The organism is Pseudogulbenkiania sp. FW507-F1, from assembly GCF_058781125.1.
Genome location: NZ_JBYSWM010000002.1, coordinates 57,285 through 111,122, shown reverse-complemented (window position 1 = coordinate 111,122; position 53,838 = coordinate 57,285). Strand labels below are relative to the sequence as shown.

Sequence of the window (53,838 nt, the reverse complement as noted above, 5' to 3'; positions counted from 1 at the left end):
CGCCATCACCAGCTGGAACGCGAGGCCGAAGATCAGGCCGATGATGGCCTGCTCGACGGTGACGGCGATGCCGTAGAGCGAGAACGGGTCGATCGCCGGCATGCCGCGCAGCGCCGGCAGCGACGCCACCGCCAGCGCCAGCGCGGCGCCGATGCGCACGCGCGCCGGCGTCATGCCTTCGCCGCTGAGCGGGGCGACGGCGAGCGCGGCGAGGAAGCGGCAGAACGGCCACCACAGGGCCGGCAGCAGCTGGATCAGGTCGGCGAACAGGCCGGTCATGGCGGCGCGCCCGTCATCCCACCAGCGTGGCGGCGCGGTGGAACATGTCGATGCAGAAGTCCATCAAGAGGCCGGTCATCCAGTGCCCGGCGAGCGCGATGGTGCCCAGCGTGATGAGGAGGCGCGGCAGGAAGGACAGCGTCTGCTCGTTGATCTGGGTAGCGGCCTGGATCAGGCTGACCACGACGCCGACGATCAGGCTGGGCAGCACCAGCAGCACCACCAGGGTGACCACTACGCGCAGGCTGTCGTTGACGAGGTCGACCGCGATATCGGGGGTGAGCATGTCAGTAGGCCTGGATCGAGGTGACGAGGGTGTTGACGGTGAGCGACCAGCCGTCTACCAGCACGAACATCAACAGCTTGAGCGGCAGCGAGATCACCAGCGGCGACAGCATCATCATGCCCATCGCCATCAGCACGCTGGACACCACCAGGTCGATCACCAGGAAAGGGATGAACAGCATGCAGCCGATCTGGAACGCGGTTTTCAGTTCGGACAGCACGAAGGCGGCGAGCTTGACGGCGAAGGCGTGGTCCTGCGGCCGCGCCACGTTCTCCTCGCCGGACAGCTTGGCCACCTGCGCCAGCGCCGCCTTGCTGGTCTGTGCCAGCATGAAGCGCGAGATCGGCTGCTGCGCCACGTCCAGCGCCTGCTGCATGGTGATCTTGTCCTGGTCGAACGGCAGCATCGCCTTGTTCCACACCTCCAGCCCGACCGGGCGCATCACCAACAACGTCAGGATCAGCGCCACGCCGGTCACCAGGCGGTTGGGCAGGCCCTGCTGCAGGCCGAGCGCCTGCCGCAGCAGCGACAGCACGATCACGAAGCGGGTGAAGCTGGTCATCATCAGCATCAGCACGGGCAACAGCCCGAGCAGGGTCATGATGATCAGGATCTGGGTCTTGACCGTGAAGTCGACCGGGGTGCCGCCGGCGTTGGCGGACAGCAGCTTGAGCGTGTCGGCGGCCCAGGCCGGCGCCGTCGCCAGCAGCAGGGTGGCGCTCAGCGCGAGGCGCGGCAGGCGGTGTCGCGGGGGGATCATGGCGCCAGGGTGTCGAGGTCGAGGTCGTTGAGTTCGACCACGCGCAGGCCGTAGTTGTCGCCCGCCACCACCACTTCGGCGCGGCCGATCACCGAGCCGTTGACCTTGATGTCGAGCGGCTCGCCGGCCAGCTTGTCGAGTTCCAGCACCGAGCCCTGGCCGATGTTCACCAGGTCGGCCAGCGAGATGTCGGCGCTGCCGACTTCCAGCGTCAGCGTGACCGGAATCTTGCGCAGGAAGTGGCTCATGTCGCGTGCCGGGCGGGCCGGCGCCGCGCTGGCGGGGGCGTGGTCCGCTGGCGCGGCATCGATATCCTTCAGCATGCCGTCCAGGTCGAAATCGTCGTTCAGTTCCATTGCTTACTCCGCATCGTCGAATGAGGTCAGGCACAGCTTGCCGTGGCTTTCGGCCACCGCGGCGGTGAATACCCGGGTGCGGCCGATGTAGACGTCGGCCTGCTGCTGCAGGCTGACCGGCAGCACCGAGCCGACCCGGAGGTCGAGGATTTCGCCCAGCGTCAGGCGCTTTTCCATGAGGCGCGCCGACAGCCGGATCGACAGTTGTTCGGCAAACGGCCGCGCCAGCGTCTTGCCCGCGGCCGGGCCCGGCAGCGCCGCCTGCAGCGACAGCTGGCGCAGCACCTGGGCGAACACCGCCGCGTCCAGCGCCAGGCCGATCTGGCTCGCGCCGCCGCTGCCGGCTTCGCCCAGCGTCAGCTGCATGTGCCAGGCCGGCGCGTCGCCGGGGGGGAAGGGCAGGGTCTCCACCGCCGGGGGGGCCTTGAGCGTGGGCAGCGGGCGGCGCGCGAGGCGCCGTACCGCCTGCACCAGGCGCGCGGTGAGGCGCTCGCCCAGCATGCGCGCCAGGCGCCGTTCGGTTTCGGTTTCGCGCGGTGGCTGGGTGGCGGGCAGCGCCGGGCTGGCGCGTCCGCCGTAGCGGTAGTCGAGGATGCGCAGCAGCAGCGGGCGCGCCACGTTGACGCCGATGCCGGCACCGTCGAGGCGGTGCCAGGTGCGGCGCTCGGGGTCGAGGTCGGCCTGGCCGGCCTGCACGCCCTTGAACTGGAACTGGGCGCGGTAACGGGCGTTGAGCTCGTGCGCGACGAAGTCGGCCAGTTCCTGTTCCACCAGCCGCAGGAACACCGGCAGCAGATGGAAGGGGCGTCCCAGCGTGGTCGGGTCCAGCGCCGCTAAGCGGGCTCCGTCGGCGGGAGGAAGGATTCTGGACTTGGGCATGGCAGGTCTGTTCGGGTTGCGGGGCCGGCCGGCGGCGGGCGCGCCACGGCGGGACAAATGATCGCGCATCTTACTGAATGGCCGTGACACTGGGAGGTGAAAATTCACATAAGCGCTTGTGAAAATTCACGGCGCTTATAAGTAAGTAAAAGTTTAAACTGCCCGGAAATTTGCCAAGGATAGGCTGGGGAAGATACGGATTCGGCTCCGCCAGTTCCGGCCCTGCCAACGGCCCTGTACCGCAAGGAATTCCGCATGACTCCATCCCTGGGCGTGATGATCAACGCCGACCAGACGCAACTGCTCCGCGACATGTCGGGGCTGACCAAGGTGGCGGCCGCCACCGAGCCGGCCGGACTGGACGCCGCGCCGGCGGCGTCGAGCTTTTCGCAGGCGATGCAGGGGGCGGTGCGCGAGGTCGACGCCCAGACCCGCGCCGCCAACGACAAGATGGCCGAGGTGGATAGCGGCAAGAGCGACGACCTGGTCGGGGCGATGATGCTGAGCCAGGAGGCCAGCCTGTCGTTCTCGATGCTGATGCAGGTCCGTAACAAGGTGGTCGGCGCCGTCGACGACCTGATCAAGATGCCCATCTGAAGCGCAGGTCCGACGTGATAGCTCAACTCCGTTCCGGCCTGGCCTCGTGGCGCGGTCTTGCCGCCCGCCGCCCGGCCATGCCCGCCGCCGCCGTTCGCACCCTGTTGCCGCTGCTGGTGCTGGCCATCGGCCTGACGCTGGCGGTGACGTTCTGGCTGTGGCGCGACGATGCCCGCTACAAGCCGGTGTTCGGCGCCCAGGAAAAGGTGGTCGCCGCCGACATGATGGCGGTGCTCGACGCCGAGAAGATTCCCTACCGCCTTCACCCGCAGACCGGCCAGGTGCTGGTACCGGACGCCGACCTGGGGCGCGTGCGCATGGCGCTCGCCGCCAAGGGCGTGGTGGCGCAGTTGCCGGCCGGGCTGGAGCTGTTGGACAAGAACGACCCGCTCGGCGTCAGCCAGTTCGTGCAGGACGTGCGTTTCCGTCGCGGCCTGGAGGGTGAGCTGACGCAGAGCATCCTGGCGCTGGAGCCGGTGCAGGCGGCGCGCGTGCACCTGTCGCTGCCGCGCTCCTCGTCCTTCGTCACCGCCGGCGAGGACAAGGGCTCGGCCTCGGTGGTGGTGACGCTGAAGCCGGGGCGGCAGCTCTCCAACGAGCAGATCGCCGCCGTGGTCAACCTGGTGGCGGGCAGCGTGTCGACGCTGAACCCGGCCAAGGTGACGCTGGTGGACCAGGCCGGCAACCTGCTGTCGTCGCGCATCGAGTTGGCCGAAGGCGGCCAGCCCGCCGCCGAGAGCGACGCCGCCAAGCGCTACCGCGAGGAGGCGCTGGAGAATGTGCGCGCGCTGCTGACCCCGGTGGTCGGCGCCGACAACTTCAAGGTCAGCATCACCGCCGAGGTGGACAACGACCGCGTCGAGGAGACGCGCGAGAAGTACGGCGAGGCGCCCAAGATCACCAACGAGGCGTCGCGCGAGGAAAAATCCAACGACAAGCTGGCGCTGGGCATTCCCGGTTCGCTCAGCAACCGTCCGATCAATACCGATTCCTCGGCGCCGGCGCAGGAGAGCGTCGGCGGCAACAGCAAGAACGCCGTGACGCGCCAGTACGCCTACGACCGCAGCATCATGCAGATCAAGCATGCGCGCGGCCGGCTCTCTCGGCTGTCGGTGGCGGTGGTGCTGAACCAGGCCGCCGCGCCGGCCAAGGGCGGCTGGCAGGCGGAGCAGCTCGCCAACGTCGACAAGGTGCTGCGCAACGGCCTGGGCATCAAGGCCGAGCGCGGCGACGCGCTGGCGGTGACGGCGATGAACTTCCCCGGCCAGGTGGCGCTGGAGCCATGGTGGCAGCAGCGCGACACCCTGCTCGACGGCGCCAGCTGGCTGGCCTACGGCGTGGTGCTGCTGCTGGGCTACCTGCTGATCGCGCGCCCGCTGTTGAAGATTCTGCGCCAGTGGGCGAGCCGGCCGCAGACCGCCGGGGCGCTGGTGCCGCTGGCGGCCCAGGGGCAGCCGGAGCCGCTGCTGCTGGAGCCGGACGAGCAGCCGGCCGGCGCGGCGCCGCAGGGCCGCCCGCTGGCGTTGCCGGAGGGGCAGCCCACCGGCGCGAGCCCGGTGATGCCGCTCTTGGAAAACTACGATTTGCCGCCGGCGGGTTCGTCGGTGGACGTGCTGGTCGACCATCTCAAGGGTCTGGCCGCCAAGGAACCGGAGCGTGTGGCCGAGGTGGTGAAACAGTGGGTGCAGAAAGATGGAAGAAACCAGTAAGCCCGGCGCGAGCGCCGCTTCGGCCAACCTGCCGGCCGATCCCGCCGCGATGACCCCGGTGCAGCAGGCCGCCATCCTGCTGCTGTGCATGGGCGAGGAGCCGGCCGCCGGCGTGCTGCGCTGCCTGTCGCGCGAGGAACTGCTGGCGGTCACCCAGGAGATGTCGGGCCTGAGCGGCATCAAGGTGGACTCGGTCAAGGGCGCGATCCAGAAATTCTTCGACGAATACCGCGAGCAGAGCGGGGTGCACGGCGCCAGCCGCTCCTTCCTCAAGCGCTCGCTCGACCTGGCGCTGGGCAGCGACATCGCCAACAGCGTGCTCGACAACATCTACGGCGACGCCATCCGTCCCAAGATGGCGCGCCTGCAGTGGGTCTCGCCGCAGTGGCTGGCCGACCGCATCGGCAGCGAGCACGTGCGCATGCAGGCGGTGTTCCTCGCCTTCCTGCCGCCGGCGCTGGCGGGCCAGGTGGTGGAGGTGCTGCCGGAAGAAAACCGCGACCGCGTGCTGGTCAACATCGCCCGCCTCAAGGACGTCGACCGCGACCTCCTGCTCGAGCTGGAAGAGCTGGTCAACCGCTGCCTGGAAAGCCTGCACACGCAGAGCACCGCGGTGGAGGGCATGCAGCAGACCGCCGACATCATCAACCGCCTGCCGGGCGACCGCGCGCGCATGATCGAGCTGTTGCGCGCGCACGACCCGGACATCGTCGGCGAGATCGAGGCGCGCATGTACGACTTCTTCGTGCTGTCGCGCCAGACCGAGACGGTGCTGATGCGCATCGCCGAGGAGGTGGCGCTGGAGCAGTGGGCGATCGCGCTCAAGGGCGCCGAACCGGCGGTGCGCGAGGCCATCGTGCAGACCATGCCGCGCCGCCAGGCGCAGAGCTTCGAGGACATGATGCGCCGCTCCGGCCCGGTGCCGAAAAGCCGTGTCGAAGAGGTGCGGCGCGAGATCATGGCGCAGGTCAAGGCGCTGGCCGACGCCGGCGAGATCGACCTGCAGCTGTTCCCCGAGGAAGTGGTCGAGTGAAGCACTGGCGCCCGTTCCGTTTCCCGCCGTTGCTCCAGGCCCCCTCCGCCGCGCCCGGCCCGCACGGTGACGATGCCGCGCAGCTGCAGGCCTCGGTCGCCGACGGTTTCCGCCAGGGCATGGACGCCGGCTACCGCGAGGGCGTCGCCGCCGGCGAGCAGGCCGGGCGCGACGCCGGCCTGGCCCAGGGGTTGGCCGAAGGCCGCGCGCAGGGTTTCGAGGCGGCGCGGCGCGAGGTGCTGGCGCAGCTGGACGGCCTGGCCGCCCCGCTCGCCGCGGCGGCCGAGGCGATGCGCCGCACCTGCGAGGACTACCAGGGCGCGCTGCGCGAGGACGTGGTCGAGCTGGTGGCCAAGGTGGCGCGCCAGGTGATCCGCTGCGAGCTGACGTTGAAGCCGGCGCAGATCCTCGATCTGGTCGAGGAGACGCTGGCCGCCTTGCCGCCGGTGAGCGGCGAGGTCGAGGTGCTGCTCAACGCCGAGGAATGCGCGCGCATCCGCGAACTGGCGCCGGAGCGTGCCGCGCGCTGGCGCCTGGTGCCGGACGCCAAGCTGGCCGCCGGCGAGTGCCGCGTGCGCACCGCCGAGAGCGAGGCCGACGCCGGCTGCCAGCAGCGCCTGGAGGTCTGCCTCGACAAGGTGCGCGAGCAGCTGGGCGCGGCTGCGCCGCTGACCGCGCCCAGTGGCACGGCCGCGACCGGCGCCGTGGCGGAGGTCTGAGCATGCTGCGCGCCGCGCTGGAAAAGCTGGAACTCGACGACGTGCCGGTGGCGACCGTCACCGGCCGCCTGGTCGGCGCCTCCGGCCTGCTCTTGGAGAGCGTCGGCTGTCCGCTCGAGACCGGCCAGCGCTGCCTGATCGAAACCGCCGCCGGCGAGTGGCTGCAGGCGCAGGTGGTCGGCTTCAAGCGCGAGGTGTCCTACCTGATGCCGTTCAAGAAGCCGGTCGGCCTGACCACCGGCGCGCGCGTGCAGCCGGCGCCGGACGCCGCCGGGTTGTTCATCGGCCCGTCCTGGCTCGGGCGCATCGTCAACGGACTGGGCGAGCCGCTCGACGGGCTGGGCCGCCTCGGCGGCGAGCACCCGCTGGCGGCGCATCCGCCGCGCGTCAATCCCCTGAAAAAGCGCCCGGTCGACACCCCGCTCGACGTCGGCGTGCGTGCCATCAACGGCCTGTTGACGCTTGGGCGCGGCCAGCGCGTCGGCCTGTTCGCCGGCAGCGGCGTCGGCAAGAGCGTGCTGCTCGGCATGATCACCCGCCACACCGAGGCCGACGTGGTGGTGGTCGGGCTGATCGGCGAACGCGGGCGCGAGGTGCGCGAGTTCGTCGAGCACGCGCTCGGCGCCGAGGGCCTGGCCAAGGCGGTGCTGGTGGTGGCGCCGGCCGACGAGTCGCCGCTGATGCGGCTCAAGGCCACCGAGCTCACCCACACCATCGCCGCGCATTTCCGCGACCAGGGGCGCCACGTGCTGCTCTTGGTCGATTCGCTCACGCGCTACGCCATGGCGCAGCGCGAGGTGGCGCTGGCGCTGGGCGAACCGCCCGCCACGCGCGGCTACCCGCCGTCGGTGTTCGGGCTGTTGCCGACGTTGGCCGAAAGCGCCGGCAACGGCGAGGGCGAGGGCAGCATGAGCGCGATCTACACCGTGCTGGCCGAAGGCGACGACCAGCAGGACCCGGTGGTCGACACCGCGCGCGCCATCCTCGACGGCCACATCGTGCTGTCGCGCGGGCTGGCCGAGCGCGGCCACTACCCCGCCATCGACATTGCCGCCTCGGTCAGCCGCTGCATGGGGCTGGTGGCCGGGGCGAGCCAGCGCGAGGCGGCGCGCACCCTGCGCGGGCTGTGGGCGCGCTACCAGGAGGTGCGCGCGCTGATCCCGCTGGGCGGCTACGTGCCCGGCGCCGACGCCGAGACCGACCGCGCGGTGCAGCGGATGCCGCTCATCGAACGTTTCCTGCGCCAGGACGCCGCCGTCGCGGCGCCGTACGGCGCCACCCTGCAGCAACTCGAGGAACTGTCCGCATCATGAAACAGCAAGAAGCCCTGCACCGCCTGCAGCTGATGGTGCGGCTGCGTGATAACGACGTGGAACGCCTGGAAACCGAGCTCGTCGCCAAGCGCCGCCTGCAGGAACGCTACCGCCGCAACATCGAGCGCATGGGCGAGCTGTGCGGCCAGAGCGGCGCCAGCGCGGCCACCGCCTCGCCGGCGCTGGCGCTCAACTGCGCCGGCTACAAGGGGGCGCTGCTGCAGCTGATGGCCTCGCAGCAACAGGATCTGAACCTGGCCGAGGCCGATGCCGCGGTGAGCCAGCGCGCGCTGGCGGCGGCCACGCTGCGGCGCGAGGCGCTGGCGCAGGTGCGCGACGACACCGCCGCACGGCTCGCCAGCGAGCGTGCCCGGCGCGAGCAGAAGCACAGCGACGACTTCGCCGGCCAGGCGTGGTGGCGCGGCCGCACCACGGTGTGATTATTCACGCCGCCTGAAGGAAACCGCCGTTCCGGTCGCCTTGAACAGATATTGAGACCGGATAAGGAGCACACCATGGCCGACATCAACCCGACGCAGATGGCCACGCAGCTGGCCAACCTGTACGTGCAGCAGGCGCAGCAGCGCCTGTCGATGCAGAACAGCAGCGCCAAGGCGCGCAGCGACGGCCTGAGCAAGCTGCAGAGCGCGCTGCAGGACTTCCGCTCGGCGCTGACCACGCTGTCGGCCAAGAAGAGCATGGTGGCGATGAGCGCCAGCTTCAGCCAGAGCAACGCCGGCACCGTCAGCGCCAGCGGCACGGCCCAGGCCGGCAGCTACTCGCTGTTCGTCGAGCAGCTGGCGAGCGCGCAGCAGCTGGCGTACGACGGGGTGTCCGGCGCCAGCGGCGGCACCCTCACCGTCAGCCTCGGCGGCAACCCCTTCAGCGTCGATCTCGCCAGCGCCGACCGCGACGGCGACCACAATCTCACCACCAGCGAAATCGCCCTGGCCATCAACCAGGCTGCGGGCAACGCCGGCAAGGTCAACGCCATGGTGCTGACCGCCAACGGCATCTCGCGCCTGGTGCTGACCTCGGGCAAGACCGGTGCCGCCAACACCATCGGCGTCGACGCCAGCCAGGCCAGCGATGCCGCCCTGCAGACCGCGTTCGCGACCTCGTCGCAACTGAGCCCCGCGCAGGACGCCAAGGTCTGGCTGGGCGGGCAGGGTAGCGGGGTGCTGATGCAGCAGGCCTCCAACACCTTCACCGCCATCGGCGGCGTCACCATGACCTTCGGCGCCATGAGCGCCGGCCAGAGCCTGACGCTGGACGTGGCGCGCAGCGACGGCGACACCGGCGGCAACGTGCAGAACTTCGTCGACGCCTACAACACGCTGCTCAAGTCGCTGGGCGGCCTGACCGCTGCCGGGGGCGCCGACAAGGACCAGAAGGCCGGGCCGTTCGCCACCGACGCCGGGGTGCGCTCGCTGCGCGACCATCTCAACACCCTGATCCGCCAGAGCTTCGGTGGCGTGCGCCTGGCCGACATGGGCATCACCGCCGCGCGCGACGGCACGCTGTCGCTCGACCGCAGCAAGCTCGACAAGCTCCTGGCCAACCAGCCCACCGCGCTCGACGGCTTCTTCAACGGCAGCAACGCCGACGGCCTGCTCGCCCAGGCCGGCAGCTACCTCGACAAGTGGCTCAACGCCAGCAGCGGCCTGATCACGCAGCGCAAGGACAGCGCGCAGCGCATGCAGAACGACCTCGACGCGCAGCAGACGCGCATCGATAACCAGTACGACCAGGCCTACAAGCGCTACCTGGCGCAGTTCACCCAGCTGCAGACCATGCAGGCGCAGATGAGCCAGACCCTGGATTCGCTCAACAGCTACTTCAGCCAGTAACCCGTAACCGACGACAGGAAGCCACCTTGGATTACGAAGCCTACCGCAGTTACCACTCGGTCAACCTGGAAGCGCAGACCGCCACCGCCTCGCCGGTGCAGCTGGTGCTGGTGCTGTTCGACGGCCTGCTGGAAGAGCTGGCGCGCGCCCGCGGCCACCTGGAGGGCCAGCGTTTCGAGCAGAAGGGCGACAGCATCACCAAGTGCATCAACATCCTCAACGGCCTCTCCAGCGCGCTGGATTTCGAGTCGGGCGGCGAGGTGGTGACCGACCTGGCGCGGCTCTACGACTACTGCGCCTTCCGCCTCTACCATGCCAGCGTGGAGCTCGACGTGGCGGCGCTGGACGAGGTCGTCGGCCTGTTGGGCACGCTCAAGGGCGGCTGGATGGGAGTGCGCGATCAGCATGAAGCCACCTGAACTCGACCACCTGGAAAGCGCCCTGCGCGTGGCCCTGGCGGCGCAGGACTGGGAGCGGCTGACGGCGCTGGACGCTCGGCTGTCGGCGTGGCTGGCCGGCGCGCCGGCGGCCATCGAGCCCGTCCACCTCGCGCGCCTCTGCACGCTCTACCGCGAAATCCTGGCGGCCGGCAGCACGGCCGGTGCCGAACTGGAACAGCGCCTCGCGCTGCTGAGCCGGGAACGCGAAGGCCAGCTCGCCTACGCCCAGGCCCGGCAATGGGAGGGCGCATGACGACCTTGCCCACCCTGTCCACCGTACCGCTGGCGGAAACCCGTTCCGCCGAACCCGTCGCCGTCGCGGCGGTAGCGCCCGCCGCGACCCCCGCAGCGTCCCCCGACTCCGCCGCGCCGGCCGACTTCGCCGCAGCGCTGCTGGCCGCGGTGCTGCCGGTGCCCGGCCCGGCAGCGCCGGCACCGGCACCGGGCACCGCGTCCCCCCCGACGACTACCGATGCCGGTCCGGACGACGAGCGCCATCACAGCGAGCAGGAGCCGGCCGCTACGGCGTTGCCGGCCGTGCCGGTCACGCCCTTGTCGCTGCTGCCGCCGCCGCTCCCGCTCCCGCTTACCCCGCCGCTGCCTTCGGCCAACCTTTCCACGTTCCAGGGCCTGGCCGGCGTGGCGGCGGGCAGCGTGCCGGCCTCGGCGCGCGACAGCCTGGCCTCCGCCGCTACCACCGCCCCCGTGCTGTTGCCCGACGCCACCTCGCCGGCCGCCGCCGGGCTCCCACTGCGCCTGGCCACGCAGGATGGCAGCGCCGCACCGCTGGCCGGCAGCCCGGCGCCGAATCCGCTGCCAGGCTGGTTCGTCCACGCCCAGGGCGTCGAGCCGCGCGCGGCCTTGCCGGAATGGGCGCCGCTCTCGCTGCCCGCCGGCCAGCCGGCGCGCTGGGGCGAGTCGCTGCGCGCCGCGCTGGGCGAGCGCCTGGCGGTGCAGAGCACGCACGGCATGGACCGTGCGCTGATCCGCCTCGACCCGCCGTCGTTCGGCTCGCTGGAAATCGCCATCCGCCACGAGGCCGGCGCCCTGACGGTGCAGCTGGTGGCCTCGCACGGCGAGGTGGTGCGCCAGCTGCAGGCGATCGGCGACGCGCTACGCCAGGACCTGTCGGCACGGCAGTACACCCAGGTGGCGGTGGAAGTGCGCGAAGGCGCGCCCGGCGGCCACCAGGGACAGGGGCAGGGCCGCTCCGGGCGCGACGGCGCGCCGGACGGCCGCAGCCCGGGACGCGCGCTGGCCGAGGTCGGCGGCGATGGTTTTGCACCGTTCGCGCTGGCGCAGGGCTGAGGCAGAGAAAGGACAGATCGGATGAACACGAAAACGATAATGGGCGCGGTGCTGGGGATGGTGCTGGCCGTGGCGCTCGGTGCCGGCGGCGTCTACTGGTGGCTGGGGCAGGGCAAGGCGGCCGCTCCGCTGGCCTCCGCCGAGAAGGCCGAACCGAGCCGCTACGTCAGCCTGGACAAGGTGATCGTCATGCTGCGCAGCGAGGCGGGCGACCCCGAACTGCACTACATGGCGCTCGACCTGGTGTTCCGCACCGGCGAGACGCACGAAAAGGAGCTCAAGGAGCAACTGCCCTTCCTCAAGACCGTGGCGGTGCGCGCGCTGTCGCCGCTCGCGCTGGCGCGCGCCTCCGGCATGACCATCGACGACTACCAGAAGCTGCTGGGCAAGGCCTACCGCGCCAGCTACGGTGCCGAACACGGCGCCCAGCCGTTCTCCGAAGTCATGGTCGGCAAGCTGATCATCGAGTAAGCCCATCATGTACGCCGACTACGCCACTCCCGACGCGCCTGCCGAACTCGAGGCGCGCTGCCTGCGCGATTTCGCCCCGCTGGTGAAGCGCGTGGCGCGCCAGCTCAATTCGCAAGCCAACGGCGTGATCGAGCGCGAGGACATGGAGCAGATCGGCCTGATGGCGCTGCTTGAGGCGCTGCGCCGCTACGGCGAACCGGACCAGCGCTTCGCCGGCTACGCCGTGCTGCGCGTGCGCGGCGCCATCCTCGACGAGCTGCGCCGCCTCGACTGGCGGCCGCGCGCGCTGCGCCAGGACGCGCACCGCCTGCGCGATGGCTTGCGCGAGCTGACGCGCCGTCTCGGGCGCGAGCCCAGCGAGGCGGAAGCGGTGGCGCAGCTGGGGCTCAGCGCCGAGGACTACCGTGCGCTGCTGGTGGCTGAAAACGCCGAGGCCATGGCCAGCTTCGACGAACTGGTCGCGGCCGGCATCGAGCCCATCGACGACAACACCCCCGAGGCCAGCGTGCTGCAGCGGCGCACCCTGGCGGCGGCGCTCTCCGCGCTGGACGAGCGCGAACAGCGCGTGATCCAGCTCTACTACGAATTCGAACTCAGCCTCAAGGAGATCGCCGCCGTGCTCGACCTGACCGAAGCGCGGGTGTGCCAGATCAACAAGAGCGCTCTCAAGAAAATGAAGGTCCGGCTCGACGCCGCCTGAACTCCCTGGAAAGGCAACTATGCAGCAACTACTCGGCATCGGCATCGTTCTCGGATGCGTCTTCGGCGGCTTCATGCTGGGCGGGGGGGCGATCCACGTCATCTGGCAACCGGTGGAACTGCTCATCATCTGCGGCGCCGCGATCGGCGCCATCGTGCTGGGCAACCCCAAGCACGTGCTGCTGGAAATGGGCGGCCAGATCAAGCGTGTGGTGCTGCGCAAGAAGCACGGCGCCGAATTCCAGCGCCAGCTCCTGCTGTTGATGTACGAACTCCTGATCACCGCGAGCCAGGGCCTGAAGGCGCTCGACGAGCACGTCGAGGCGCCGCGCCAGAGCCCGTTGTTCAACCGATACCCGCTGGTGCTGCAGCAGCCCAAGCTGCTGGCCTTCATCGTCGACAATTTCCGCCTGATGGCGATGGGCAAGATCAGCGCGCACGAGCTGGAAGGCGTGCTCGACCAGGAAATCGACGCCATCCACGAGGAGCTCAACCAGCCCTCCAAGTCGCTGCACAAGATCGGCGAGGCGATGCCGGGCTTCGGCATCCTGGCCGCGGTGCTGGGCATCGTGATGACCATGAACAGCGTCGGCAACGGCGCCACCACCGGCGAGATCGCGGAGAAGGTCGGCGCCGCCATGGTGGGCACCTTCATCGGCATCTTCTTCTGCTACGGCGTGCTCGACCCGCTCAGCAACGTGATGCACCAGCAGGTCAAGGAGGAGCTCTCCAACTTCGAATCGGTCAAGGTGGTGATCACCACGCACGCCTCCGGCAAGCCGCCGCTGCTGGCGATCGACGCCGGGCGCCGCCTGGTCCAGCTCAATACCAAGCCGAGCTTTTCGCAGCTGGAAAGCTGGATCAACGCGCTGCAAGGCGTGTGAGGTAGCGCACCGTGAGCCTGGACAAGAAGAAGGAAGGCACCGCCGCCGTCATCAAGAAAGTGTCGCGGCGCCAGGACGATGGCGGCCACAGCGGGGCATGGAAGGTGGCGTTCGCCGACTTCGTGCTGGCGCTGATGTGCCTGTTCCTAGTGATGTGGCTGCTCGCCTCGCGCGAGCAGGAGACCATGGCGCAGCTGTTGCGCAACGGCGGCGGCAGCCCGCTGGCGGAGGGCACCCAGTCGCGCATCGAGCACCAGGGTACGCCGCACGGCAGCCTGATCCCGCGCGAACTGGTGCCCGGTCAGCAGGCCACCGAGTCGCGCCCCAATTCGCAGGTCAAGAGCAGCGCCCAGCCCTCGGCGCTCGACGACGGCAACGGCGCCAAGCTGCGCCGCCGCTACGACAGCGCCGCCGACCTGCAGAAGCTGGCCAAGATGATGTCGGACCTGTCGGTCGAGGCCGGGCTGGCCGGCAACATCCAGACCGTGATCACCCCCTACGGCCTGCGCGTGATGCTGCACGATACCGACAAGCAGGGCATGTTCGAGCGCGGCAGCGCGGTGATCAACGAGCGTTTCAAGCACCTGCTGCAGAAGATGGGGCAGATGTTCGCCCATATCGACAACCAGCTGTTGCTGGTGGGGCATACCGACTCGCTGCAGTACAAGGGGCAGAATTACGCCGCCTTCTCCAACTGGAGCCTGTCCAGCAACCGTGCCATGGCGGCGCGCATGCAACTGCTGCTGGGGGGAATGGCCAGCAACGGCATCCTGCAAGTGGTCGGCATGGCCGACCGTGCCCCGCTCGATGCGCGCCATCCGGACGCCGCGCTCAACCGCCGCATCGAACTCCTGGTGCTGACCACCGGCCAGGCGCAGACCGTGGCGGCGATGTTCGGCATGCCCGGCGAGGGCGGCCAGCCCGCCGCCGGCGCCGAGAAACCCTCCGCGGCCGAACTGGCCGCGCTCAAGCAGCAACTGCGTCCTTAAGCCCCGCCTTACCTCTTCCTCTACAAAAGCCCGGACAAAAATCCGGGCTTTTGATCGTCTGAATCAAGAAAAGTTCACTAATTGCTTTGCAAAACTTTACAATAAGGCCGTTATTAATAACAATGGCACCGTTAATCGATTTGGCATGGCAGGACAAACAAAAAAATGCCAATAACCGTCCGCTCCACAACGTTCATGCCATGCCGCGCCACGCGGTGGTGTTTGTTTAAATAGCTCGTGCACATATAAAAAAATGACAAAGCAAGATACCAAACAGCTCCTGCTCGCGACCGATTTTTTCGGCAGCCTCAACGACTTCGCTCTCGACGAATTGATCGACCTCGCCGTTCCACTGAACCTGCGCAAGGGCGACCCGCTGTTTCTGGAAGGGGGAAACAGCGCCGCGATCTATCTGCTGACCGAAGGACGCATCGAGTCCTTCGTCTCCGACGGCCAGGGCAAGAAGTTCGTGTTCATGTTCAACGAACCGGGCGAACTCATGGGCGAGGTCTCCTACCTGGACGGCGGACCGTGCGCCTGGAGCGCCGTGGCCGAGCGCGACTGCCGGCTCTTGATGTTCCGGCGCACCGATCTGGTCAGCGTGTTCGGCGTAGCCGACGGTCTGCCCTGCGAGACCATCCGCAGCAAGATCCTGCTGCGACTGGCGGGCATGGTGCGGCGCATTTCGACCTCGGCCAAGAACCTGGCGCTGCTCGACGTCTACGGCCGCATCCGCATCCTGTTCAACGAGCTGATGGTCGAGGAGGACGGCGTGCTGCAGCTCGACAAGCCGCTGACCCAGCAGGAAATCGCCGACCAGATCGGCTCCTCGCGCGAGATGGTGGCGCGCATCCTCAAGGAGCTGGTCTACGGCCACTACATCCGCATGGAAAACCGCCGCATCGTGTTGCTCAAGATGCTGCCGGAGAACTTTTAAGTTTTTCTGGCAGGCGGTCGTCTTGTCTCTATAAGACAGACGAATTGCATTGACGAGGCTTACCATGCGCATCACTCCCCAACGCCCTGAACGTCGCGACGTCGCCCCGGCCGAGCGCCCGGCCACCTCCCCGACCGCGCCTGCCGTCCGCCCTGCGGCGGCGGCCGAGGCCAGTGGGGCGGCGCTGCTGGAGCCGGCGCAGGCCGCCCTGCGCGAGCAACCCGAGATCGACCTCGAGCGCGTCGCCGCGGTCAAGGCGGCGCTGGCGCGTGGCGAGGCCCCGTTCGACCCGGAACGGCTGGCGGCGCTGATCGACCGTTATCACGGCGGACGCGGATGAGCCGCGAGGCCCGTTTCCGCCAGCTGCTGGGCGACATGCGCCTCGACCTGGCCGATTACCAGCAACTGGAACAGCTGCTGGAGCGGCAGTTCAAGGGGGCGCTGGACCATGACGCGGCGACGCTGGCCGAGACCGGCGAGCGGATCGTGACGCTGGTCGGCCGGCTCGACGGTCGCCGTCGCGCCCGGCGCGAACTGGCGGCCGAGCTGCTGGGGCGGCCGCGGCGGCTGTCGGTCGAGGAGGTGCTGGCACAGCTGCCCGCCGCCCCGCGTCAGGCCTGCGAAGCGTTGTGGGCGACGCTGCGCGGGCGGGTGGCGCAGTGCAAGACGCTGAACGAGCGCAACGGTCGGCTGCTGATGGCGCAGCACGACAACCTGGAGCGTGTGCTGTTCGGCGAGAAGGATATCTATGTTCCGCTCTGATCCAACCCTTGGTTCACTCCCTTTCGACGCCGCCTGGCGCGCCGTGGCGCTGCCGTTGCCGGCGGCGGGCGAGGGCGGCGGCTTCTCCGCGCTCTATCGCCAGACCCGGCAGGAGGTGGTCGATTCGATCGAGAAGGGGTTCGGCGCGAGCGAGATGACGCTGTCGCCGGAAGGCGCCTGGGCGCGCCAGCGCGGTGCCGAGGCGGTGGCGGCCACGGTGGGGGGCGACGACGCCAGCACGCCGGGCGCGGCACAGCAGGCGTTTCTGAGCCAGGTCGAGCCGTACGCGCGCGAGGCCGCGGCGCGGTTGGGGGTGGCGCCCGATCTGATCGCCGCGCACGCCGCGCTGGAGTCCGGCTGGGGCAAGCGCCCGCTGACACAGGCCGACGGCACCAACAGCCACAACCTGTTCGGTATCAAGGCCGGCGCCGGCTGGCAGGGCGAGGTGGTGACGGCGCTCACCACCGAGCACGAGGCGGGCGTCGACGTGAAGCGCAGCGAGCGCTTCCGCGCCTATCCGGATTGGCGCGGCGCCTTCGCCGACTACACCCAGCTTTTGGCCAGCAACCCGCGCTTCCGTGGCGTGCAGGGCGTGGGCAACGACGCTGCGGCATTCGCCCAGGCCTTGGCCAAGGGCGGCTACGCCACCGACCCGGACTACGCCGGCAAGCTGGCGCGGGTGGTAGCGTCGATCCGGGCGGGCAGCTGAGAACCCATTTACGATCTTGCTGTGCACCCCTGATCGGGGCTCATGTGCTGCTCGAAATCCTCATGTACTGCAGTACATTCCGGTTTCTGTGCTGCTCTTCACCCCGCTGAGGGGTGCTCGCGACAGATCGTAAGCGGGTTCTGAGTCGGGGCGCCATGCAAAAGCCCCGTCCGGGACGGGGCTTGTGTGCGTCTGAGGCAGGGCCCTCACTCCGGCGCCACCCGCCCGGCCTCGGTCACCCGGGCACGCACGATCTTGCCGCTGCCGACGTTGCGCACGCGGATGACGTCGTTGCGGCGTCCGCTTTCCAGCGATTCGCCCGGCGCCGTCACCACGATCCCCTCCTTGCTCGCCACGATTTCCACCGCTTCGCCACGCCGCACCAGCACGGCGGCCTCCAGCAGCTTCCTGCGCAGCGGCTGGCCGCGTCGCAGCGCGCTGCGGCTGCTCAGGCCGACCGCCTCGGCCGGGCTGTGCAAACCCTCTTCCAGCTCGTACACCGGGCGCTGCGCCCATTCCACGTCGTCGGCGCCGAGCACCTTGCCGGCGTCGAGGTCGCGTGTCGCCACCAGCTGACGCGCGTCGAGTTCGGCACGCACGGTGTAGACGGTGCTCCAGCCCTGCGGCTCCGGGCAGCGCACGGCAAAACGCAGGCGCGACAGCGACGCCGTGTCGAACGCCTCGACCTCCAGCGGCTGGCGGCAGGCCGGCAGCGCCGCCGCCTCGCGCGGCGGGATCGGCGTCAGGCGCGGCCGTGCCTGCTCCAGCCCGACCCGGGCCGCGGCGTCGTCGAGCCAGCGCCGGGCGTGGGTCAGCACCGCGCGGTCGAGTTCGCGCGCGGCCGGGCTGGCGTCCGCGGCGGCCGGCAGCGACAGGGTCAGCAGGGTCAGCAACAGGGGGGTAGGGCGGAGGGCTGTGAATATTGCCATTTGCTCGGGCTTGGTAATTATTACATGTACGTCGGGATGGCCAGTTATTAGTATCGCCTTTCAAGTAAGGCGGCTATTAGCATAGCTCTGTTTTTCAATGGTATTGAACCGAATCGGGCGTGGCAATGGGCATACATTTCGACAAGGCGCTGGATATCCACCCGGAGGCGCTCAAGCTGCGGGCGGAACGCACCAAGGTCCTGGCATCCAACATCGCCAACGAAACCACGCCGGGCTACCAGGCGCGCGATGTCGATTTCCGTTCGGCGCTGGCCGCCGCCGCCGATGAAGCCGATTTTCCGCTCGACGATTCGTCCGGCGGTCTGCTCTACCGCGTCCCCAACCACCCGTCGCGCGACGGCAATACCGTCGAGCTCGGCGTCGAGCAAGCCGAGTTCTCGCAGAACGTCTCCGAATTTCAGACCAGCCTGACCTTCCTCAACATGCAGTACAAGGGCCTGGCCAAAGTCATCGCAGGGTAATCCACCATGGCATTCAGGGATATTTCCCGCATCGCCGGTTCGGCCATGACGGCCCAGACCGTGCGTCTCAACACCGTCGCCAGCAACCTCGCCAACGCCGAATCGGCCTCCGGCTCGGAGGGCGCGGCGTTTCGCGCGCGCAAGCCGGTGTTCGCCACCGTGTACCGGGGCGCCGACAGCGACGGCGCCTGGCAGGGCGCCAGCGTACAGGTACTCGACGTGGTGAAGAGCGACAGCCCGCTGCGCAAGGTGCACGAGCCGTCCAACCCGCTGGCCGACGCCGACGGCAACGTGTTCTACCCCAACGTCAATCCAGTCGAGGAGATGACCGACATGATGTCCGCCTCGCGCGCCTTCCAGACCAACGTGGAAGTGCTGGCGCGGGTGAAAACTATGCAGCAGGACCTGCTCAAACTGGGAGAAGGCTGATGACCGTCAGCAATTCGCTGTTGAACGACAGCACCGCATCGAGCCAGGGCGCGACCCCGGTCGCCAGCAACGGCCAGTCGCAGAGCAGTGGCTCGGACATGTTCATGACGCTGCTGATGGCGCAGATCAAGAACCAGAACCCGCTCGACCCGGCCGACCCGTCGCAGTTCGTCAACCAGCTGGTGCAGATGAACCAGATGCAGACCTCGCTCGGCATGCTGTCGCAACTGAAAGACAACGCCGTGCTGCTGCGCGAGCTGCAGGGGCTGGGCCTGGGCAACCAGGTCGGCAACAGCGTGCTGGTGCAGAGCAACACCGTGCAGCTCGACGGCACGCCACTCTCCGGCCGCCTCACCCTGTCCGGCGCGGAAAACCAGGTCACGCTGCAGCTCACCGGCGCCGACGGCAAGCTGCACCCGATCGACCTGGGTGCCCAGCCGGCAGGCGAGGTCGCGTTCAGCGTCAACCCGGCCGACTACGGCCTTGCCGCCGGCAGCTACGCGCTGTCGGCGACCACCGCCTCGCGCGCCACGCCGATGTTGGAGCTGGCCGCCGTGGTCCAGGGCGTGCGCCTGCCGGTGCAGGGCGGCGAGCCCATGCTCACCCTTTCCGGGCTGGGGGATGTCCCGGCCTCTTCGGTTTCCCGCCTGCTGGGGAACACCTCGTCCAGCGTCTCGTAAGCGGAGTCTTCCATGAGTCTTGAAATCGCCCTGTCCGGCATCAACGCGGTCAACTCCCAGCTCGGCAGCATCAGCAACAACATCGCCAACTCCGGCACCTACGGCTTCAAGTCGAGCCGCGCCAACTTCTCCGCCACCTACGCCGGCACCCAGGCCACCGGGGTCGAGGTCGCCTCCAACACGCAGAGCATCGGCCGCAGCGGCGGCACCGTCACCACCGGGCGCGCGCTGGACGCCGCGATCCAGGGCCGCGGCTTCTTCGTCACCCGCGACAACGCCGGCAGCGTCGCCTACACCCGCGTCGGCATCTTCAACACCGACAAGGACGGCGTGCTGGTCGACAGCTTCGGCCGCCATGTCCAGGGCTACGCCGCCGTCAGCGGCGCCAGTGGCGGCGCACGCGGCGCGCTGGGCGACATCACGGTGCCCACCGGGCAGATCGCGGCCAAGGCCAGCGACACCCTGCAATACGTCGGCAACCTGTCGTCCGGCTGGACCACGCCGGCGACGGCCTTCGACCCGGCCGACCCGACCACCTTCAACGGCTCCAGCGTTTCCACCGTGTACGACTCGCTGGGCGAGAAGCACACCCTGACCCAGTACTTCGTCAAGAACGGCACCAACGACGTGACGGTGCATTTCGGCCTCGACGGCAGCCTGCTCGCCGACACCGCCGACCTGGCCTTCGACAGCAACGGCGCGCTGACCTCGTCGGCGCTGGCCAGCGGCGCCGCCACGCTCGCGCTGGGAACCCCGACGGGCGCCGCGGCCTTGGCCGTCAAGCTCGACTACACCGGCACCACCCAGTTCGCCGGCGATACCACCACCACCGTCAACAGCGGCAACGGCTACGCCTCCGGCGCGCTCACCGGGGTCAGCCTGCAGGACAACGGCGACATCCTCGCCACCTACAGCAACGGCCAGAAGCAGGCGGTCGGCACCATCGCGCTGGCCAACTTCCCCAACGAGGATGGCCTGATCCCGGTGTCCGCCACCAGCTGGGTGGACTCGCCGGCCTCCGGCACCGCGCTGCTCTCGGCGCCCGGCAGCGGTCTCGCCGGCACGCTCAGCGCCGGCTCGCTGGAGCAATCCAACGTCGACATGACCGCCGAACTGGTCAACCTGATGAGCGCGCAGCGCAACTACCAGGCCAACACCAAGGTGATCTCGACCGAGGGCCAGGTGATCCAGGCGCTGATGCAGGCGGTGTAAGACATGGACGCGCTGATCTACACCATCATGAGCGGGGCCGACCGCACCCTCAAGGCGCAGCAGGTGCACGCCAACAACCTGGCCAACGCCCAGACCAACGGTTTCCGCGCCGATATCGAGGTGGCCAGCAGCCAGGCGGTACGCGGCTACGGTTACGACGCCCGCCACATGACGCGCGCCGAACCGAACGCCGTCGACCATCGCGCCGGCACCGTGGTGGAGACCGGGCGCGACCTCGACGTGGCGCTGCAGGGCGACGGCTTTCTCGCCGTCGCCGTCGGCAGCGGTGAAGCCTACACCCGCGCCGGCAACTTCAGCGTCGATGCCAACGGCGCGCTCACCGTCAACGGCCGGCCGGTGCTGGGCGACGGCGGCCCGATCGTGCTGCCGCCCTACGTGCGCGTCGCGGTGGCGGGCGACGGCACGATTTCGATCCAGCCGCCGGGTGAGAGCGCGCTGCAGGTGGTGGACCGGCTGAAGCTGGTCAAGCCGGCGCCGGAAGAGCTTTCCAAGGACGAAAACGGCCTGATCGTCAGCCGCCTCGGCAACACGCTGCCGGCGGACGAGACGGTGCGGGTGCAGGGCGAGCACCTGGAGCAGAGCAACGTGTCGGCGGTGGAGGAGATGATCGCCACCATGTCGCTCAATCGCGGTTTCGAGATGCAGATGAAGATGTTCAACGCGGCCAACGACATGGTCGAGGCCGGTAACCGCCTGGTGCGCGGTTAGGCAACCGAGGGGTAGGGCATGAATCCGGCATTGTGGATCAGTAAAACCGGCATCCAGGCGCAAGACGCGCGCCTGGGCGCCATCGCCAACAACCTGGCCAACGTCAACACGGTCGGCTTCAAGCGCGACCGCATGGTGTTCGAGGACCTGTTCTACCAGGTCGAACGCCAGCCCGGCGCCCGCGTCGACGCCAACAACGCCTCGCCGTCCGGGGTGCAGCTGGGCAACGGCACGCGCCTCCTGGGCACGCAGAAGGTGTTCACCAGCGGCAGCATCACCACCACCGGCCAGGCGCTGGACGTGGCCATCGTCGGCCAGGGTTTCCTGCAGGTGCAGATGTCCAACGGCGAAACCGGCTATACCCGCGCCGGCCAGCTGCAGGTCAACGCCGACGGCCAGCTGGTGAACGCGCAGGGCCTGCCCATCGTGCCCGCCATCACCGTGCCGGCCACGGCGACCTCGGTCAGCATCGGCGAAACCGGCACGGTGTCGATCACCCAGTCCGGCTCCACCGCGCAGACCGAGATCGGCCAGCTGACGCTGGCCAACTTCGTCAACCCCACCGGCTTGCTGGCGCTGGGCGACAACCTGTTCCAGGAAACCACCGCCAGCGGCACGCCCACCGTCGGCAATCCCGGCAGCGACGCGCTGGGCAAGCTCAAGCAGGGCGCGCTGGAGGGCTCCAACGTGCAGGTGGTGGAAGAGATGGTGGACATGATCGCGGCGCAGCGCACCTACGAGATGAACACCAAGGTGCTGTCCGCCGCCGACAACATGATGCAGTACCTGGCGCAGTCGGTGCGATGAAGCGGACGGCGCTCGTACTGGCCACGCTGCTGCTGGCCGGCTGCACCCAGACCCTGCCGCCGCCGCGCGCCGAGTTCGAGCCGCCGCTGCCGCCGAAGTCGGCGGCGCGCGGCATCGGCGGCGGCGTGTACACCGCCGGCGGCGCCTGGTCGCTGGTCACCGACAGCCGCGCCTACCGCGTCGGCGACGCCCTGACCGTGGTGCTGGAAGAAACCACCCAGGCCAGCAAGAAGGCCGGCACCCTGCTCGACAAGAAGTCGGGCGCCAGCATCCAGCCCACCATCCTCGGCAGCAAGACCATCAACACCAAGGTCGGCATCGACGCCGACCGCACCTTCGACGGCTCGTCCTCGTCCACCCAGCAGAATGCCTTGTCCGGCGCGCTCAGCGTGATCGTGCACCAGGTGCTGCCCAACGGCCTGCTGCTGGTGAAGGGCGAGAAGCAGCTCACCCTCAACCAGGGCGAGGAGTACCTGCAGCTGGCGGGCTACGTCCGCGTCGACGACATCGACACCGACAACCGCGTGTCGTCGCAGCGCATCGCCAACGCGCGCATCGCCTACTCCGGCCGGGGCGTCCTGAGCGACGCCAACGCCCCGGGCTGGCTGACGCGCTTCTTCACCAGCCCATGGATGCCGTTCTGAGAGACCTCATGCCCTACCGTTACCTTTCCCGCCTGATGCTGGTGCTGGTGGCCGGCCTGTTGCCGCTCAACGCCGGTGCCCAGCTGCTGCGCAACCTGGTCAGCGTCGAAGGCATCCGCGAAAACCAGCTGATCGGCTACGGCATCGTGGTCGGCCTGGACGGCACCGGCGACAACTCGCAGGTGAAGTTCTCCGGCCAGTCGGTGAGTAACCTGCTCAAGCAGTTCGGCATCAAGCAGCCCGAGGGCAGCAGCACCAAGGTCAAGAACGTGGCGGCGGTGATGGTCAGCGCCAGCCTGCCGCCCGGTTACCGGCACGGCCAGACCATCGACGTCACGGTGTCGTCGCTGGGCGACGCCAAGAGCCTGCGCGGCGGCACGCTGCTGCTGACGCCCTTGCGCGCCGCCGACGGCGAGGTGTACGCGCTGGCGCAGGGCAACCTGGTGATCGGCGGTCTGTCGGCGCAGGGCAAGAGTGGCTCCAGCGTCACGGTGAACACCCCGACCTCGGGGCGCATCCCCAACGGCGCCTCGATCGAGCGCGAAATCCCGTCCGACTTCGAGAGCGGGCCGTCGGTGCGCCTGAGCCTCAAGCGCCCCAATTTCGAGACCGCCACCAACATCGTCAACACCATCAACCAGCACTACGGTCGCATCGCCAGCACGCGCGACGCCACCTCGGTCGAGGTGCTGGCGCCGCCGGACCCGACCGCGCGCGTGGCCTTCGTCGCTCGGCTGGAGAAGCTCAACATCGGGGTGGGCGAGGAGACGCCGCGCGTGATATTCAATTCGCGCACCGGCACCGTGGTGATCAGCCAGGGGGTGACGGTACGCCCCGCCGCGGTGTCGCACGGCAACCTGCGCGTGGTGATCGCCGAGAGCTCGCAGGTGAGCCAGCCCAATCCGTTCGGGCGCGGCAACACCGTGGTCACGCCGCAATCGGACGTCAGCGTGCAGCAGGACCAGGGCCGCATGTTCAAGTGGCCGGCGGGCGCCAAGCTGCAAACCATCATCGACACCATCAACAGCACCGGCGCCACGCCGGACGACATCATGGCCATCCTGCAGGCGCTGGATCAGGCCGGTGCGCTGGATGGCGAGCTGGTGGTGATCTGAGGAGGAGCGAGCATGCTGAGCACCGACGTGAAGAAGGCCGGCAGCGGCGCCGAGGGTTCTTCGGCCAACCTCGAGACCCCGGTGCAGCCGCCCTCGGCCGAGTACCGCAAGAAGGTCGGCAAGGCCGCCGAAGAATTCGAGGCGCTGTTCGTCCGCGAAATGCTGGGGCAGATGCGCAAGACCACGCGCGCCATGGCCGGCGAGGACAGCATCTTCGCCCAGTCCATCAACAGCGACCTGCTCGACTTCGCCGACACCGCGGTGGCCGGCCAGATCGCCCGGCAACGCGTGTTCGGCATCGCCAACGTCATCCTGGCGCAGCTACTGCCCGGCGCAACGGTCAATGGCAATAATGCACTTAAGGAAAACGCCGCCGGGGTCGCCTCTGTTTCCCAGAAGGCGCCCGAGACGGGCGCCGGCCTGGCCGCCTTCGCCACGCCGTTTTTTCCACTGAACCACAGATAGCCAGCCCGCCATGCGCATGATCCAGAACGCGCTGTCCGGCGCGATCGCCGCCCAGGCCGCGCTCAACACGGTCAGCCAGAACCTTTCCAACGAGATGACCCCCGGCTATTCGCGCCAGGGCGTGCTGCTGTCGACCCTGGTGCCGGGCGCGGGCGACCGCCTCGGTGCCGGCATGGGCGTCGACGTCACCGCCATCCGCCGCTTCAGCGACAGCTACAAGAACCTGCAGATGTGGCAGGCGGCGGCGGGGCAGGGCGAGCTGGCGGCGGCGCAGCCGTACTTCGCCCAGCTGGAGCAGGTCATGGGCAGCGACGGCACCAGCCTGTCGGGCGGCCTCGACAAGTTCTACGGCGCGCTCAACGCCGCCAGCGTCGAGCCCAGCTCGGTGCCCTTGCGCCAGCAGGTGATCAGCGAGGCCGACGCGCTGGCGCGCCGCTTCAACAATCTCAACGGTGTGTTCGCCACGCAGCAGGCCTCGCTCAACGAGCAGCGCAGCGCCACGCTGGCGCAGATCAATACCATCACCCAGTCGATCGCCGCACTCAACGGCAAGGTGGCGGAGGCCGACGCCGTCGGCACCAACGCCTCCGGCCTGCTCGACGAGCGCGACCGCCAGATCGACGCGCTGGCCGCGCTGGTCGACGTGCGCGTCAGCCAGCAGCCGGACGGCAGCCTCAGCGTCACGCTGCGCGGCGGGCAGCCGCTGGTGATCGGCAACACCGCCGCCACGCTCGCCGCGCAGGGCAACGTCAACGGCACGCAGACCATGACGCTGCAGTTCGCCAAGGAGCGCTTCACGCTGCCCAACGACAACCTGGGCGGCCAGCTGGGCGGGCTCAACCAGTACCAGAGCGCAGTGCTGCAGCCGATGGCCGACGCGGTGCGCACCCTGGCCGGCGAACTGGCGACGCGCACCAACGCCCAGCTTGCCAGCGGTTTCGACCTCAACGGTCAGGCCGGCGCGGCGCTGTTCGTCTTCGATGCGGCCAGCACCAGCGGCATGCTCCAAGTCAGCGCCATCCAGGCCGACCAGCTGGGCTTCTCCAGCGATCCCGCCAAGCCCGCCAACAGCGACAACCTGCTGGCGCTGATCGCCATCAAGGACCAGACCGTCGCCATGACCGGGCTCGGCAACGTCACCATCAGCGACGCCTACGCCCAGCTCACCGGCCACCTCGCCATCGACAGCCAGCAGAACAAGGCCGGGCTGGAGACCGCCTCGGTGGTACGCGGCGAGGCCGAGAAGAATTGGAAGTCGACCAGCGGCGTCAACAGCGATGAAGAAGCGATCAACCTGGTCGAGTTCCAGAAGATGTACCAGGCCAACATGAAAGTGATCGCCGTCGCCAACCAGCTGTTCGACAGCACCCTGGCGATTTTCTGAGGAAGCCACCATGCGCGTAGCCAGTAACCAGTTCCAGGCCTCGATGAGCGCCGCCATGCAGTCGGCCAACAGCCGGCTCGCCGACCTGCAGCAGCAGATGTCCTCCGGCGACCGCCTGCTGGTGCCGTCGGACGACCCGGTCGCCAGCGTGCGGCTGTTGCGCCTGCAGCGCGAAGAGGCGGCGTTGACCCAGTACCGCGACAACATCGCCGCGTTGCGCTCGCGGCTGTCGATGAACGAGTCCTACCTCGACGGCATGAGCAAGGACATGATGCAGGCGCGCGACCTGCTGGTGTGGGCGGCCGACGGCGGCAATACCGCGGACGACCTGCGCGCCATGTCGAGTTCGCTCGCCAACCTGCGCGACAGCCTGTTCTACGCCGCCAACACCAAGGACCAGGAAGGCCGCTACCTGTTCTCCGGCACCGCCAGCGCCACCCAGACCATCGCCGTCGACAACACGCAGCCCGCCGGCAGCCGCTACAGCTTCAGCGGCAACACCGACCGCCAGCAGGTGGTGATCGGGCACGGCGTCACCCAGCCCGCCAACGTCACGCTGGAAGACATGGCCGCCTTCCTCAACCAGCTCGACCAGACCATCGACACCCTGCAAAGCCCGACGCTCGACCCGGGCAACCCGAGCGTGGGCCAGACCGTGCGCCAGACCCTCGACGGCACCGATACCGCGCTCAAGGCCATCGGCGTCAAGATCGCCCAGCTGGGCGGGGCGCAGAATACCCTGCAGATGATGGACGACAACCACAGCAACGTCAGTCTGGCCAACCAGCAGAGCATCGCCAATCTCGGCAACCTCGACTACGCCGAGGCGTCGATCAACATGAACAGCTACCTGCTGGCGGTGCAGGCCAGTCAGAAAGCCTACGGCAAGATCAGCGCGCTCAGCCTGTTCGACGTGATCTGAGGCCGCTTTCACCATGAATTCCCTGATTTCCTCGCTGGACTCCGCCAGCAGCCGCACGCGTCGCAACAGCCCCGGCGGCGTGCAGCCGGCGCCGGCGGCCACCGATCTGCGCAGCACGCCGCAAGCTCCGGCCGAATCAGCCGTGGCCGGCACCACGGCCGCCAGCGGCTGGCGCTACAGCAGCCAGCTCAACGAGCAGCTCACCGCCGCGCAACGTGCCCTGGGCTTCGTCGACGGCCTGGCGGGCCAGCTGGAGCAGCTCAAGACCGACCTCAGCCAGCAGCTCGCCCAGCGCCGCATCGACCGGGAAGGGCTGGAGGCCCGCATCGGCCGCTTCGCCACCACCCTGGCGCAGCGCCATGCCCAAAGCGGCGGCAGCGTCGACGCCAAGCTGCGCTTTCATCTGGCGGCCGACGCCCGGCAAGACTTCACCGTACGTGGCATGGACCTCGACAGCCTGCGCAGCGGGCCCGCGGAAACGCTGGCGCTGTTCAGCGGCGAGCGAGGCACCGCCGCGATGTCGTTCAACGTCGGCGGCGACGTCAGCGAAGATGAGATCATGCGCCGTCTCAACCGCGCCCTGGCACCGTCAGGCATCCGCGCGGCCATCAACGACGACGGCCAGCTCGGTTTCTCGGTGGACGAGGCGGCCTGGCCGGCCATCCGCGACCGCCTCGCGGTACGCGGCGGCGGCGTCCGCTTCCCCTCCGGCCAGCCGCAGCGCGTCAAGACCGAGGCCGAACCGGAGCGGCTGGCAACCGGCGAGTGGCAGGTGAACGACCATGCCCACGTGCGCCAGACCCTGCAACGTGTGGTAAGCGCCCTGTCGCAGCTGCGCCAGGCACACAGTGCCATCACCAGCGCCATCGACCAGGCGCGTGACGCCATCGACCAACTGTCGCGCATGGGCGAGCAGAGCTGGGCGCAGGAGTTCGTGGCCGATTTCAACGCGCGCCTGAACCAGGCCGGCGACTACCGCTCCTTCCTCGGCGTCATCCCGGCCCTGCTGGGCGTGAGCCGCTATCGCGTCGTCTCGCTGCTGGCGCTGTAACTAGCTGTTCACGATCTTTTTGGGGCGGCGGCCGCGCTTGGCCACACGGGGGGGGGGGGCCGACTTGGCCTTGGAATGCCAAGGCCGGTGTCGTCCGCCTCCTATCGGGTTGTTTGCCGGGACCGCGCCGCTCGTAAAAAGATCGTGAACAGGCTCTACGCGGAGCGCCGCCGCCGGCAAGGCTTGCAGGGTGGCACAGTGCGTACCGGGATGATCCGCCCCCCAACCTGGGGCCGTTCGGAAGAAGCCAGACGGTGCCTGTCGCTGCCGTCCGGGTGGTTTGAGATAAAAATAATGCGAGATCGCTTGACGGATAGGTTTTCGGTCAATATAATTGTTTTCTCTTTAGATGTTCCCTGATAGCTCAGTTGGTAGAGCGACGGACTGTTAATCCGCAGGTCGCAGGTTCGAGCCCTGCTCGGGGAGCCAAAGTTTCATGAAAGCCAGCACATCGTGCTGGCTTTTTGCATTTCCGGCAGGTGTCTGCCTGCCCAACCCCTCCGCGCCCGCCGGCGAGGCGACACCATCCCCATCGCCAGCGGGTTCTTTCCGAGCGAACGACACGACCGCCTCACCGGCAACCCCACTGTCCGGGGCAAACGGCTGGGCGTGCCGCTGGTGCGTCGTCGGTCGTGGGGCATGTCGGAGGCGCCTTGAAGGCCTGGCTCGGCGGGCCACGGCGCCGCCGTGGTTGTGATGGCGGAGCGCCTGTACAACAATGCTTTATGACACTCCTCTCGCCACACTCGTCCATGACCAAGATTCTCGCCATCTGTGCCGGTGCTTCGAGCGGCGCCTTGTTGCGCTGGATGCTGGGCCTGCGCCTGAACGCGCTGTTGCCGTCGCTGCCGCTCGGCACGTTGTGCGCCAACCTGCTGGGAGGCTACCTGATCGGCTTCATCATCGCCGTCTTGGCACAGCATGCGACCCTGCCGCCAGAATGGCGTCTGTTGCTGGTGACGGGCTTCCTGGGCGGCCTGACCACCTTTTCGACGTTCTCGGCCGAGGTGGTGGAGTTGTTGCAGCAGGGGCGTTTGGGCTGGGCAGCGGCGGCCATCCTGGCGCACGTGATGGGCTCGCTGCTGATGACCCTGTTGGGCCTCTACAGCTATGCGTGGCTGCGCTCGCTAGTCTGACACTGGCTCGCCGTGATCGGCGCTGAGCAGAGCGTCCAGCAGCAGCCGCGCCTGTGCCGGCAGGCTGTCGATATCTTTCACACACAACTGCAGTTCGCGTATCGCCCACGGGTCGGTCAATTCCACCACGTGCAGCGCATGACTCTGGGCCAGACTCCGCGCCGAGCGGGCCGGCAGGATGGCCAGTCCGGCGTTGCGTCCCACCAAAGTGGCCACGGCGGCGAAGCTGGAAACGCGCAGCCGCAGGCGTAGCGCCTTGCCCTTGCGCCGTGCCATGCTTTCCACGAAGCCTTGCATGGCGCTGGTTTCGGTCAGGCCGACGAAGGCATGATCGAGCAAGGTGGCGAACGCGACCGAAGCCGTGCCGTGGAGCGGGTGCGCGGGGCCGCAAATCACCACCAGGCGGTCGCGGGCAAACGGCAGCAAGGGCAGCCGTTCCACCCCCAGGCTGCCGTCCAGGATGCCGATATCGGCCTCGCCGTCTTCGATCGCCGTGACGATGTCGCGGCTCGGGCGCTCGGCCAGCACAACATCCAGCTCGGGCTGCGCCGCCAGAAAGCGGCCCAGCAGGTCCGGCAGGAATTCGTTGCTGGCGACGCTGTTGGCCATCAGCCGGATTTCCCGCCGCACGCCCTGGCTGAGCCGCCCCATGTCGCCATTCAGCTGCTCTGAGCCCAGCAAGAGACGCCGGGCATGATGCAGCAGCACGTCGCCGGCGTGGGTGAGGGCGATGCCGCGCGAGTGGCGTTCCACCAGCTGCACCCCGTACAGGTCTTCCAGCTTTTTCAGGCGCTGGCTGGCGGCGGAGAGGGCCATCGGGAAGCGTTCGGCGGCCTCGGTCAGGCTGCCGCTCTCGGCCAGGGCGGTGAACAGTTTCAGGTCGATGAAGTCGAGTCGCATGGTGCGGGGTTTCTACAGAGGGGAGGGGGCGGATAGACCGGCGCGCCGCGGCTGCAGCAGGCGGACCCGTTCAGTGAAAGCGAACCCCCGCCGTTGAGCCTTCGTGTTTGGAGAAGTCTGGCTGCGCCAAGAACATAACGGTGTGCCGGCACTTCCCGCCATAATAGGCCGAAAACAAGGAACCTGACATGATCGAAGCACAGAAACCGCTGCCGCTGGCTGGCCGTGTCGCCTTCGCGAAAAACAAAGGTGTGGCCATGGCCCTGTTGGCGGCGCTGGGGTTTTCCGCCAAGGCGGTGTTCGTCAAACTGGGGTATCGCTACGGCGCCGGCGCCGAAGCCCTGCTGGTGTTGCGCATGGCCTTCGCCCTGCCGTTCTTCCTGCTGATGGCGTGGCGCAGCGGCGTGGCTGGCGGCGCGCGCCGTCTCGAGCGGCGCGACTGGCAGCAACTGGCGCTGCTGGGCTTGCTGGGCTACTACCTCTCCAGCCTGCTGGATTTCATCGGCCTGCAATACGTCTCGGCGGCGCTGGAGCGTCTGACGCTGTTTCTCTACCCGACGCTGGTGTTGTTCATCTCGGTGCTGTGGCTGGGCAAGCGCTACCCGGCCAAGGTGTGGCTGGGGGTCGGGCTGGCCTATCTCGGCATCGCCCTCGCTTTCGTGCAGGATCTGCGCGACGCCGGGCTGGGCAGTCAGGCGCTGATCGGCCTGGCCTGGGTCGTTGCCAGTACCGTGAGCTATGCCCTGTACCTGGTCGGCTCGGGGGAGGCGATCGCCCGCATCGGTGCCACCCGTTTCGCCGCGCTGGCGACACTGGTGGCGTGCCTGGCGGTGTTCGTCCACTTTGCCGTGACCACGCCGCTGACGGCGCTGCTTTTGCCCATGCCGGTGTACCTGATCGGGTTCGCCATGGGAGTGTTCAGCACGGTGCTGCCGGTGTGGTGCCTCAACGTCGCGATCCGCCAGCTCGGCGCCGGCAAGGCGGCCTCGGTCGGCACGCTGGGGCCGGTATTGACCATGGCGATGGGCTGGCTGGTCCTCGGCGAGAGCCTGACCGGGTTGCAGGTGTTGGGCGCGGCGCTGGTGATCGGCGGGGTGGGGGTGGTCGGGCGCAGCAAGTGAGCGGGCGGTCGTGACGGGAAAAGGTTGGCCGAAGATCGGTAGCTGGACATGAAAAAGCCGCATGGAATTCCATGCGGCTTTGTCCTGGCTGCGCGGGGCGCGTTCGGGGTGGCTTACAGCTTGCCGCTCACCCAGGCGTTGACGCCGGCCAGTGCCTCGGCCAGCTTCTCGGGCTGGGTGCCGCCGGCTTGGGCCATGTCGGGACGCCCGCCACCTTTACCACCCACCTGCTGGGCGACGAAGTTGACCAGTTCGCCGGCCTTGATCTTGCCGGTCAGGTCGGCGGTGACGCCGGCCACCAGCGAGACCTTGCCGTCGCCCTTGGCGGCCAGCACGATGGCGGCCGACTTGAGCTTGTCCTTGAGCTTGTCCAGGGTCTCGCGCAGCGCGGTGTTGTCGGCGCCTTCCAGCTCGGCAGCCAGCACCTTGATGCCACCGATCTCGACCGCGCTGTCGGCCAGGGTGTCGCCGGCCGAGGCGGCCAGCTTGGCCTTGAGGCGCGACAGCTCCTTCTCCAGCGCCTTCAGGTTGTCCTGCAGGCTGCCGATCTTGCCGACCACTTCCTCGCTGGTCTGCGCCTTCAGCGCGCCGGCCGCTTCCTTCACCAGGCTTTCCTGCTGCTGGGCGTAGGCCACGGCGCCTTCGCCGGTCACCGCCTCGATGCGGCGCACGCCGGCGGCCACGCCGCCTTCCGCCACGATCTTGAAGAAGCCGATGTCGCCGGTGCGCTTGACGTGGGTGCCGCCGCACAGTTCGGTGGAGAATTCGCCCATCTTCAGCACGCGCACCTCGTCGCCGTACTTCTCGCCGAACAGCGCGATGGCGCCGGCGCGGATGGCGTCGTCGTAGGCCATCACGTTGGCCGATACCTCGACGTTGTGCAGCACGATGCGGTTCACCACGCGTTCGATCTCGGCGATCTGCGCGGCCGACACCGGCTCGCCATGGGCGAAGTCGAAGCGGGTGCGCTCGGCGTTCACCAGCGAACCCTTCTGCGCCACGTGGCTGCCCAGCACGTGACGCAAGGCCGCGTGCAACAGGTGGGTGGCGGAGTGGTTGCGTGCGGTGGCGAGGCGCTTGTGCAGGTCGATGGTGGCCTGCACCGTGTCGCCGACGTGCAGCGCACCGCGCACCACGCGGCCGCTGTGGCCGAAGGTGGCGGCCTTGATCTTCTGGGTGTCGGTCACGTCGAACAGCGCGCCGACGCCGCCGCTCACCGAAATTTCGCCGCAATCGCCGACCTGGCCGCCGCCCTCGGCGTAGAACGCGGTGTCGTCCAGCACCACTACGCCTTCTTCGCCTTCGGCCAACTGCTCGACCGGGGTGCTGCCCTTGAACAGCGCCAGCACCTTGGCGTCGACGCTGGCGGTTTCGTAGCCGTGGAAGCGGGTGTCGGCACCTGCGTACTCCAGGTTGCCGGTCATCTTGAAGCTGGAGGCGGCACGCGCGCGTTCACGCTGGGCGTTCATCGCGTGCTCGAAGCCCTCCATGTCCACCTCGATATTACGCTCGCGGCAGATGTCGGCGGTCAGGTCGACCGGGAAGCCGAAGGTGTCATACAGCTTGAAGATGGTGTCGCCGTCCATGCGGATCTTGCCACCCTGCAGCGCGGCATCGACCAGCGCCATGCCGTGTTCCAGCGTCTCGGCGAAGCGGACTTCCTCGGCGCGCAGGTTGTCTTCGATGTGGGCCTGCTGCTGGCGTAGTTCCGGGTAGGCTCCGCCCATTTCTTCCACCAGGTCGGCCACGATCTTGTGGAAGAACAGGCCCTTCTGGCCCAGCTTGTAGCCGTGACGGATGGCGCGGCGGGCAATGCGGCGCAGCACGTAGCCGCGGCCTTCGTTGGACGGCAGGATGCCGTCGGCGATCATGAAGCTGCAGGCGCGGATGTGATCGGCGATCACCTTCAGCGACGGCACGTTCTGGCTGTACTCGACGCCGGTTTCACGCGCGGCGGCGCGCACCAGGCAGGCGAGGCCGTCGGTTTCGTAGTTGGACTTCACGTGCTGCAGCACGGTGGAGAGGCGCTCCAGGCCCATGCCGGTATCCACCGACGGCTTCGGCAGCGGGTGCAGCGTGCCGGTCTCGTCGCGGTTGAACTGCATGAACACGTTGTTCCAGATCTCCATGAAGCGGTCGCCGTCCTCGTCCGGGCTGCCCGGAGGGCCGCCGGCAACTTCCTCGCCGTGGTCATAGAAAATCTCGGTGCACGGGCCGCACGGGCCGGTATCGCCCATGGTCCAGAAGTTGTCGGAGGCGTACGCCGCCCCCTTGTTGTCGCCGATGCGTACGATCTTTTCCACCGGCAGGCCGACGGTCTTGTGCCAGATGTCGAAGGCCTCGTCGTCGCTGGCGTACACCGTGACCATCAGCTTTTCCTTCGGCAGGGCCAGCCACTGCTCGCCGGTCAGGAACTCCCAGGCGTAGGTGATGGCATCGTGCTTGAAGTAGTCGCCGAAGCTGAAGTTGCCCAGCATCTCGAAGAAGGTGTGGTGGCGCGCGGTATAGCCGACGTTCTCCAGGTCGTTGTGCTTGCCGCCGGCACGCAGGCATTTCTGGCTGGTGGTGGCGCGGGTGTAGTCGCGCTTCTCGAAGCCGAGGAACACGTCCTTGAACTGGACCATGCCGGCCACGGTGAACATCAGGGTCGGGTCGTTGCCGGGGATCAGGCTGCTGGAAGGCACGACCTGATGGCCCTTGGAGGCAAAAAAGTCCAGAAACTTCTGGCGAATTTCAGAGGTTTTCATAAATATTGTTTCGTCAGGGTCTAAGACGGGCCGCCAACCGGGTTGTTGCGGCGCACTACATCGAGCATGGCTCGATTGTGTCAAGCCGTCCCGGTGCTGGCAAGGGTTTCGGCCCGCTTCTTGACGGCTTCGTTCATGCCGACGAAGCCGTTTCGGGTGTGGTTGAGCAGGGTTTCGGAAAACAGCGGGGTCAACAGGCCCTGGAAGGTCTCGCGCTGGTACAGCCGGGTAGTGCCGGCATCCAGCACCTCCAGTTCAAAGGCGTGCACGCCGCAAAACAGCGGCTGGGCCAGCAAGGTGCCGCGCCAGACCAGTTTGAGGCCCGGTTCGAGCTCGATCAGGGTGGGGCGGAAGGTCATGCGCCGCGCCTGCGGCGGATGCACCGTGACGCACAGCCGCGCACCGCGCTGCAGCTTGCCGTGCAGGCCGACGATGAACGGGTTCCAGTATGGATAGCTGGGCCAGTCGGTGAGCACCTGCCAGATCTGGTCGGGGCTGGCCTGGATGTCGATACGGCTGTCGATGGTCTTGATTGGCATCGCCCTAATCCTCCGCGTCGGTAAAGTCCTCGTCCACCGTTCCTTGCAGCACCCGGCGGATCACGTCCATCGGGAAGCCGCGCGTGGCGAGAAACCGCATTTGCTTCATCTTGTCCTGGGGCGTGGCGGGCGGCGTGCCGAACTTGCGCTGCCACAGCGAGAGCGCCACGGCCGTGTCGTCCTGCTGCGCCAGCGCCGTCTCGATCGCTTCCCGGTCCAGCCCTTTTTCTCGCATCGCCTGGGCGATGCGGCGGCTGCCGTACTTGCGGCCCTTGACGTCGGCAAACTGCTCGGCAAAACGGTGGTCGGATTGCCAGCCGTTGGCCGCCAGCTCGTCGAGCAGGGTGACCAGCTGTTCTGCGCTCTCGGCAAACGGCGCGAGCCGCCGCTCCAGTTCCCGGCGCGAATATTCGCGCCGGGAGAGGAGGTCGACGGCCCGCGCTTTCAGGCTTTTCGTCATGCGCCGGATCAGAACATGCCGTCAGCCAGCTCTTCCTCTTCCGGCTGGCCTTCGGTGATGGCGACATTGATGCCGACCGCCTCGCGAATCTTGCCTTCGATCTCGCGCGCGATGGCCGGGTTGTCCTTCAGCCACAGACGGGTGTTGTCCTTGCCCTGGCCGATCTTCTGGCCGTTGTAGCTGTACCAGGCGCCGGATTTCTCGACGAAGCCATGCTCCACGCCCAGCTCGACGATTTCGCCCTCGCGCGAGATGCCTTCGCCGTACAGGATGTCGAAGCCGGCCTGACGGAACGGCGGCGATACCTTGTTCTTGACCACTTTGACGCGGGTCTCGTTACCGATGATTTCCTCGCCCTTCTTGATGCCGCCGATACGACGGATGTCGAGGCGCACCGAGGCGTAGAACTTCAGCGCGTTGCCGCCGGTGGTGGTTTCCGGGCTGCCGAACATCACGCCGATCTTCATGCGGATCTGGTTGATGAAGATCACCAGGGTGTTGGTGCGCTTGATATTGCCGGTCAGCTTGCGCAGCGCCTGGCTCATCAGGCGGGCGTGCAGGCCGACGTGGTTGTCGCCCATTTCGCCTTCGATTTCGGCCTTCGGCACCAGGGCCGCCACCGAGTCGACCACGATCACGTCGACGCCGCTGGAACGCACCAGCATGTCACAGATTTCCAGCGCCTGTTCGCCGGTGTCCGGCTGCGAGATCAGCAGGTCTTCGACGTTGACGCCGAGTTTCTGGGCGTAGGTCGGGTCGAGCGCGTTTTCCGCATCGATGTAGGCGCAGGTGCCGCCCAGTTTCTGCGCTTCGGCCACCACCTGCAGACACAGCGTGGTCTTGCCGGACGATTCCGGGCCGTAGATTTCCACCACGCGACCGCGCGGCAGGCCGCCCACGCCCAGCGCCAGATCGAGACCGAGCGAGCCGGTGCTGATCACCTGCAGATTTTCGGTGATCTGGTTGTCGCTCATGCGCATGATCGAACCCTTGCCGAACTGCTTCTCAATCTGGGCAAGGGCCGCGGCCAGGGCCTTGCTCTTGTCTTCGGAACGCTCCGCCATGCTGTCTCCAAAAATCGGGTTTGATAAACGTACCGCCGGATTATCGCACAAAGCCCATGGCGCTCAAACGCGGGCATGCGCGCGCCGGCCAAGCGCGATCTGCCGTGAGGCGCTTGAAATGCCGGGGAATGCAGCCACTTCTCACTCCACGGGGGACGTGTAAAATGATTGGCATGCTGAACGAACGCGCGCAACGCCTGCTGAAAGCTCTGGTCGAGCGCTACATCGCCGACGGGCAGCCGGTCGGTTCCCGCACGCTGGCCATGGTGGCGGGGCTGGACCTGTCCCCGGCCTCGATTCGTAACGTGCTGGCCGATCTCGAAGAGATGGGCCTGGTTGCCTCGCCGCACACCTCGGCCGGCCGTATACCGACCGCCAAGGGCTACCGCCTGTTCGTCGACCGGATGCTGACCATCCGGCCGCTGGAAGAGGGCACGCTGCACGAGCTGGAGCACAGCCTGCAGCCGGACAGCCCGCAGCGCATCGCCCAGTCGGCCTCGTCGCTGCTGTCGGATCTCACCCATTTCGCCGGCGTGGTGATCACCCCGCAGCGCCTCGACGTGGCCTTCCGCCAGGTCGAGTTCCTGCGCCTATCGGAGCGGCGCATCCTGCTGATCCTGGTGACCATGGACGGCGACGTGCAGAATCACCTGCTCAATCCGTTGCGCGACTACTCCCCGACCGAGCTGATCGAGGCCGCCAACTTCCTCAACCAGCACTACGCCGGCCAGGGCTTGACCAGCATCGCGCAGCGCATGGAGAGCGAGCTGCACCAGCTGAAGGGGGATATCACCGAGCTGATGGCGGCGGCGATCCGCTTCGGCCAGAGCGCGATGAGCGACGCGCCGGCCTCGGTGGTGATCGCCGGCGGTACCAACCTGCTGAACGTCAGCGATCTCTCCGACGACCTGACGCGGTTGCGCGAGTTGTTCGAGACCTTCGAGCGCAAGACCGAGCTGCTGGAGCTGCTCAACCAGAGCCGCAACGCGCAGGGGGTCAATATTTTCATCGGCGAGGAGTCGGGGGTGGTGACGCTGGGCGAGTGCTCGATCGTGACCGCGCCTTACTGCATCAATGGCCAGGTGGTGGGCACGCTCGGCGTGGTGGGCCCGACCCGCATGGCCTACGAGCGCGTCATTCCCATCGTGGACATTACCTCGCGCCTGGTATCGAGCGCGCTGTCCTATCAATAAACCCAGTCGGTCGGCGTGGTGCCGGCGGATGCCTTACCGGAACGCCCTGATGAAACTCCTTACCTGCCTGGCTGCCGCCACGCTCGCCCTGACCAGCTCGCTGGCGCTGGCCGACGCGGCGTTTCTCGCCCGGCCCGACGTGCAACGCTATATCGACGAGCAGGTGGCCAGCGGCCAGTTCGACCGCCCCGAGCTGGAGGCAGTGTTCGCCAACGTCGAAACCAAGCCCAACATCCTGCAGATACTCGACCGCCCGGCCACCTCGCGGCCGTGGTACCAGTTCCGTCCGGCCTTCTTCAACGATCGCCTGATCGACGGCGGCGTGTCGTTCTGGAAGGACAACGCGGCTACGCTGGAGCGGGCCGAGGCGACCTTCGGCGTGGCGCCGGAGGTGGTGGTGGCGATCATCGGCATCGAGACCGGCTACGGCCGCAGCACCGGCAGTTTCCGCGTGGTGGATGCCCTGTCGACCATCGGTTTCGATTACCCGCGCCGCGCCGAGTATTTCCGCGGCGAACTCACCGAGTTCCTGCGCCTGGCCAAGGAAGAAGGCAAGAATCCGCTGCTCTTGAAAGGCTCCTACGCCGGCGCCATGGGCTGGCCGCAGTTCATGCCGTCGAGCTACCGCAAGTGGGCGGTAGACTTCGACGGCGACGGCCATCGCGATATCTGGGGCAGCGTGCCGGACGTGATCGGCAGCGTGGCGCATTACTTCCAGCTGCACGGCTGGCGCCACGGCGACGACGTGATCCTGCCGGCCAGCGTGCAGCCGGGGGCGCAGGTCGATCAGCTGGTGGCCGACAAGTTCAACCTGCACTATACCGTGGGCGAGCTGAAGCAGATGGGGGTGCAGCCGGAGGCGCCGGTGGGCGACCAGGTGCCGGCGGTGCTGGTGCCGCTGGAAACCGCGCCCGGCGTGACCGAATACTGGCTCGGTCTGAACAACTTCTACGTCATCACCCGCTACAACAAGAGCACCCTGTACGCCAAAGCGGCGCAGGAGGTGGCAGCCGCCATCCGCGAGCGTTATCTGGCGCAGCAGTTCCTCGGCCAGCAGCCGGTTTCGACACCGGCGCCGTGACGTCGGGCGGCGACGAAAAGGGTCGCCTTGCCTGCCAATTGGAATTAGAATCCGCCACCATGACTTATCAAGTGCTTGCCCGCAAATGGCGCCCGAAACGCTTTGCCGACCTGGTCGGTCAGGAGCACGTGGTGCGCGCCCTGACCAACGCCCTGGCCGGTGAGCGGCTGCATCACGCCTACCTGCTGACCGGCACGCGCGGCGTGGGCAAGACCACCATCGCCCGGATTCTGGCCAAGAGCCTCAACTGCGAGGTCGGTGTCGGCGCCGAGCCGTGCGGCGAGTGTTCCGCCTGTCGCCAGATCGACGCCGGCCGCTTCGTCGACCTCTTGGAGATCGACGCCGCCTCCAATACCGGCATCGACAATATCCGCGAAGTGCTGGAAAACGCCCAGTACGCGCCTACCTCGGGGCGCTACAAGGTGTACATCATCGACGAGGTGCACATGCTCTCCAAGAGCGCCTTCAACGCCATGTTGAAGACGCTGGAAGAGCCGCCGGCCCACGTCAAGTTCATCCTTGCCACCACCGATCCGCAGAAGGTGCCGGTGACGGTGCTGAGCCGCTGTCTGCAGTTCTCGCTGCGCAACATGACGCCGCAGCAGGTGGCGGGCCACCTGGCACGCGTGCTCGACGTGGAGCAGGTGAGCTACGAGGCGCCGGCGCTGGCGCTGCTCGGCCGTGCCGCCGCCGGCTCGATGCGCGACGCGCTGTCGCTGCTCGACCAGGCCATCGCCTACGGCGTTGGCAAGGTCGAGGAGGGCGGGGTGCGCGCCATGCTGGGTGCGGTCGACCGTGCCTACCTCTATACCCTGTTGGAAGCCCTGGCCGAGGCCGACGGCCCGCGCCTGATCGCCGAGGCCAAGGCGTTGGCCGAGCGCGGCGTCGGCTTCGACAGCGCACTGGGCGAACTGGCCCTGCTGTTGCAGCAGATCGCGCTGGCGCAGACGGTACCGGCCGCCATCACCGGTGACGACCCCGACGCCGAGGCGGTGCTGGCTCTGGCGCAACTGATCGCGCCGGAAGACGTGCAGCTCTACTACCAGATCGCCATCCATGGCCGCAAGGACCTGGCCCTGGCGCCGGACGAGCACGCCGGTTTCACCATGACGCTGCTACGCATGCTGGCGTTTCATCCGCAGAATGCGCCGGGCGACAGCACGCCGGCACCGCGTCCGGCGGCGGCGAGCCGTCCCGAGCCGGCGAGCCGGCCGGCCGTGCCGAGTGAGCCGTCGGTGGAGGGGGCTTCCGCTGCCAAGGCCTTGCTGGCGCGTTTGTCCGGCCGCAACGGAGCGGCGCGCAGTGCACCCGCCACGCCGGACGAGTCCGCACCGGCCGACCCCGAACCCGAGCCGGCGCGCGTCGAACCCGCGCCGGCGCGCGTCGAACCCGCGCCGCAGCCGGTGCCGGCGGCCCCGGCCGTCGCCACTCAGGCCGCGCCGGCCACGCCGCCGTCGGTCGAACTGGCGCCGTGGGAGGATGCTCCCGACGACGCCGGCGATGTCGCCGCCGAAGCCTGGCAGGCGGGGGTGAGCGCCGACGACAGCACTGCCGAGGCGTGGCCGGAGCCGGTCGCACCGCCTGCCGCCGCCGAGCCCTACGTTTTCGACGGTGATTGGGCGGGGCTGGTGGCCGAGCTGGGCGCGCGCATGGGGGCCAGCCGCATGCTGGCGCACAACGCGGTGCTCAAATCCTGGGATGGGCGGCGCTTGCAGCTGGCGGTGCCGGAGAGCTTCCGTCACCTCGCCACGCGCGATTACCAGGAAAAACTCAAGGCCGCGTTGGCCGAACGCTTCGGCCAGGCGCCGGAGCTGTCGGTCAGCGTGGAGGAGCTGGGGATGGAAACCCCGGCGATGCGCGAGGCGCGTTTCCGCCAGGAACAGCTGGCGGCGGCGCGCGTCAATCTCGAAAACGATCCCGTGGTGCGGCAGCTGGTCGGCGAATTCAACGCCGTGCTGCTCACCGAGACGATTCAACCTGTGCAGGAGTTGTAGCCCATGTTCGGAAAAGGTGGTATCGCCGGCCTGATGAAGCAGGCCCAGCAGATGCAGGAAAACATGAAGAAGGCCCAGGAAGAGCTGGGCAAGGTCGAAGTCGAAGGCCAATCCGGCGCCGGCCTGGTCAAGGTGGTGATGACCTGCCAGCACGACATCAAGCGCGTGTCGATCGACGACAGCCTGCTGGAAGACGCCAAGGACGACAAGGAAATGCTGGAAGACCTGATCGCCGCCGCCGTCAACGACGCGGTGCGCAAGGTGGAAAGCACCACCCAGGACAAGATGTCCGGTTTCACCGCCGGCCTCAACCTGCCGCCGGGCATGAAACTGCCGTTCTGATTCCCGATGTCTTCCTAAAGAACCGGCTCTCGATCTGTAGCGAGCGGCCCTCAGCGGGGTGAATGGCAGCGCAGAAACCGGAATGTACACACAGTACATGAGGATTTCTGATCGCTGAGCGAATCCCTGCGTGCCAATCTTTGATTGGCTCAGCGATAGATTCGCACGCCGTATACATGAGCCCCGATCAGGGCTGCGTAGCAAGATCGGGGGCTGGTTCTAAGGTTGGCCGAAGCATGGGCTTCGGCCAACCTTTTTCTCTTTCTCCGCCTGCCCGATGAAAAATCCCCCCTCGCTCGACCAGTTGATTTCCGCGCTCAAGGTGCTGCCCGGGGTCGGCCCCAAGTCGGCCCAGCGCATGGCGTTCCACCTGCTGCAGCGCGATCAGGCCGGGGCCGACCGGCTGGCGCGCGCGCTCGACCGGGCGCTGGCCAACCTGACCCACTGCGAGCGCTGCAACACCTTCAGCGAGACGCCGTTGTGCAATCTGTGCGCCGAGCCGGCGCGCAACCAGCACCAGCTGTGCATTGTGGAAATGCCGGCCGACCTCCTGATGCTGGAGCAGGCGCGCTGCTACGACGGGCTGTACTTCGTGCTGATGGGGCGGCTGTCGCCGATCGACGGCATCGGCCCCAAGGACGTCAACCTCGACAAGCTGATGGTGCGCGCGCTCGACGGCGTGGTGGAGGAGGTGATCATCGCCACCAACTTCACCGCCGAAGGCGAGGTGACGGCGCACATGATCGCCGAGTTGCTGAAGGACCGGGGCCTGGCGGTCAGCCGCATCGCGCGCGGCATGCCGGTGGGCGGCGAGTTGGAGTACGTCGACTCAGGCACGCTGGCGCAGGCGCTGTACGAGCGGCGCCAGCTGGGGTGATCCAGGGGCGGTAAGATTCGCGCAAGGGACAAAAGGTTGGCCGAAGGCGCTCTGCGCGTGCCTTCGGCCAACCTTTTTTGCCGTGGCGCTCGGCAGGCTAGTGGCTCAGCTGCGGAAACAGCCGGTACAGCCCGTCCACGATGATCTCCACCGACACCGCCGCCAGGATCATGCCCATCACCCGGTTGACGATGTTGATGCCGGTCTGGCCGAGCCAGCGGCTGATCGGCGTGGCCATCGCCATCGCGGCGTAGCAGGACAGCGCGATCAGCAGGCCGCTGACGATCAGGTAGCTGATCTGCACCCAGCTGTGGGCCGTGGTGCTGTAGATGATCACGGTGGAGATGGTGCCCGGCCCGGTCAGCAGCGGCATCGCCATCGGCACCACCGCGATGTTGGTGCGCAACTCGGCTTCCACGCGCTCCTCGTCGCTGGTCTTGGTGGGGTTGGGCTTGGCGTTCATCAGCGCCAGCGCGATCATCATCACCAGCAGGCCGCCGCCGACTTGGAACGAGCCGATGCTGATGCCGAGAAATTTCAGCAGGCTCTCGCCGATCAGCGCCGAGGTGATGATCACCACCGCCACCGAGGTGGACGAAATCTTGGCGATCTTGCGCCGCTCGATCTGGCTCGCGTTGGGCGTCAGGCTGATGAACAGCGGAATCGCGCCGAGCGGGTTGACCAGCACCAGCAGCGAAATGAATATCTTGGCGATTTCCAGTTCTTTCATGAGCCGGATGTCCTTGTTGTTGTCGAAGTCAGTCGGTAAGGGAAACGTTCCGCTACGTTTCTGAAGAGGTCCCGGCTCCGCCCGGGCAAGAAAAATCGGCAGACACCCGGTCTGCCGACGCGCGCTCAGGAGCCGGGGCAGGGGCTCACAGCAGCAGGTTCTTCAGCGCGGCCTCGTAGATGTCCGACAGCCGCTCGATGGCGTGCACTTCGACGCACTCGTTCAGCTTGTGGATCGAGGCATTGACCGGGCCGAACTCGGCCAGTTCGCGCGCGATGCGCTTGATGAAGCGCCCGTCCGAGGTGCCGCCGGTGGTGGACAGTTCGGCATCCACCCCCATCACCTGCTTGATGGAGCGTTCCAGCGCCCGCGTCAGCGTCCCTTCTTCGGTCAGGAACGGGTTGCCGGACAAGGTCCAGTGCAGCTCGTAGGCCAGGCCGTGGGCGTCCAGGATGTGGTGCACGCGGTCCTTCAGCGTCTCGGCGGTGTGCTCGGTGGAGAAGCGGAAGTTGAACTTGACCTCGCAGGAGCCGGGGATGATGTTGGTGGCGCCGGTGCCGGCATTAATATTCGACACCTGCCAGCTGGTCGGCGGGAAGTGGTGGTTGCCCTGGTCCCATTCCTCGGCGGCCAGTTCGGCCAGCGCCGGGGCGATCAGGTGCACCGGGTTCTTCGCCAGGTGCGGGTAGGCGATGTGGCCCTGGATGCCGTGCACGATCAGGTGACCCGACAGCGAGCCGCGCCGGCCGTTCTTGATGGTGTCGCCCAGCACGTGGTTGGAGGTCGGTTCGCCGACGATGCAGTAATCGATCAGCTCGCCACGCGCTTCCAGCGTATCCACCACGCGCACCGTGCCGTCGATGGCGCTGCCTTCCTCGTCCGAGGTGATCAACAGTGCGATCGAACCCGGGTGGTCCGGGTGCTGCGCCACGAAGCGCTCGATCGAGGTGATGAAAGCCGCCAGCGAGGCCTTCATGTCCGCCGCGCCGCGTCCGAACAGGTAGCCGTTGCGGATGGTGGGCTCGAACGGGTGGCTGTCCCATTTGTCCAGCGGGCCGGTCGGCACCACGTCGGTATGGCCGGCGAAGCACACCACCGGACCGCTCGTGCCACGGCGGGCCCAGAAGTTGTCGACGTCGCCGTGGCGCATGCGCTCCACGGTGAAACCGACCGCCTCCAGGCGGGCGATCATGCGCTCCTGGCAGCCGGCGTCGTTCGGGGTGACCGAATCCAGCCGGATCAGCTCTTCGGTCAGCATCAGGGTATTGGTCATCGGCCGAATGCCTTTCCGTAGAGGTCTTCCTTGAAGCCGAGTTCGACGGCCTCTCCGCGCTCCAGCACCGGGCGCTTGATCAGCGACGGGTTGGCCTGGATCAGCGCGATGGCCGAGCCGACGTCGTCGGCCCGCGCCTTGTCGGCGTCGGAGAGCTTGCGCCAGGTGGTGCCCTGGCGGTTGATCACCTTGTTAAGGCCGACGGCCTCGATCCAGTGCTGCAGGCGCGCCTCGGCGATGCCCTGTTTCTTGAAATCGTGGAACACGTAGTCGATCTGGTGCTCGGTCAGCCACTGGCGGGCTTTCTTGACCGTGTCGCAGTTGGGTATGCCGTAGAGGGTGGTGGTCATGTCGATGCGGGTTAAACGTCCAGGGTGAAGCCATCAAAGCTGGCGGAGGCATCCTTGCCGGCCGGTTTGGCCGCGGCCGGCTTGCCGGCGGGCTCTTCGCCAGGCTTGTCGTGACCGTGGTTGATCAGCCAGTACAGGTTGGTCGGCGAGTCGGCATTGCGCAGCGCCTCGTCGAGCGTAATCTTGCCATCGCGATACAGCCGGAACAAGGATTGCTCGAAGGTCTGGGCGCCTTCGCTCATGCTGTGCTCGATCGCCTCCTTGATGCTGGAGATCTCCCCGGTGCGGATCAGTTCGGCGATGTGCGAGGTGTTGAGCAGCAACTCCACAGCCGGCGTCAGCGTCTTGTCGACCGTCGGCACCAGGCGCTGGGACACCACCGCCTTGAGCGAGACCGACAGATCCATCAGCAGCGCGGTACGGTTGTCGGGCGGGAAGAAGCTGATCACCCGGTTCAGCATGTGGTAGCTGTTGTTGGCGTGCAGCGTGGTGATGCAGAGGTGGCCCGACTGGGCGTAGTTGATGGCGTACATCAAGGTCTCGGCATCGCGGATTTCGCCGATCATCAGCACCTCCGGCGCCTCGCGCATGGCGTTCTTCAGCGCTGTCTGGTAGCTCTTGGTGTCGATGCCGATTTCGCGCTGGTTGACGATCGACTTCCTGTGCTCGAACAGGAATTCGATCGGGTCCTCCACCGTCAGGATATGTCCGCTCTTGCTCTGGTTGCGGTGCTCCAGCAGCGCCGCCACGGTCGAGCTCTTGCCGCTGCCGGTGGCGCCCACCACGATGATCAGGCCGCGCTTTTCCATGATCAGCGGCTTGAGCATCGCCGGCAGGTTGAGTTTCTCCAGCGACGGGATGGTCGGGGCGATGCGGCGGATGACCATCGCCGGTTGCCCTTTCTGGCGGAAGATGTTGACGCGGAAATTGCCCAGATCGTCGACCTGGCGCGCGAAGTTCATCTCGAACTCGCGCTCGTACTCGGCGATCTCCTCCTCGTCCATCAGGCTGTAGACCAGTGTCTTCACTTGTTCAGGGGTCAGCGCCTTGTCGTTGACCGGCAGCGTCACCCCCTCGATCTTGATCTGGGCCGGGGCGTGGGCGGTGAAGAAGATATCGCTGGCACTCTTGTCGGCCATCAATTTGAAAAACGGCAACAACAACATGATTCGGCTCCTGCTGGGCATGGCTTTTGTGCAAGTGTAGCCGTAAATGGCATAAAGAAACCCGCCTGAAGCGGGTTTCTTTGCCGGGTGCCGCGAGCTTTTTCACGGGGACTTGGCCAGCTCCTGGTCCCGCAGCGCGCGGCGCAGGATCTTGCCGACATTGGTCTTGGGCAGCTCGCTGCGGAACTCGACGTGGCGCGGCACCTTGTAGCCGGTCAGATTCTTGCGGCAATGCTCGATGATGTCCTTCTCGGTGAGCGCGGGGTCCTTGCGTGTCACAAACACCTTGACCACCTCGCCCGACTTCTCGTCCGGCACGCCGATGCATGCCACCTCCAGCACGCCGGGGTGCATCGCCACCACGTCCTCGATCTCGTTGGGGTAGACGTTGAAGCCGGACACCAGGATCATGTCCTTCTTGCGGTCCACCAGCTTGACGAATCCGCCCGGTGTCACCATCGCCATGTCCCCGGTGGCGAGGAAACCATCTGCGCCGATCACCTTGGCGGTCTCGTCCGGGCGCTGCCAGTAGCCTTTCATCACCTGAGGCCCGCGGATGAACAGCTCGCCGGCTTCGCCAACCGGCAGCTCGCGTCCCTCGGCGTCACGAATCTGGATCTCGGTCGACGACACTGGCAGGCCGATGCTGCCGTTGTATTCCTTCAGATTGAGCGGGTTGATGCAGGCGGCAGGCGAGGTTTCGGTCAGCCCGTAGGCCTCCACCAGCGCCACCCCGGTGACTTCCTTCCATTTGTCCGCCACCGCCTTCTGCACCGCCATGCCGCCGCCCAGCGTCAGGCGCCAGGTCGAAAAATCGATGGTCTTGAAATCGGGGTGATGCAGCAGCGCGTTGAACAGGGTGTTGACCCCGGTGATGGCCGTCACCTTATAGTTCTTCATCTCCTTGATGAAGCCGGCGATGTCACGCGGATTGGTGATCAGCACGTTCAGCGCGCCCACCTCGGTGAACGTCATCAGGTTCGCGGTCAGCGAGAAGATGTGGTAGAGCGGCAGGGCGGTGACGATGACCTCCTGCCCCTCGTGGATGACCGGCTTGATCCAAGCTCCCGCCTGCAGCATGTTGGCGACGATGTTGCCGTGGCTCAGCATCGCCCCCTTGGCCACCCCGGTGGTGCCTCCGGTGTATTGCAGAAAGGCGATGTCGTCGTGGTTGAGGTCGACCGGCATCGGAGCCTGGCGGCGGCCTTCGGCCAGCGCCGCCGGGAAGCGGATGTGGCCGGGCAGGTTCCACGCCGGCACCATCTTCTTGATCCTGCGGATGACGAAGTTGACGATGGCAGACTTCGGAAAGTCCAGCATGTCGCCGATCGACGCCACGATCACGTGCTTGATCCGGGTGCGGGCGATGACCTCCTCGAGCACGCTGGCGAAGTTTTCCAGGATCACGATCGTCTCGGCGCCGGAGTCGTTCAGCTGGTGTTCCAGCTCGCGCGGCGTGTAGAGCGGGTTGACGTTGACCACGGTCAGGCCGGCACGCAGGGTACCGAACACGCCGATCGGGTATTGCAGCAGGTTGGGCATCATCAGGGCGACGCGGTCGCCTCTCTTGAGGCCAAGGCGATGCTGCAGGAACGAGGCGAACTCGGCGACGTGCTGGTTGAGGTCCCCGTAACTCAGCACCTTCCCCATATTGGCCATGGCGGGGCGGCTGCGAAACTTGGCGACAGAACGCTCGAACACCTCATCGATCGATCTGAAACTATCGATATCGATGTCGTGCTCGACGCCGGGCTGGTAATTCTTGAGCCAGAGTTTATCCATGCTGTGTTTCTCCATCGTGCTTGATTCGGGACGCCTCGCCTCAAGTCTTTTTGCCGAGCGTCTTTTGTTATTAGGTCAGCGGTCGCTGCTTGTCATAAACAAACGATCGTTTTATTTGCTCGCCAATGTACAGGAAGCACGATCATATCGTAAAGACGCCCGTGCACCGTTCGTGCCACCTGGCGCAGGCTTGTCGCCGGGATTTCCTTTCGGGGAGAAATGTATTACAATCCCGACGGTTAGGGATGGGCGTTTCGCCCATTTTTTATTTGTGGAAAAAGCAATGGATGTACGTTTGCTGCTGGAGAACACGCTGCCAGGTCTGGGTTACGAGCTGGTGGACTTCGAATTGACCCCTGGGGGCGGTTTCAGGGTGTTTCTCGACAAACCCGGTGGAATCACCGTGGAAGACTGCGTGCTGGTGAGCAACCACCTGACGCGCCTCTTCATGGTCGAAAACATAGATTACGAGCGGCTGGAAGTGTCGTCTCCGGGGCTGGACCGTCCGCTCAAGAAAGAGTCGGACTTCGTACGCTTCTCCGGGCAGCGGGCCAAGATCAAGACCCGCATGCCCATTGAACAGCAAAAGAAATTTTCCGGTCGTCTGGCTGGCGTCGTGGATGGCGCTGTACAGCTGGAGTTCGAGGGCCGGACCGTGGCCATTCCGCTCGCCGTTATCGACAAGGCCAGGCTTGATCCTGAGTTCTGATCTGGGCGGGGTCGACCCCACGGGAATGAAAAAAATTCGGAGGATTGCATGAGTCGCGAGATTTTGTTGCTGGTTGATGCCCTGGCGAGCGAGAAGAGCGTCAGCAAGGACGTGGTTTTTACGGCGCTGGAATTGGCGCTGGCGTCTGCTACTAAAAAGAAATTCAATCAGGATGACGTCGATATCCGTGTCGAGATCGATCGTCATACCGGGCAGTACCATACTTTCCGTCGCTGGACCGTGGTCGAAGACGACATGCTCGAATTCGACGACAAGGAAATCGAGCTGGCAGACGCTCGCGAACGTGATCCGTCCATCGAGGTCGGCGCCGTCATCGAGGAACCGATGGAGGCTGTCGAATTCGGCCGTATCGGTGCCCAGGCCGCCAAGCAGGTGATCTTGCAGAAGATTCGCGACGCCGAGCGCGAGCAACTCCTGAGTGAGTTCCTGCAGCGCCGCGAACATCTGGTCAGCGGTACTGTCAAGCGCATCGAGCGCGGCAATGCCATCATCGAGTGCGGCAAGCTGGAGGCCGTGCTGCCGCGCGAGCAGATGATTCCGAAGGAAAACCTGCGCGTGGGCGACCGCGTCAAGGCCTACCTGATGCGCATCGACCGCCTCGGTCGCGGCCCGCAGCTGGTGCTATCGCGTACTTCCCGCGAGTTCCTGATCAAGCTGTTCGAGCTGGAAGTGCCGGAAATCGAAGAGGGCCTCCTGGAGATCAAGGAAGCCGCCCGCGACCCGGGCCTGCGCGCCAAGATCGCTGTCAAGGCCAACGATCCGCGCATCGATCCGCAGGGTACCTGCATCGGCATGCGCGGTTCGCGTGTGCAGTCGGTGACCCAGGAGCTGGCCGGCGAGCGCGTCGACATCGTGCTGTGGGCACCGGAGCCGGCGCAGTTCGTGATCAACGCGCTGTCCCCGGCCGAAGTCAACCGCATCATGATCGATGAGGATAACCACGCCATGGACGTGGTGGTGGAAGAAGACCAGCTGGCTCTGGCGATCGGCCGCAGCGGCCAGAACGTCCGCCTGGCAGCAGAGCTGACCGGCTGGTACCTCAACATCATGACGGTGACCGAGGCCGAAGAAAAACATCAGGAAGAAGACGCCGCGTTGCGTGAAACCTTCATGAAGCACCTCGGTGTGGATGAAGCGACCGCCATGACGCTGGTGCAAGAGGGGTTCGCCACCCTCGAAGAAGTGGCGTATGTGCCAATCGCCGAAATGCTCGAGATCGAAGGCTTTGAAGAGGAGCAAGTCAACGAACTGCGCAGCCGCGCTCGTGACGCTCTCTTGACGCTGGCCATCGCCTCCGAGGAAAAGGTGGAAAGCGTATCTGACGATCTGAAGGGCATCGAAGGCCTGGAGGATGCCGACCTGGTGCGTAAGTTGGCTGAAAATGGCGTGACCACCCGCGACGAACTCGCCGACCTTGCCGTGGATGATCTCGTTGACATGACCGGTATGGAGGCTGAAGCCGCACGTGCAATCATCATGAAGGCGCGCGAACACTGGTTTGCCCAGTAAGGCTTCGGGAAGTTATTGACGGAATTTGGGAAGACGCATGGTATTGACGAATGTAAAACAGTTTGCCAGTGAGCTTGGCTTGACACCGGATCGCCTGCTGGAACAGCTGCGTGCCGCCGGTGTCGGCAAAGGCTCGCTGGATGACACCCTCTCAGAACGGGACAAATCCCAGCTCCTGGACTACCTGAAGCGTTCGCATGGTGCCCGTAACGAGACCCCGATCACGGTGACCCGCAAGCAGACCAGCGAGGTTCGTACGGCGGACGGTTCGACGGTAAGAGTGGAAACCCGCAAGAAGCGTGTGGTGCAGCGTCCGCTGGAGGCACCGGTTGCGGCTGTCGCCGCCGTTGCCAAGCCAGAGGCTGCTCCGGTCGCCGCCGCTCCGGTTGAGCCGGCTAAGGCCGAAGTCAAGGCCGAGCCCGTGGTGGCGAAGGTCGACCTCAAGGAAGAACAGAAGCCCGAAGCGCCGAAGCCGGCGGCGGTTGAGACCAAGGTAGAGCCGAAGGTCGAAGCCAAGCCGCAAGAGCCGGCTGCTCCGGAAGTCAAGGCAGCCCCGGTGCGCCCGGCTCCGCTGTCCATTCTGTCTCCGGAAGAAATCGCCGCACGCGAAGCGGAAGAAAAACGCCAGCTGGCGTTCCGCGCTCGTCAGGAAGCCCTGATGCGCGAAAAGATCGAGCGCGAAGAGCGCCGTCAGGCCGCCAAGCTGGCGGCGGAAAATCCGCCTCCGCCTCCGGCGCCGAAGCCGGTCGAGGCCAAACCGGCCGAAGCACGCCCGGCTGCCGGGCGCTCCGCTGATGGCCGTCCGCAGGATGCACGCGGTCCGCGCAGCGGACAGCCGGGTGCCGGTCAGCGTCCTGGCTCGGCCGGGGTGCGTCCGGCCGCGGGGGGGCAGCGTCCGGCTCCGGCCGGTGGCCGTCCTGCTCCGGCTGGGGCCGGCGCCGCAGCGCCTGCCGCGCCGGCACCGGGTTCTGCTGCACCGAAGAAGGGCAAGAAGGGCGGCTCCGAGCGCAGTTGGGACGACGGCAAGAAAGGCCGTGGCCTGCGCGTCAAGGGTGGCGATGCCGGCGGCGACTGGAAGAGCAAGCGCGGCGGCAAGTCGCGTGGCAACAGTCAGCACGCTTTCACCGCACCGACCGAGCCGATCGTGCACGAAGTGCTGGTGCCTGAAACCATTACCGTGGCCGACCTGGCGCACCGCATGGCGGTCAAGGCCGTCGAAGTCATCAAGACCCTGATGAAGATGGGCATGATGGTGACCATCAACCAGGTGCTGGATCAGGAAACCGCGCTGATCGTGGTTGGCGAGATGGGCCACATCGGCAAGGCGGCACAGATGGACGATCCGGATGCCTTCCTCGAGAACGTCGAGGGCGGCGCCGAGGTGGAGCGCCTGCCGCGTCCGCCGGTGGTGACCGTAATGGGTCACGTCGACCACGGCAAGACCTCGCTGCTGGACTACATCCGCCGTGCCAAGGTCGCCGCGGGCGAAGCCGGCGGCATTACCCAGCACATCGGTGCCTACCATGTGGAAACCCCGCGCGGCGTGGTGACCTTCCTCGACACCCCGGGTCACGAGGCGTTTACCGCCATGCGTGCCCGTGGTGCCAAGGCTACCGATATCGTGATCCTGGTGGTGGCCGCCGATGACGGCGTGATGCCGCAGACCATCGAAGCCATTCACCACGCCAAGGCCGCTGGTGTGCCGATCGTGGTGGCGGTGAACAAGATCGACAAGCAGGGTGCCAACCCGGAACGTATCCGCCAGGAACTGGTCGCGCAGGAAGTGGTGCCGGAAGACTGGGGCGGTGATGCGATGTTTGTTGAAGTCTCCGCCAAGACTGGCCAGGGCATCGACAACCTGCTGGAAGGCGTGCTGCTGCAAGCCGAGGTGCTGGAGTTGACCGCACCGATCGAATCCCCGGCCAAGGGCGTGATAGTCGAGGCCCGTCTGGACAAAGGCCGTGGCCCGGTGGCAACGCTGCTGGTGCAGTCCGGTACCCTGAAGAAGGGTGACGTGGTACTGGCCGGCACCGCTTTCGGTCGCGTACGCGCCATGATCGATGAAAACGGCAAGGCGATCGATGAAGCCGGCCCGTCGATTCCGGTGGAAATTCTCGGCTTGTCCGACGTGCCGGCCGCAGGCGAAGACGCCATGGTGCTGATCGACGAGAAGAAGGCGCGCGAAATCGCCCTGTTCCGTCAGGGCAAGTTCCGCGACGTGCGTCTGGCCAAGCAGCAGGCTGCCAAGCTGGAGAACATGTTTGCCCAGATGGCCGAAGGCGAGGTGCAGAACCTCTCCATCATCATCAAGGCCGACGTGCAGGGTTCCTACGAGGCGCTGTCGCAGAGCCTGCAGAAGCTGTCCACCGACGAAGTGCGCGTCAATATCCTGCACTCCGGCGTGGGTGGCATCTCTGAATCCGACATCAACCTGGCGATCGCTTCCAAGGCCATCGTGATCGGCTTCAACACCCGTTCCGATGCTGCGGCCCGCAAGTTGGCCGAAAGCGAAGGTGTCGACATTCGTTACTACAGCATCATTTACGATGCCGTGGACGAGGTGAAGGCCGCCATGTCCGGCATGCTGTCGCCGGAGAAGAAGGAACAGATCACCGGTACCGTGGAAATCCGTCAGGTGATTTCAGTGTCCAAGGTCGGCAATATTGCCGGTTGTATGGTGACCGATGGCCTGGTGAAGCGCGGTTCCATGGTCCGTCTGATCCGCCACAACGTGGTGGTTCACACCGGCGAACTCGAATCGCTCAAGCGCTTCAAGGACGACGTGAAGGAAGTGAAGCAGGGCTACGAGTGTGGCCTGATGCTGAAGAACTTCAACGATATCCAGGAAGGCGACCAGCTGGAAGCGTTCGAAATCGTCGAAGTGGCGCGTACCCTCTAAGCGCGTTGTTCGGGCGAGCGTCCCTCCGGCTGCGGCCGGACGGCGCTCGCTTTTGTGTTTTCAGTGAATCAGGATCAACACCATGGCCAGAGCCAAAAAAGGTTTTTCCCGTGCGGATCGTATCTCCGAGCAGATCCAGCGCGAATTGGCTGAACTCTTGCGCAAGGGTCTGAAGGACCCGCGCGCCGGCTGGATTACCATTACCTCGGTAGAGGTGACGCGCGATTACTCGCACGCCAAGATCTACTACACCGTGATGGACGACAAGACTCGCGAGGTAACGCAGGAGGCGCTGGAGCACGCCGCCGGCTACCTGCGCAGCGAGCTGGGCCGCGCCCTGCAGATCTTCACCACGCCGCAGCTGCATTTCGTCTACGACGAGTCGATCGAGCGCGGCATGCACATGACGCGCCTGATCAACCAGGTATCCGAAGAGTACGCCGAGCCCAAGACCGAGCCGGAAGAGGGCGACGGGGCATGACGCAGATGCGGCGCAAGAAGCGCGCCGTGAGTGGTGTGCTGTTGCTGGACAAGCCTTACAACGTGACCAGCAATTCGGCCCTGCTCAAGGCGCGTTGGCTGTTCACGGCGGCCAAGGCGGGGCATACCGGTGTGCTTGACCCGCTGGCGACCGGCCTGTTGCCGGTATGCCTGGGCGAGGCTACCAAGTTCTCGTCCTACCTGCTCGATGCCGACAAGGGCTATCGTGCGACGATCTGCTTCGGCAAGGTGACCACCACCGGCGACCTCGAGGGCGAGGTGCTGCGCGAGCGCCCGGTGACCTTCGACGAGACCGCGCTGCGACGGGTGTTGGCGCAGTTTGTCGGGCCGATCAGCCAGGTGCCGCCGATGTACTCGGCGCTCAAGTTCCAGGGCAAGCCGCTGTACGAATACGCCCGCGCCGGGGTCGATATCGAACGTCAGGCGCGTGATGTCGTCATCCATGGCCTGGAGCTGGTTTCGTTCGACGGCGGCGAGGCCGTGGTCGACGTGCTGTGCAGTAAGGGCACCTACGTGCGTACCTTGGCCGAAGACATCGGCGAGGCGCTCGATTGCGGCGCTTTCCTCACCGGTTTGCGCCGCACCACCACCGGTGGTTTTACGCTGGAACAGTCGATCACCCTGGAGGCCCTGGAGGCTGTGCCGGAGGCCGAGCGTGACGCTCTGTTACTGCCGATGGACGTGCTGGTGGCGCATCTGCCCGAGATCGTCCTGGCACCGGAGCAGGCCGGTCGTTTTCGCCAGGGGCAGGCGGTGCGCATCACGGAAAAATGTGAGACAATGCTGCGCTTCCGGGTTTACCTTACCGAAACGCGGGAATTTGTCGGGCTGGGGGAGGTCAGGGAACCGGGTGTTCTTTCCCCCCTCCGGCTCGTGGCTGCCTCGGCAGCCGAAGTGTGAAGTGTGGATGGGTCTCGGCTCGCTGCACTTGTCGGGCTTGATTGCCCTTACCTGAATTGTGGAGTACATCAAAATGGCTATGACCGCCGCTCAAAAAGCAGAAATCGTTAAAAACTTCCAGCAGAAGGAAGGCGATACCGGTTCGTCGGAAGTGCAAGTTGCCCTGCTGACCGCCCGTATCAACGATCTGACCCCGCACTTCAAGGCCAACACCAAGGATCATCACAGCCGTCGCGGCCTGCTGAAACTGGTGAGCCGTCGTCGCCGTCTGCTTGACTACCTCAAGCGCACCGATGCCGACAGCTACCGTGCCCTGATCACCCGCCTGGGTCTGCGCAAGTAATCGGTTCAGGTTCGAAAAAGTCGCAGCCAGTCTGCGACTTTTTCGTTTCCCGGCCCACTAACTGAATGACACGACGGGAGGAGCCTCTAGACATGCCGGTTGCCGCAGCCAGTCGGTATTTCTAGGGGTTCCCGTTGTGAGTCCACTTGCCTCAAACCAATAGCAAAAGGGATGCCCTGTGTTCAACAAGATTAGCAAAACCTTCCAGTACGGCCGCCACACCGTGACCCTGGAAACCGGTGAAGTGGCCCGTCAGGCCTCCGGCGCCGTTCTCGTCACCATGGAAGACACCGTGGTACTGGTGTCCGTGGTCGGCTCGCAAAACGTCAAGCCGGGCCAGGATTTCTTCCCGCTGACCGTCGACTATCTCGA

60 protein-coding genes and 1 tRNA gene (2 of these 61 running past the window's edge) are annotated in these 53,838 nt (G+C 66.7%); 45 read left to right on the top strand and 16 right to left on the bottom strand.

Going from position 1 to position 53,838, the window contains the following annotated elements; all coding sequences use genetic code 11:
* The 5 genes in view from fliR to AC3WG5_RS02030 are tightly spaced (at most 13 nt apart) and all read right to left on the bottom strand, a layout consistent with a single transcriptional unit that may run on beyond the window.
* Positions 1–279: the beginning of a flagellar biosynthetic protein FliR gene (fliR, locus tag AC3WG5_RS02050; protein WP_492567600.1), read on the bottom strand. It extends 501 nt beyond the left edge of the window; the window shows 279 of its 780 coding nt (coding positions 1–279); its start codon is at positions 277–279; the stop codon falls past the left edge of the window.
* 13 nt (positions 280–292) lie between these two features.
* Complete coding sequence (gene fliQ / locus AC3WG5_RS02045; RefSeq protein ID WP_008954377.1) at positions 293–565, bottom strand: flagellar biosynthesis protein FliQ; 273 nt, start codon at positions 563–565, stop codon at positions 293–295.
* Between the two features lies 1 nt (position 566).
* Complete coding sequence (gene fliP, locus AC3WG5_RS02040) at positions 567–1,325, bottom strand: flagellar type III secretion system pore protein FliP (RefSeq protein WP_492567599.1); 759 nt, start codon at positions 1,323–1,325, stop codon at positions 567–569.
* The gene (gene fliN / locus AC3WG5_RS02035; RefSeq protein WP_482580740.1) at positions 1,322–1,681 is read right to left on the bottom strand and encodes a flagellar motor switch protein FliN; all 360 of its coding nucleotides are present in this window, start codon (positions 1,679–1,681) and stop codon (positions 1,322–1,324) included. The genes fliP and fliN overlap by 4 nt, the downstream gene beginning before the upstream one ends.
* A 3-nt stretch (positions 1,682–1,684) precedes the next feature.
* Positions 1,685–2,560: a FliM/FliN family flagellar motor switch protein gene (locus tag AC3WG5_RS02030; RefSeq protein ID WP_492567598.1), complete on the bottom strand. Its 876-nt coding sequence runs from the start codon at positions 2,558–2,560 to the stop codon at positions 1,685–1,687.
* A gap of 255 nt (positions 2,561–2,815) precedes the next feature.
* Here AC3WG5_RS02030 and fliE point away from each other — a divergent pair, with 255 nt between their 5' ends.
* The 18 genes from fliE (at position 2,816) to AC3WG5_RS01940 (ending at position 16,980) form a co-directional block, all read left to right on the top strand.
* Positions 2,816–3,157 carry a flagellar hook-basal body complex protein FliE gene (gene fliE / locus AC3WG5_RS02025; RefSeq protein ID WP_492567597.1) on the top strand — a complete coding sequence of 114 codons (342 nt, stop codon included), beginning with the start codon at positions 2,816–2,818 and terminating at the stop codon, positions 3,155–3,157.
* Positions 3,158–3,171: 14 nt separating this feature from the next.
* Positions 3,172–4,866: a flagellar basal-body MS-ring/collar protein FliF gene (gene fliF / locus AC3WG5_RS02020; RefSeq protein WP_492567596.1), complete on the top strand. Its 1,695-nt coding sequence runs from the start codon at positions 3,172–3,174 to the stop codon at positions 4,864–4,866.
* On the top strand, positions 4,850–5,899 hold the full coding sequence (locus tag AC3WG5_RS02015; protein ID WP_014087894.1) for a flagellar motor switch protein FliG: 1,050 nt from the start codon (positions 4,850–4,852) through the stop codon (positions 5,897–5,899). Before fliF ends, AC3WG5_RS02015 begins: the two co-directional genes overlap by 17 nt.
* Complete coding sequence (gene fliH, locus AC3WG5_RS02010) at positions 5,896–6,618, top strand: flagellar assembly protein FliH (protein WP_492567595.1); 723 nt, start codon at positions 5,896–5,898, stop codon at positions 6,616–6,618. The genes AC3WG5_RS02015 and fliH overlap by 4 nt, the downstream gene beginning before the upstream one ends.
* 2 nt (positions 6,619–6,620) lie before the next feature.
* Positions 6,621–7,931 carry a flagellar protein export ATPase FliI gene (fliI, locus tag AC3WG5_RS02005; protein ID WP_014087892.1) on the top strand — a complete coding sequence of 437 codons (1,311 nt, stop codon included), beginning with the start codon at positions 6,621–6,623 and terminating at the stop codon, positions 7,929–7,931.
* The gene (gene fliJ, locus AC3WG5_RS02000; protein WP_014087891.1) at positions 7,928–8,371 is read left to right on the top strand and encodes a flagellar export protein FliJ; all 444 of its coding nucleotides are present in this window, start codon (positions 7,928–7,930) and stop codon (positions 8,369–8,371) included. The genes fliI and fliJ overlap by 4 nt, the downstream gene beginning before the upstream one ends.
* Before the next feature lie 75 nt (positions 8,372–8,446).
* Entirely contained in the window at positions 8,447–9,781 is a 1,335-nt protein-coding gene (fliD, locus tag AC3WG5_RS01995; protein ID WP_492567594.1) for a flagellar filament capping protein FliD, read from the top strand.
* A 26-nt stretch (positions 9,782–9,807) separates the two neighbouring features.
* Positions 9,808–10,200 (top strand): flagellar export chaperone FliS, encoded by a 393-nt coding sequence (gene fliS, locus AC3WG5_RS01990; RefSeq protein ID WP_492567593.1) that lies wholly within the window; start codon positions 9,808–9,810, stop codon positions 10,198–10,200.
* Positions 10,187–10,474 (top strand): ABC transporter substrate-binding protein, encoded by a 288-nt coding sequence (locus AC3WG5_RS01985; protein WP_492567592.1) that lies wholly within the window; start codon positions 10,187–10,189, stop codon positions 10,472–10,474. Before fliS ends, AC3WG5_RS01985 begins: the two co-directional genes overlap by 14 nt.
* On the top strand, positions 10,471–11,529 hold the full coding sequence (locus AC3WG5_RS01980; protein ID WP_492567591.1) for a flagellar hook-length control protein FliK: 1,059 nt from the start codon (positions 10,471–10,473) through the stop codon (positions 11,527–11,529). The genes AC3WG5_RS01985 and AC3WG5_RS01980 overlap by 4 nt, the downstream gene beginning before the upstream one ends.
* A 21-nt stretch (positions 11,530–11,550) precedes the next feature.
* The gene (locus AC3WG5_RS01975; protein WP_482580751.1) at positions 11,551–12,000 is read left to right on the top strand and encodes a flagellar basal body-associated FliL family protein; all 450 of its coding nucleotides are present in this window, start codon (positions 11,551–11,553) and stop codon (positions 11,998–12,000) included.
* Between the two features lie 7 nt (positions 12,001–12,007).
* On the top strand, positions 12,008–12,700 hold the full coding sequence (locus tag AC3WG5_RS01970) for a FliA/WhiG family RNA polymerase sigma factor (protein ID WP_294865052.1): 693 nt from the start codon (positions 12,008–12,010) through the stop codon (positions 12,698–12,700).
* A gap of 19 nt (positions 12,701–12,719) precedes the next feature.
* Positions 12,720–13,583 (top strand): flagellar motor stator protein MotA, encoded by an 864-nt coding sequence (gene motA, locus AC3WG5_RS01965; protein WP_014087885.1) that lies wholly within the window; start codon positions 12,720–12,722, stop codon positions 13,581–13,583.
* A gap of 11 nt (positions 13,584–13,594) precedes the next feature.
* A complete protein-coding gene (locus AC3WG5_RS01960; RefSeq protein WP_492567590.1) occupies positions 13,595–14,572 on the top strand; it encodes a flagellar motor protein MotB in 978 nt (325 codons plus the stop codon).
* Between the two features lie 253 nt (positions 14,573–14,825).
* Positions 14,826–15,509 (top strand): Crp/Fnr family transcriptional regulator, encoded by a 684-nt coding sequence (locus AC3WG5_RS01955; protein ID WP_294865048.1) that lies wholly within the window; start codon positions 14,826–14,828, stop codon positions 15,507–15,509.
* A 64-nt stretch (positions 15,510–15,573) separates the two neighbouring features.
* Positions 15,574–15,849: a flagellar biosynthesis anti-sigma factor FlgM gene (gene flgM, locus AC3WG5_RS01950; RefSeq protein WP_492567589.1), complete on the top strand. Its 276-nt coding sequence runs from the start codon at positions 15,574–15,576 to the stop codon at positions 15,847–15,849.
* Positions 15,846–16,271 (top strand): flagellar export chaperone FlgN, encoded by a 426-nt coding sequence (flgN, locus tag AC3WG5_RS01945; protein WP_492567588.1) that lies wholly within the window; start codon positions 15,846–15,848, stop codon positions 16,269–16,271. The genes flgM and flgN overlap by 4 nt, the downstream gene beginning before the upstream one ends.
* Positions 16,258–16,980 (top strand): glycoside hydrolase family 73 protein, encoded by a 723-nt coding sequence (locus AC3WG5_RS01940; RefSeq protein WP_492567587.1) that lies wholly within the window; start codon positions 16,258–16,260, stop codon positions 16,978–16,980. Before flgN ends, AC3WG5_RS01940 begins: the two co-directional genes overlap by 14 nt.
* 206 nt (positions 16,981–17,186) lie before the next feature.
* On the opposite strand, the gene flgA is transcribed toward AC3WG5_RS01940, so the two are convergent.
* Complete coding sequence (gene flgA, locus AC3WG5_RS01935; protein WP_492567586.1) at positions 17,187–17,909, bottom strand: flagellar basal body P-ring formation chaperone FlgA; 723 nt, start codon at positions 17,907–17,909, stop codon at positions 17,187–17,189.
* Positions 17,910–18,034: 125 nt separating this feature from the next.
* On the opposite strand from flgA, the gene flgB reads away from it, so the two are divergent.
* The 14 genes from flgB to crcB all read left to right on the top strand — a co-directional run bounded on the left by flgB (position 18,035) and on the right by crcB (position 28,965).
* Entirely contained in the window at positions 18,035–18,391 is a 357-nt protein-coding gene (gene flgB / locus AC3WG5_RS01930; protein WP_008954400.1) for a flagellar basal body rod protein FlgB, read from the top strand.
* 6 nt (positions 18,392–18,397) lie between these two features.
* Entirely contained in the window at positions 18,398–18,820 is a 423-nt protein-coding gene (gene flgC, locus AC3WG5_RS01925; RefSeq protein WP_008954401.1) for a flagellar basal body rod protein FlgC, read from the top strand.
* Positions 18,820–19,500, top strand: a complete 681-nt coding sequence (locus AC3WG5_RS01920) for a flagellar hook capping FlgD N-terminal domain-containing protein (RefSeq protein WP_492567585.1) — start codon at positions 18,820–18,822, stop codon at positions 19,498–19,500. Before flgC ends, AC3WG5_RS01920 begins: the two co-directional genes overlap by 1 nt.
* A gap of 12 nt (positions 19,501–19,512) precedes the next feature.
* Positions 19,513–20,712 carry a flagellar hook protein FlgE gene (locus AC3WG5_RS01915; protein ID WP_492567584.1) on the top strand — a complete coding sequence of 400 codons (1,200 nt, stop codon included), beginning with the start codon at positions 19,513–19,515 and terminating at the stop codon, positions 20,710–20,712.
* 3 nt (positions 20,713–20,715) lie between these two features.
* Complete coding sequence (locus AC3WG5_RS01910) at positions 20,716–21,441, top strand: flagellar basal body rod protein FlgF (protein WP_482580760.1); 726 nt, start codon at positions 20,716–20,718, stop codon at positions 21,439–21,441.
* Between the two features lie 18 nt (positions 21,442–21,459).
* Positions 21,460–22,248 carry a flagellar basal-body rod protein FlgG gene (flgG, locus tag AC3WG5_RS01905; protein WP_014087876.1) on the top strand — a complete coding sequence of 263 codons (789 nt, stop codon included), beginning with the start codon at positions 21,460–21,462 and terminating at the stop codon, positions 22,246–22,248.
* On the top strand, positions 22,245–22,892 hold the full coding sequence (gene flgH, locus AC3WG5_RS01900) for a flagellar basal body L-ring protein FlgH (protein ID WP_014087875.1): 648 nt from the start codon (positions 22,245–22,247) through the stop codon (positions 22,890–22,892). Before flgG ends, flgH begins: the two co-directional genes overlap by 4 nt.
* A gap of 8 nt (positions 22,893–22,900) precedes the next feature.
* Positions 22,901–24,007 (top strand): flagellar basal body P-ring protein FlgI, encoded by a 1,107-nt coding sequence (locus AC3WG5_RS01895; RefSeq protein ID WP_492567583.1) that lies wholly within the window; start codon positions 22,901–22,903, stop codon positions 24,005–24,007.
* 12 nt (positions 24,008–24,019) lie between these two features.
* Positions 24,020–24,472: a flagellar biosynthesis protein FlgJ gene (locus AC3WG5_RS01890; RefSeq protein WP_492567582.1), complete on the top strand. Its 453-nt coding sequence runs from the start codon at positions 24,020–24,022 to the stop codon at positions 24,470–24,472.
* Positions 24,473–24,482: 10 nt separating this feature from the next.
* Positions 24,483–25,856, top strand: coding sequence for a flagellar hook-associated protein FlgK (gene flgK, locus AC3WG5_RS01885; protein ID WP_492567581.1), 1,374 nt, complete (start codon positions 24,483–24,485; stop codon positions 25,854–25,856).
* Between the two features lie 10 nt (positions 25,857–25,866).
* Entirely contained in the window at positions 25,867–26,778 is a 912-nt protein-coding gene (flgL, locus tag AC3WG5_RS01880) for a flagellar hook-associated protein FlgL (protein WP_008954410.1), read from the top strand.
* A 13-nt stretch (positions 26,779–26,791) separates the two neighbouring features.
* Entirely contained in the window at positions 26,792–27,829 is a 1,038-nt protein-coding gene (locus tag AC3WG5_RS01875) for a hypothetical protein (protein ID WP_492567580.1), read from the top strand.
* 353 nt (positions 27,830–28,182) lie between these two features.
* A tRNA-Asn gene (locus AC3WG5_RS01870) sits at positions 28,183–28,258 on the top strand.
* A 323-nt stretch (positions 28,259–28,581) separates the two neighbouring features.
* Complete coding sequence (gene crcB / locus AC3WG5_RS01865) at positions 28,582–28,965, top strand: fluoride efflux transporter CrcB (protein ID WP_482580773.1); 384 nt, start codon at positions 28,582–28,584, stop codon at positions 28,963–28,965.
* On the opposite strand, the gene AC3WG5_RS01860 is transcribed toward crcB, so the two are convergent.
* Positions 28,957–29,865: a LysR substrate-binding domain-containing protein gene (locus tag AC3WG5_RS01860; protein ID WP_482580775.1), complete on the bottom strand. Its 909-nt coding sequence runs from the start codon at positions 29,863–29,865 to the stop codon at positions 28,957–28,959. The genes crcB and AC3WG5_RS01860 overlap by 9 nt on opposite strands.
* Before the next feature lie 188 nt (positions 29,866–30,053).
* On the opposite strand from AC3WG5_RS01860, the gene AC3WG5_RS01855 reads away from it, so the two are divergent.
* Complete coding sequence (locus AC3WG5_RS01855; RefSeq protein ID WP_482580776.1) at positions 30,054–30,986, top strand: DMT family transporter; 933 nt, start codon at positions 30,054–30,056, stop codon at positions 30,984–30,986.
* Between the two features lie 113 nt (positions 30,987–31,099).
* Here AC3WG5_RS01855 and alaS read toward each other — a convergent pair whose 3' ends face one another.
* The 4 genes from alaS to recA form a co-directional block, all read right to left on the bottom strand.
* Complete coding sequence (alaS, locus tag AC3WG5_RS01850; protein WP_492567579.1) at positions 31,100–33,733, bottom strand: alanine--tRNA ligase; 2,634 nt, start codon at positions 33,731–33,733, stop codon at positions 31,100–31,102.
* Between the two features lie 80 nt (positions 33,734–33,813).
* The gene (locus tag AC3WG5_RS01845; protein WP_014087864.1) at positions 33,814–34,272 is read right to left on the bottom strand and encodes an SRPBCC domain-containing protein; all 459 of its coding nucleotides are present in this window, start codon (positions 34,270–34,272) and stop codon (positions 33,814–33,816) included.
* Between the two features lie 4 nt (positions 34,273–34,276).
* Complete coding sequence (recX, locus tag AC3WG5_RS01840; RefSeq protein ID WP_294865014.1) at positions 34,277–34,732, bottom strand: recombination regulator RecX; 456 nt, start codon at positions 34,730–34,732, stop codon at positions 34,277–34,279.
* An 8-nt stretch (positions 34,733–34,740) separates the two neighbouring features.
* Positions 34,741–35,796 carry a recombinase RecA gene (gene recA, locus AC3WG5_RS01835; protein ID WP_014087862.1) on the bottom strand — a complete coding sequence of 352 codons (1,056 nt, stop codon included), beginning with the start codon at positions 35,794–35,796 and terminating at the stop codon, positions 34,741–34,743.
* Between the two features lie 173 nt (positions 35,797–35,969).
* On the opposite strand from recA, the gene hrcA reads away from it, so the two are divergent.
* The 5 genes from hrcA to recR all read left to right on the top strand — a co-directional run bounded on the left by hrcA (position 35,970) and on the right by recR (position 41,283).
* Positions 35,970–36,989, top strand: coding sequence for a heat-inducible transcriptional repressor HrcA (gene hrcA / locus AC3WG5_RS01830; RefSeq protein WP_492567578.1), 1,020 nt, complete (start codon positions 35,970–35,972; stop codon positions 36,987–36,989).
* A gap of 49 nt (positions 36,990–37,038) precedes the next feature.
* On the top strand, positions 37,039–38,070 hold the full coding sequence (gene mltB, locus AC3WG5_RS01825) for a lytic murein transglycosylase B (RefSeq protein ID WP_492567577.1): 1,032 nt from the start codon (positions 37,039–37,041) through the stop codon (positions 38,068–38,070).
* 59 nt (positions 38,071–38,129) lie between these two features.
* Entirely contained in the window at positions 38,130–40,064 is a 1,935-nt protein-coding gene (gene dnaX / locus AC3WG5_RS01820) for a DNA polymerase III subunit gamma/tau (RefSeq protein WP_492567576.1), read from the top strand.
* A gap of 3 nt (positions 40,065–40,067) precedes the next feature.
* The gene (locus AC3WG5_RS01815) at positions 40,068–40,406 is read left to right on the top strand and encodes a YbaB/EbfC family nucleoid-associated protein (protein ID WP_008954482.1); all 339 of its coding nucleotides are present in this window, start codon (positions 40,068–40,070) and stop codon (positions 40,404–40,406) included.
* A gap of 277 nt (positions 40,407–40,683) precedes the next feature.
* The gene (gene recR, locus AC3WG5_RS01810) at positions 40,684–41,283 is read left to right on the top strand and encodes a recombination mediator RecR (RefSeq protein WP_008954483.1); all 600 of its coding nucleotides are present in this window, start codon (positions 40,684–40,686) and stop codon (positions 41,281–41,283) included.
* A gap of 97 nt (positions 41,284–41,380) precedes the next feature.
* Here recR and AC3WG5_RS01805 read toward each other — a convergent pair whose 3' ends face one another.
* From AC3WG5_RS01805 to AC3WG5_RS01785, 5 genes are all read right to left on the bottom strand, one after another.
* Positions 41,381–42,013 (bottom strand): MarC family protein, encoded by a 633-nt coding sequence (locus tag AC3WG5_RS01805; protein WP_008954484.1) that lies wholly within the window; start codon positions 42,011–42,013, stop codon positions 41,381–41,383.
* Positions 42,014–42,158: 145 nt separating this feature from the next.
* On the bottom strand, positions 42,159–43,286 hold the full coding sequence (dapE, locus tag AC3WG5_RS01800) for a succinyl-diaminopimelate desuccinylase (RefSeq protein ID WP_492567575.1): 1,128 nt from the start codon (positions 43,284–43,286) through the stop codon (positions 42,159–42,161).
* On the bottom strand, positions 43,283–43,636 hold the full coding sequence (locus AC3WG5_RS01795; RefSeq protein WP_492567574.1) for an ArsC family reductase: 354 nt from the start codon (positions 43,634–43,636) through the stop codon (positions 43,283–43,285). The genes dapE and AC3WG5_RS01795 overlap by 4 nt, the downstream gene beginning before the upstream one ends.
* A gap of 11 nt (positions 43,637–43,647) precedes the next feature.
* Positions 43,648–44,802, bottom strand: a complete 1,155-nt coding sequence (locus AC3WG5_RS01790) for a PilT/PilU family type 4a pilus ATPase (RefSeq protein WP_085275357.1) — start codon at positions 44,800–44,802, stop codon at positions 43,648–43,650.
* Between the two features lie 102 nt (positions 44,803–44,904).
* The gene (locus AC3WG5_RS01785; protein WP_492567573.1) at positions 44,905–46,584 is read right to left on the bottom strand and encodes a long-chain-fatty-acid--CoA ligase; all 1,680 of its coding nucleotides are present in this window, start codon (positions 46,582–46,584) and stop codon (positions 44,905–44,907) included.
* 283 nt (positions 46,585–46,867) lie between these two features.
* Here AC3WG5_RS01785 and rimP point away from each other — a divergent pair, with 283 nt between their 5' ends.
* From rimP to pnp, 7 genes are all read left to right on the top strand, one after another.
* Entirely contained in the window at positions 46,868–47,293 is a 426-nt protein-coding gene (gene rimP, locus AC3WG5_RS01780; protein ID WP_008954489.1) for a ribosome maturation factor RimP, read from the top strand.
* Positions 47,294–47,341: 48 nt separating this feature from the next.
* Complete coding sequence (nusA, locus tag AC3WG5_RS01775; RefSeq protein ID WP_008954490.1) at positions 47,342–48,823, top strand: transcription termination factor NusA; 1,482 nt, start codon at positions 47,342–47,344, stop codon at positions 48,821–48,823.
* A gap of 37 nt (positions 48,824–48,860) precedes the next feature.
* Positions 48,861–51,722, top strand: coding sequence for a translation initiation factor IF-2 (gene infB / locus AC3WG5_RS01770; RefSeq protein WP_492567572.1), 2,862 nt, complete (start codon positions 48,861–48,863; stop codon positions 51,720–51,722).
* Positions 51,723–51,804: 82 nt separating this feature from the next.
* Positions 51,805–52,203 carry a 30S ribosome-binding factor RbfA gene (gene rbfA, locus AC3WG5_RS01765; RefSeq protein ID WP_492567571.1) on the top strand — a complete coding sequence of 133 codons (399 nt, stop codon included), beginning with the start codon at positions 51,805–51,807 and terminating at the stop codon, positions 52,201–52,203.
* The gene (truB, locus tag AC3WG5_RS01760; protein ID WP_492567570.1) at positions 52,200–53,123 is read left to right on the top strand and encodes a tRNA pseudouridine(55) synthase TruB; all 924 of its coding nucleotides are present in this window, start codon (positions 52,200–52,202) and stop codon (positions 53,121–53,123) included. The genes rbfA and truB overlap by 4 nt, the downstream gene beginning before the upstream one ends.
* 73 nt (positions 53,124–53,196) lie before the next feature.
* The gene (gene rpsO, locus AC3WG5_RS01755; protein WP_008954494.1) at positions 53,197–53,466 is read left to right on the top strand and encodes a 30S ribosomal protein S15; all 270 of its coding nucleotides are present in this window, start codon (positions 53,197–53,199) and stop codon (positions 53,464–53,466) included.
* A 178-nt stretch (positions 53,467–53,644) separates the two neighbouring features.
* Positions 53,645–53,838, top strand: partial view of a polyribonucleotide nucleotidyltransferase gene (gene pnp / locus AC3WG5_RS01750; RefSeq protein ID WP_492567569.1) — the start only. 1,954 nt of this gene lie beyond the right edge of the window; the window shows 194 of its 2,148 coding nt (coding positions 1–194); its start codon is at positions 53,645–53,647; its stop codon lies beyond the right edge, outside the window.

Coding starts and splice junctions, on each gene's coding strand:
- fliQ (WP_008954377.1), bottom strand. CDS start 565: ATGCTCACCCCCGATATCGCGGTCGACCTCGTCAACGACAGCCTGCGC.
- fliP (WP_492567599.1), bottom strand. CDS start 1,325: ATGATCCCCCCGCGACACCGCCTGCCGCGCCTCGCGCTGAGCGCCACC.
- fliN (WP_482580740.1), bottom strand. CDS start 1,681: ATGGAACTGAACGACGATTTCGACCTGGACGGCATGCTGAAGGATATC.
- AC3WG5_RS02030 (WP_492567598.1), bottom strand. CDS start 2,560: ATGCCCAAGTCCAGAATCCTTCCTCCCGCCGACGGAGCCCGCTTAGCG.
- fliE (WP_492567597.1), top strand. CDS start 2,816: ATGACTCCATCCCTGGGCGTGATGATCAACGCCGACCAGACGCAACTG.
- AC3WG5_RS02015 (WP_014087894.1), top strand. CDS start 4,850: ATGGAAGAAACCAGTAAGCCCGGCGCGAGCGCCGCTTCGGCCAACCTG.
- fliI (WP_014087892.1), top strand. CDS start 6,621: ATGCTGCGCGCCGCGCTGGAAAAGCTGGAACTCGACGACGTGCCGGTG.
- fliJ (WP_014087891.1), top strand. CDS start 7,928: ATGAAACAGCAAGAAGCCCTGCACCGCCTGCAGCTGATGGTGCGGCTG.
- fliD (WP_492567594.1), top strand. CDS start 8,447: ATGGCCGACATCAACCCGACGCAGATGGCCACGCAGCTGGCCAACCTG.
- AC3WG5_RS01985 (WP_492567592.1), top strand. CDS start 10,187: ATGAAGCCACCTGAACTCGACCACCTGGAAAGCGCCCTGCGCGTGGCC.
- AC3WG5_RS01980 (WP_492567591.1), top strand. CDS start 10,471: ATGACGACCTTGCCCACCCTGTCCACCGTACCGCTGGCGGAAACCCGT.
- AC3WG5_RS01975 (WP_482580751.1), top strand. CDS start 11,551: ATGAACACGAAAACGATAATGGGCGCGGTGCTGGGGATGGTGCTGGCC.
- AC3WG5_RS01970 (WP_294865052.1), top strand. CDS start 12,008: ATGTACGCCGACTACGCCACTCCCGACGCGCCTGCCGAACTCGAGGCG.
- motA (WP_014087885.1), top strand. CDS start 12,720: ATGCAGCAACTACTCGGCATCGGCATCGTTCTCGGATGCGTCTTCGGC.
- AC3WG5_RS01955 (WP_294865048.1), top strand. CDS start 14,826: ATGACAAAGCAAGATACCAAACAGCTCCTGCTCGCGACCGATTTTTTC.
- flgM (WP_492567589.1), top strand. CDS start 15,574: ATGCGCATCACTCCCCAACGCCCTGAACGTCGCGACGTCGCCCCGGCC.
- flgN (WP_492567588.1), top strand. CDS start 15,846: ATGAGCCGCGAGGCCCGTTTCCGCCAGCTGCTGGGCGACATGCGCCTC.
- AC3WG5_RS01940 (WP_492567587.1), top strand. CDS start 16,258: ATGTTCCGCTCTGATCCAACCCTTGGTTCACTCCCTTTCGACGCCGCC.
- flgA (WP_492567586.1), bottom strand. CDS start 17,909: ATGGCAATATTCACAGCCCTCCGCCCTACCCCCCTGTTGCTGACCCTG.
- flgB (WP_008954400.1), top strand. CDS start 18,035: ATGGGCATACATTTCGACAAGGCGCTGGATATCCACCCGGAGGCGCTC.
- flgC (WP_008954401.1), top strand. CDS start 18,398: ATGGCATTCAGGGATATTTCCCGCATCGCCGGTTCGGCCATGACGGCC.
- AC3WG5_RS01920 (WP_492567585.1), top strand. CDS start 18,820: ATGACCGTCAGCAATTCGCTGTTGAACGACAGCACCGCATCGAGCCAG.
- AC3WG5_RS01915 (WP_492567584.1), top strand. CDS start 19,513: ATGAGTCTTGAAATCGCCCTGTCCGGCATCAACGCGGTCAACTCCCAG.
- AC3WG5_RS01910 (WP_482580760.1), top strand. CDS start 20,716: ATGGACGCGCTGATCTACACCATCATGAGCGGGGCCGACCGCACCCTC.
- flgG (WP_014087876.1), top strand. CDS start 21,460: ATGAATCCGGCATTGTGGATCAGTAAAACCGGCATCCAGGCGCAAGAC.
- flgH (WP_014087875.1), top strand. CDS start 22,245: ATGAAGCGGACGGCGCTCGTACTGGCCACGCTGCTGCTGGCCGGCTGC.
- AC3WG5_RS01895 (WP_492567583.1), top strand. CDS start 22,901: ATGCCCTACCGTTACCTTTCCCGCCTGATGCTGGTGCTGGTGGCCGGC.
- AC3WG5_RS01890 (WP_492567582.1), top strand. CDS start 24,020: ATGCTGAGCACCGACGTGAAGAAGGCCGGCAGCGGCGCCGAGGGTTCT.
- flgK (WP_492567581.1), top strand. CDS start 24,483: ATGCGCATGATCCAGAACGCGCTGTCCGGCGCGATCGCCGCCCAGGCC.
- flgL (WP_008954410.1), top strand. CDS start 25,867: ATGCGCGTAGCCAGTAACCAGTTCCAGGCCTCGATGAGCGCCGCCATG.
- AC3WG5_RS01875 (WP_492567580.1), top strand. CDS start 26,792: ATGAATTCCCTGATTTCCTCGCTGGACTCCGCCAGCAGCCGCACGCGT.
- crcB (WP_482580773.1), top strand. CDS start 28,582: ATGACCAAGATTCTCGCCATCTGTGCCGGTGCTTCGAGCGGCGCCTTG.
- AC3WG5_RS01860 (WP_482580775.1), bottom strand. CDS start 29,865: ATGCGACTCGACTTCATCGACCTGAAACTGTTCACCGCCCTGGCCGAG.
- AC3WG5_RS01855 (WP_482580776.1), top strand. CDS start 30,054: ATGATCGAAGCACAGAAACCGCTGCCGCTGGCTGGCCGTGTCGCCTTC.
- alaS (WP_492567579.1), bottom strand. CDS start 33,733: ATGAAAACCTCTGAAATTCGCCAGAAGTTTCTGGACTTTTTTGCCTCC.
- AC3WG5_RS01845 (WP_014087864.1), bottom strand. CDS start 34,272: ATGCCAATCAAGACCATCGACAGCCGTATCGACATCCAGGCCAGCCCC.
- recX (WP_294865014.1), bottom strand. CDS start 34,732: ATGACGAAAAGCCTGAAAGCGCGGGCCGTCGACCTCCTCTCCCGGCGC.
- recA (WP_014087862.1), bottom strand. CDS start 35,796: ATGGCGGAGCGTTCCGAAGACAAGAGCAAGGCCCTGGCCGCGGCCCTT.
- hrcA (WP_492567578.1), top strand. CDS start 35,970: ATGCTGAACGAACGCGCGCAACGCCTGCTGAAAGCTCTGGTCGAGCGC.
- mltB (WP_492567577.1), top strand. CDS start 37,039: ATGAAACTCCTTACCTGCCTGGCTGCCGCCACGCTCGCCCTGACCAGC.
- dnaX (WP_492567576.1), top strand. CDS start 38,130: ATGACTTATCAAGTGCTTGCCCGCAAATGGCGCCCGAAACGCTTTGCC.
- AC3WG5_RS01815 (WP_008954482.1), top strand. CDS start 40,068: ATGTTCGGAAAAGGTGGTATCGCCGGCCTGATGAAGCAGGCCCAGCAG.
- recR (WP_008954483.1), top strand. CDS start 40,684: ATGAAAAATCCCCCCTCGCTCGACCAGTTGATTTCCGCGCTCAAGGTG.
- AC3WG5_RS01805 (WP_008954484.1), bottom strand. CDS start 42,013: ATGAAAGAACTGGAAATCGCCAAGATATTCATTTCGCTGCTGGTGCTG.
- dapE (WP_492567575.1), bottom strand. CDS start 43,286: ATGACCAATACCCTGATGCTGACCGAAGAGCTGATCCGGCTGGATTCG.
- AC3WG5_RS01795 (WP_492567574.1), bottom strand. CDS start 43,636: ATGACCACCACCCTCTACGGCATACCCAACTGCGACACGGTCAAGAAA.
- AC3WG5_RS01790 (WP_085275357.1), bottom strand. CDS start 44,802: ATGTTGTTGTTGCCGTTTTTCAAATTGATGGCCGACAAGAGTGCCAGC.
- AC3WG5_RS01785 (WP_492567573.1), bottom strand. CDS start 46,584: ATGGATAAACTCTGGCTCAAGAATTACCAGCCCGGCGTCGAGCACGAC.
- rimP (WP_008954489.1), top strand. CDS start 46,868: ATGGATGTACGTTTGCTGCTGGAGAACACGCTGCCAGGTCTGGGTTAC.
- nusA (WP_008954490.1), top strand. CDS start 47,342: ATGAGTCGCGAGATTTTGTTGCTGGTTGATGCCCTGGCGAGCGAGAAG.
- infB (WP_492567572.1), top strand. CDS start 48,861: ATGGTATTGACGAATGTAAAACAGTTTGCCAGTGAGCTTGGCTTGACA.
- rbfA (WP_492567571.1), top strand. CDS start 51,805: ATGGCCAGAGCCAAAAAAGGTTTTTCCCGTGCGGATCGTATCTCCGAG.
- truB (WP_492567570.1), top strand. CDS start 52,200: ATGACGCAGATGCGGCGCAAGAAGCGCGCCGTGAGTGGTGTGCTGTTG.
- rpsO (WP_008954494.1), top strand. CDS start 53,197: ATGGCTATGACCGCCGCTCAAAAAGCAGAAATCGTTAAAAACTTCCAG.